At 45.3% G+C, this 51,469-nt stretch carries 50 protein-coding genes; 3 read left to right on the forward strand and 47 right to left on the reverse strand.

From position 1 onward, the window contains the following. The 13 genes from hisS to OCV96_RS02560 all read right to left on the reverse strand — a co-directional run. Positions 1–1,141: histidine--tRNA ligase (hisS, locus tag OCV96_RS02500; RefSeq protein WP_262593398.1), on the reverse strand; the 1,141-nt coding region annotated here is incomplete at its 3' end. 172 nt (positions 1,142–1,313) lie between these two features. Continuing rightward, a complete protein-coding gene (locus tag OCV96_RS02505) occupies positions 1,314–1,538 on the reverse strand; it encodes a hypothetical protein (protein ID WP_022313285.1) in 225 nt (74 codons plus the stop codon). A gap of 19 nt (positions 1,539–1,557) precedes the next feature. Then, entirely contained in the window at positions 1,558–1,707 is a 150-nt protein-coding gene (locus tag OCV96_RS02510; RefSeq protein ID WP_262593399.1) for a hypothetical protein, read from the reverse strand. Positions 1,708–1,929: 222 nt separating this feature from the next. Next, positions 1,930–3,153 carry a serine/threonine transporter SstT gene (gene sstT, locus OCV96_RS02515; RefSeq protein WP_118502689.1) on the reverse strand — a complete coding sequence of 408 codons (1,224 nt, stop codon included), beginning with the start codon at positions 3,151–3,153 and terminating at the stop codon, positions 1,930–1,932. A 200-nt stretch (positions 3,154–3,353) separates the two neighbouring features. Continuing rightward, positions 3,354–3,923 carry a chromate transporter gene (locus OCV96_RS02520; RefSeq protein ID WP_262593400.1) on the reverse strand — a complete coding sequence of 190 codons (570 nt, stop codon included), beginning with the start codon at positions 3,921–3,923 and terminating at the stop codon, positions 3,354–3,356. Next, positions 3,920–4,504, reverse strand: coding sequence for a chromate transporter (locus OCV96_RS02525; protein ID WP_118537345.1), 585 nt, complete (start codon positions 4,502–4,504; stop codon positions 3,920–3,922). The genes OCV96_RS02520 and OCV96_RS02525 overlap by 4 nt, the downstream gene beginning before the upstream one ends. 1 nt (position 4,505) lies before the next feature. Beyond that, positions 4,506–5,396 carry a hypothetical protein gene (locus OCV96_RS02530; RefSeq protein WP_262593401.1) on the reverse strand — a complete coding sequence of 297 codons (891 nt, stop codon included), beginning with the start codon at positions 5,394–5,396 and terminating at the stop codon, positions 4,506–4,508. 3 nt (positions 5,397–5,399) lie between these two features. Next, the gene (locus tag OCV96_RS02535; RefSeq protein WP_262593402.1) at positions 5,400–6,512 is read right to left on the reverse strand and encodes a hypothetical protein; all 1,113 of its coding nucleotides are present in this window, start codon (positions 6,510–6,512) and stop codon (positions 5,400–5,402) included. Beyond that, complete coding sequence (locus tag OCV96_RS02540; RefSeq protein ID WP_262593403.1) at positions 6,509–8,734, reverse strand: hypothetical protein; 2,226 nt, start codon at positions 8,732–8,734, stop codon at positions 6,509–6,511. The genes OCV96_RS02535 and OCV96_RS02540 overlap by 4 nt, the downstream gene beginning before the upstream one ends. Positions 8,735–8,865: 131 nt before the next feature. Next, positions 8,866–9,633, reverse strand: a complete 768-nt coding sequence (locus OCV96_RS02545; RefSeq protein ID WP_022313277.1) for an amino acid ABC transporter ATP-binding protein — start codon at positions 9,631–9,633, stop codon at positions 8,866–8,868. Positions 9,634–9,671: 38 nt separating this feature from the next. After that, positions 9,672–10,346: an amino acid ABC transporter permease gene (locus tag OCV96_RS02550; protein WP_022313276.1), complete on the reverse strand. Its 675-nt coding sequence runs from the start codon at positions 10,344–10,346 to the stop codon at positions 9,672–9,674. After that, positions 10,327–10,986 (reverse strand): amino acid ABC transporter permease, encoded by a 660-nt coding sequence (locus OCV96_RS02555; RefSeq protein WP_118502638.1) that lies wholly within the window; start codon positions 10,984–10,986, stop codon positions 10,327–10,329. The genes OCV96_RS02550 and OCV96_RS02555 overlap by 20 nt, the downstream gene beginning before the upstream one ends. Before the next feature lie 166 nt (positions 10,987–11,152). After that, positions 11,153–12,043 carry a transporter substrate-binding domain-containing protein gene (locus OCV96_RS02560; RefSeq protein WP_262593404.1) on the reverse strand — a complete coding sequence of 297 codons (891 nt, stop codon included), beginning with the start codon at positions 12,041–12,043 and terminating at the stop codon, positions 11,153–11,155. Between the two features lie 224 nt (positions 12,044–12,267). Here OCV96_RS02560 and OCV96_RS02565 point away from each other — a divergent pair, with 224 nt between their 5' ends. Continuing rightward, positions 12,268–13,587, forward strand: coding sequence for a CapA family protein (locus OCV96_RS02565; protein ID WP_118537350.1), 1,320 nt, complete (start codon positions 12,268–12,270; stop codon positions 13,585–13,587). Here the strand turns inward: OCV96_RS02565 and OCV96_RS02570 are convergent. The 3 genes from OCV96_RS02570 to OCV96_RS02580 all read right to left on the reverse strand — a co-directional run bounded on the left by OCV96_RS02570 (position 13,577) and on the right by OCV96_RS02580 (position 19,538). After that, the gene (locus OCV96_RS02570) at positions 13,577–14,818 is read right to left on the reverse strand and encodes a C40 family peptidase (RefSeq protein ID WP_262593405.1); all 1,242 of its coding nucleotides are present in this window, start codon (positions 14,816–14,818) and stop codon (positions 13,577–13,579) included. The genes OCV96_RS02565 and OCV96_RS02570 overlap by 11 nt on opposite strands. Positions 14,819–14,919: 101 nt before the next feature. After that, a complete protein-coding gene (locus tag OCV96_RS02575) occupies positions 14,920–16,581 on the reverse strand; it encodes a methyl-accepting chemotaxis protein (RefSeq protein ID WP_262593406.1) in 1,662 nt (553 codons plus the stop codon). Positions 16,582–17,087: 506 nt separating this feature from the next. Continuing rightward, a complete protein-coding gene (locus tag OCV96_RS02580; RefSeq protein ID WP_262593407.1) occupies positions 17,088–19,538 on the reverse strand; it encodes a pectinesterase in 2,451 nt (816 codons plus the stop codon). A gap of 130 nt (positions 19,539–19,668) precedes the next feature. Here OCV96_RS02580 and OCV96_RS02585 point away from each other — a divergent pair, with 130 nt between their 5' ends. Continuing rightward, on the forward strand, positions 19,669–19,956 hold the full coding sequence (locus OCV96_RS02585) for a hypothetical protein (protein ID WP_262593408.1): 288 nt from the start codon (positions 19,669–19,671) through the stop codon (positions 19,954–19,956). A gap of 90 nt (positions 19,957–20,046) precedes the next feature. Here OCV96_RS02585 and OCV96_RS02590 read toward each other — a convergent pair whose 3' ends face one another. The 30 genes from OCV96_RS02590 to OCV96_RS02735 form a co-directional block, all read right to left on the reverse strand. Next, the gene (locus OCV96_RS02590) at positions 20,047–20,976 is read right to left on the reverse strand and encodes an AEC family transporter (protein ID WP_262593409.1); all 930 of its coding nucleotides are present in this window, start codon (positions 20,974–20,976) and stop codon (positions 20,047–20,049) included. Positions 20,977–21,186: 210 nt separating this feature from the next. Continuing rightward, the gene (locus OCV96_RS02595; protein ID WP_148445787.1) at positions 21,187–21,867 is read right to left on the reverse strand and encodes a hypothetical protein; all 681 of its coding nucleotides are present in this window, start codon (positions 21,865–21,867) and stop codon (positions 21,187–21,189) included. Between the two features lie 163 nt (positions 21,868–22,030). After that, the gene (locus OCV96_RS02600; protein ID WP_243028800.1) at positions 22,031–22,741 is read right to left on the reverse strand and encodes a LytR/AlgR family response regulator transcription factor; all 711 of its coding nucleotides are present in this window, start codon (positions 22,739–22,741) and stop codon (positions 22,031–22,033) included. 79 nt (positions 22,742–22,820) lie between these two features. Continuing rightward, positions 22,821–24,170 carry a sensor histidine kinase gene (locus OCV96_RS02605; RefSeq protein WP_227064748.1) on the reverse strand — a complete coding sequence of 450 codons (1,350 nt, stop codon included), beginning with the start codon at positions 24,168–24,170 and terminating at the stop codon, positions 22,821–22,823. Continuing rightward, positions 24,167–24,877: a LytR/AlgR family response regulator transcription factor gene (locus tag OCV96_RS02610; RefSeq protein ID WP_178016149.1), complete on the reverse strand. Its 711-nt coding sequence runs from the start codon at positions 24,875–24,877 to the stop codon at positions 24,167–24,169. The genes OCV96_RS02605 and OCV96_RS02610 overlap by 4 nt, the downstream gene beginning before the upstream one ends. Positions 24,878–24,923: 46 nt before the next feature. Continuing rightward, positions 24,924–25,262, reverse strand: a complete 339-nt coding sequence (locus tag OCV96_RS02615; protein WP_262593412.1) for a helix-turn-helix domain-containing protein — start codon at positions 25,260–25,262, stop codon at positions 24,924–24,926. A gap of 192 nt (positions 25,263–25,454) precedes the next feature. After that, the gene (locus OCV96_RS02620) at positions 25,455–25,946 is read right to left on the reverse strand and encodes a hypothetical protein (RefSeq protein ID WP_178016151.1); all 492 of its coding nucleotides are present in this window, start codon (positions 25,944–25,946) and stop codon (positions 25,455–25,457) included. A 91-nt stretch (positions 25,947–26,037) separates the two neighbouring features. Next, entirely contained in the window at positions 26,038–26,754 is a 717-nt protein-coding gene (locus OCV96_RS02625; RefSeq protein ID WP_227734018.1) for a DUF6033 family protein, read from the reverse strand. Positions 26,755–26,794: 40 nt separating this feature from the next. After that, entirely contained in the window at positions 26,795–27,718 is a 924-nt protein-coding gene (locus OCV96_RS02630) for a hypothetical protein (RefSeq protein ID WP_147354739.1), read from the reverse strand. A 9-nt stretch (positions 27,719–27,727) separates the two neighbouring features. Then, positions 27,728–28,408: a hypothetical protein gene (locus OCV96_RS02635; RefSeq protein WP_227734017.1), complete on the reverse strand. Its 681-nt coding sequence runs from the start codon at positions 28,406–28,408 to the stop codon at positions 27,728–27,730. Positions 28,409–28,421: 13 nt separating this feature from the next. Further along, a complete protein-coding gene (locus OCV96_RS02640; RefSeq protein ID WP_227734016.1) occupies positions 28,422–29,090 on the reverse strand; it encodes a DUF6033 family protein in 669 nt (222 codons plus the stop codon). A gap of 49 nt (positions 29,091–29,139) precedes the next feature. After that, positions 29,140–30,021: a hypothetical protein gene (locus tag OCV96_RS02645; protein WP_227734015.1), complete on the reverse strand. Its 882-nt coding sequence runs from the start codon at positions 30,019–30,021 to the stop codon at positions 29,140–29,142. A gap of 21 nt (positions 30,022–30,042) precedes the next feature. Further along, on the reverse strand, positions 30,043–30,795 hold the full coding sequence (locus tag OCV96_RS02650) for a hypothetical protein (RefSeq protein WP_227734014.1): 753 nt from the start codon (positions 30,793–30,795) through the stop codon (positions 30,043–30,045). Positions 30,796–30,824: 29 nt separating this feature from the next. Beyond that, positions 30,825–32,225, reverse strand: coding sequence for a sensor histidine kinase (locus tag OCV96_RS02655; RefSeq protein ID WP_262593413.1), 1,401 nt, complete (start codon positions 32,223–32,225; stop codon positions 30,825–30,827). Further along, positions 32,226–32,981 (reverse strand): LytR/AlgR family response regulator transcription factor, encoded by a 756-nt coding sequence (locus tag OCV96_RS02660; RefSeq protein ID WP_317239273.1) that lies wholly within the window; start codon positions 32,979–32,981, stop codon positions 32,226–32,228. 384 nt (positions 32,982–33,365) lie between these two features. Further along, on the reverse strand, positions 33,366–34,814 hold the full coding sequence (gene hemZ, locus OCV96_RS02665) for a coproporphyrinogen dehydrogenase HemZ (protein ID WP_262593415.1): 1,449 nt from the start codon (positions 34,812–34,814) through the stop codon (positions 33,366–33,368). Positions 34,815–34,932: 118 nt separating this feature from the next. Continuing rightward, the gene (locus OCV96_RS02670; protein WP_262593416.1) at positions 34,933–35,592 is read right to left on the reverse strand and encodes an MBL fold metallo-hydrolase; all 660 of its coding nucleotides are present in this window, start codon (positions 35,590–35,592) and stop codon (positions 34,933–34,935) included. Positions 35,593–35,648: 56 nt separating this feature from the next. Then, positions 35,649–37,967 carry a RelA/SpoT family protein gene (locus OCV96_RS02675; RefSeq protein ID WP_022313202.1) on the reverse strand — a complete coding sequence of 773 codons (2,319 nt, stop codon included), beginning with the start codon at positions 37,965–37,967 and terminating at the stop codon, positions 35,649–35,651. Between the two features lie 35 nt (positions 37,968–38,002). Then, entirely contained in the window at positions 38,003–38,527 is a 525-nt protein-coding gene (locus tag OCV96_RS02680; RefSeq protein WP_022155162.1) for an adenine phosphoribosyltransferase, read from the reverse strand. A 31-nt stretch (positions 38,528–38,558) separates the two neighbouring features. Then, a complete protein-coding gene (locus OCV96_RS02685; protein ID WP_022313204.1) occupies positions 38,559–38,993 on the reverse strand; it encodes a CBS domain-containing protein in 435 nt (144 codons plus the stop codon). Between the two features lie 31 nt (positions 38,994–39,024). Continuing rightward, positions 39,025–39,627 carry an HdeD family acid-resistance protein gene (locus OCV96_RS02690; protein ID WP_022313205.1) on the reverse strand — a complete coding sequence of 201 codons (603 nt, stop codon included), beginning with the start codon at positions 39,625–39,627 and terminating at the stop codon, positions 39,025–39,027. 96 nt (positions 39,628–39,723) lie between these two features. Beyond that, on the reverse strand, positions 39,724–40,227 hold the full coding sequence (locus OCV96_RS02695; protein ID WP_022313207.1) for an SEC-C metal-binding domain-containing protein: 504 nt from the start codon (positions 40,225–40,227) through the stop codon (positions 39,724–39,726). A gap of 388 nt (positions 40,228–40,615) precedes the next feature. Then, complete coding sequence (locus tag OCV96_RS02700; protein WP_022313208.1) at positions 40,616–43,030, reverse strand: HD domain-containing phosphohydrolase; 2,415 nt, start codon at positions 43,028–43,030, stop codon at positions 40,616–40,618. Positions 43,031–43,099: 69 nt separating this feature from the next. Continuing rightward, positions 43,100–43,621, reverse strand: a complete 522-nt coding sequence (gene nrdG, locus OCV96_RS02705) for an anaerobic ribonucleoside-triphosphate reductase activating protein (protein WP_022313209.1) — start codon at positions 43,619–43,621, stop codon at positions 43,100–43,102. Positions 43,622–43,653: 32 nt separating this feature from the next. Next, the gene (gene nrdD / locus OCV96_RS02710; protein WP_022313210.1) at positions 43,654–45,780 is read right to left on the reverse strand and encodes an anaerobic ribonucleoside-triphosphate reductase; all 2,127 of its coding nucleotides are present in this window, start codon (positions 45,778–45,780) and stop codon (positions 43,654–43,656) included. A 207-nt stretch (positions 45,781–45,987) separates the two neighbouring features. Then, on the reverse strand, positions 45,988–46,731 hold the full coding sequence (locus OCV96_RS02715) for a J domain-containing protein (RefSeq protein WP_022313211.1): 744 nt from the start codon (positions 46,729–46,731) through the stop codon (positions 45,988–45,990). After that, entirely contained in the window at positions 46,721–47,578 is an 858-nt protein-coding gene (locus OCV96_RS02720) for a DUF5685 family protein (RefSeq protein ID WP_227733628.1), read from the reverse strand. Before OCV96_RS02720 ends, OCV96_RS02715 begins: the two co-directional genes overlap by 11 nt. Positions 47,579–47,652: 74 nt before the next feature. Next, on the reverse strand, positions 47,653–48,045 hold the full coding sequence (locus OCV96_RS02725; RefSeq protein ID WP_022313214.1) for a TFIIB-type zinc ribbon-containing protein: 393 nt from the start codon (positions 48,043–48,045) through the stop codon (positions 47,653–47,655). Positions 48,046–48,199: 154 nt separating this feature from the next. After that, entirely contained in the window at positions 48,200–49,564 is a 1,365-nt protein-coding gene (locus tag OCV96_RS02730) for a radical SAM/SPASM domain-containing protein (RefSeq protein ID WP_227733627.1), read from the reverse strand. 46 nt (positions 49,565–49,610) lie between these two features. After that, entirely contained in the window at positions 49,611–50,186 is a 576-nt protein-coding gene (locus OCV96_RS02735) for a manganese efflux pump MntP (protein WP_227733626.1), read from the reverse strand. A gap of 241 nt (positions 50,187–50,427) precedes the next feature. Between OCV96_RS02735 and OCV96_RS02740 the strand changes: the two genes are divergently transcribed. Next, positions 50,428–50,979 (forward strand): TetR/AcrR family transcriptional regulator C-terminal domain-containing protein, encoded by a 552-nt coding sequence (locus OCV96_RS02740; protein WP_022313217.1) that lies wholly within the window; start codon positions 50,428–50,430, stop codon positions 50,977–50,979. A gap of 50 nt (positions 50,980–51,029) precedes the next feature. Here the strand turns inward: OCV96_RS02740 and OCV96_RS02745 are convergent. After that, positions 51,030–51,469 (reverse strand): transposase (locus OCV96_RS02745; RefSeq protein WP_262593419.1); only part of this gene is annotated, 440 nt, incomplete at its 5' end.

The raw sequence follows: 51,469 nt of genomic DNA on the forward strand, positions 1-51,469 counted from the left end.
TACGGGCTTCCTGGGCCTGTGCGATCACTTCACACAGTCTTTCACCACTGACGCCCTTTTCGATCAGGTATGCTACCTGCTTCGGTCTCGTAGGAACTTTGAATCCTCTCTCCATGAGCAGCATGATGATACGCTCGAAACCGATGGAAAATCCACAGGCGGGTACATCATTGCCGGTGAACTTGCCTACCATCTTGTCATAACGTCCACCACCGCCGCAGCTGCCGCCGAATTCCGGCATGGCGATCTCAAAAATAGTTCCGGTGTAATAGGACATACCTCTTACCAGAGTGGCATCGAAGACAATCTCGAAATCAGAAGCCTTGGTGGCTTTGACGCTGTCCATGATCTCTCTGAGGCTCTGGGCGATCTCGGGCTCTAAGAATCCTTCCAGGGTATCCGCCAGATAAGCCACACCATCCTCTGCACTCTCCAGACCCTTGAACAGTTCCAGATACTTGTCTACACATGTCTTATCAAAACCGTTCTCCAAAAGCTCAGCTTCCACGCCTTCCAGACCGATCTTGTCCATCTTGTCCAGAGTGATAAATACGCTGTCATAGGACTCTTCGGGGAATCCGCTATAAGCAGCCATTGCCTTCAGGATACGGCGCTCATTGATACGGATCTGGAAATTCTTGAATCCCAGCTTACCCAATGTGGTGGTCGTTGCAAGGATCAGTTCGATCTCCGCCAGATTCGAAGGTTCTCCCAAAATATCGATATCACACTGCATAAACTGACGATATCTTCCTCTCTGAGGTCTGTCCGCTCTCCATACATTGCCCATCTGCAATGCCTTAAAAGGAGAAGGCAGGGATGCCGCATTATTGGAATAATAACGTACCAGCGGTACCGTCAGATCGTAACGCAGCCCACTGTCGACTACCTCTTCCTCGGTGGTCGCAGCTGCTACATTCAGTTTCTCACCGCGCTTTAAGATTTTGAAGATCAGCTTCTCATTGTCACCGCCCTGCTTACTGCTTAAGTTCGCAATATTTTCCACACAGGGAGTCTCAATGGAAGTAAAACCGAATTTGCCGTAGGTGTCCTTGATGACGCTGATCACGTAATCACGGATCTGCATCTCCTCCGGCAGGATATCTTTCATGCCCGTTGTAGGCTTCTTGCTAAGTGCCATGGTTTTCTACCCTTCCGCTCGTATATTTTATATCTGCAAATTGCCTTTCCCGCAATTTTAGCTCAATATCTTATATATGATACTTTTTTTCCCGATAACTGTCAACCCTCCCGGGCCCCGCTTCTGCCAGAAATTCAAGCATTTTTCTATAGAAAAACAGGACAGTGATCTCTCACTGTCCCGCCTTCTCTTTCATCTTCTTCAAATAGGCATCTTTCAATGCACATTTTTCCTCTAACTGACGGATCTGCTTCTTCAGATCCTCCAGATATTCCGCGGTGACTTTCACGCCTCCGCGGACCGCTACATCTTCATGTCTGCTCATATCCTCCAGCCATTGTCTGATGGAGTTTTCCCGCAGATCATTATACGTATTGTCTTCCTGTGGCTGCCACATAATTTCCCTCCAAACTTACTCAGACACGGAACTGCCGCATATTCTGCTGAAGTTTGCCGATGCTCTGTAATACGCCCTTGGTCTCTGTAGACATATTTTCACTGGAATAGGTGATCTCCTGAAGGTTCTTATTCACTCCGGCCACCGCATCCGCCGGTTCCGCCTGCATCGTAATTTACCTTTTGATCGTTTTCCCCATAGTGCACCATCCCTTTTATCCTTATTTTGTTTTGCGTACCGTAGAGTACTTTTGTCTTAATTGTACTTTTTCTCATACAATATGTCAAGAAATCACCGCGTCAAATCGCCAAAGTTTTTAGTTGCAGAAAAGCTGCTACCCACGATCGGATAACAGCTTTCTGACTGCCTGTTATGATTTTCAGACTATTTTTTAATATTTGATCTCTTTGCCTTCCAGTCTCCACTGTCTGAACTCTGCGGATGCGGACAGTAACAGGTCGGAGGAAGAATTCAGTGCGGTCTCCACAGAATCCTGGATGACACCGATGATGAAGCCGACACCTACGATCTGCATGGCAATGTCGTTGGAGATTCCAAACAACGAACATGCCATAGGGATCAGTAACAGGGATCCTCCTGCCACGCCGGATGCACCGCAGGCTGCCAGGGTTGCCAGAATACTCAGCACGATACCGCTTAAGAAGTCTACGTGAATCCCCAGAGTATTTGCCGCTGCCAGTGTCATTACGGTAATGGTGATGGCTGCACCGTCCATGTTAATGGTAGCTCCCAGCGGGATGGTTACGGAATAGGTATCCTTATCCATTCCCCACTCTTCACAGGCCTTCATATTCACAGGAATATTGGCTGCGGAGCTTCTGGTGAAGAACGCAGTAATGGCACTCTTCTTCAGGCACTTGAAGATCAGCGGGTACGGGTTCTTGCGGATACACCAGAACACGATGATCGGGTTGGTCACAAAGTAGATAAACAGCATGGAACCTACCAGTACTAACAGAAGTTTTCCGTATTCGGAGAATATCTCCAGTCCGTTGGAAGAAATGGAGCTGAATACCAGACCTAAGATTCCGAAGGGAGCCATACTGATGATCCAGCTGACTACCTGGGACAGACCGTTGGAAATGTCATCCAGTACTTTCTTGGTGGTATCATTGGCTGCTCTCATACCGACACCGATGATCACACCCCAGGTCAGAACACCAATATAGTTGGCATTTAACAGAGAGGATACCGGATTGGCTACCATATTCATTAACAGAGTCTTCAGTACTTCCACGATACCGTCCGGCGCTGCCATATCGGTGGCTGCGTCTGCCAGTGTCAGTGTCACGGGGAATAACCGGCTGGCGATCACGGCTACCAGCGCTGCCAGAAAGGTACTGAACATGTACATAATAATAACGGTCTTAATGATGCCGCCATGGCTCTTCCCTGCATGACACAAGGCACTGATCAGCAGGAAGAATACCAACAAAGGCGCAATGGCCTTCAGGGCACCTACAAAAACATCTCCCAGAATGGCAATACCGGTTGCCTGCGGCACGACCAGTCCCAGGATCACACCAATGACCAGACCACATACGATACGCAGGATCAGGCTGATGCTGTTCCACTTTTCAAATAGTTTTTTCATACTTACACTCTTCTTTCCCTTTTTTCTGATGTATACATGTACTTCATTGTACACACTATGTGCTATTATATAGTATTTCTCATATAGAGACAAGTGTATTTTCCCTGCGGACATTTTGAGGCTATTTGTTTTTCGATTTTTAGAGCAGAAAAAAACGGATCCGCAAAAAGCAGATCCGCTTTCCTCATTTTCCTATTACATTACAAAACATTTGTCATTGCGGAGATTCCCACCTTCATGACACCCGCCAGTACCATGACCCAGATGGGATTCAGTTTCGTTTTCCGAAGCAGCAACACACAGATTCCGAAGATCACCACCATGCTCCACTCCGTACCCGTCAGGGAAATCGTCCCTCCGCTTCCCCAGAACGCATTTTTCAGGATCAGGATCCCTGCTGATGCGATCATGGCCACCACTGCCGGACGCAGAGACTTTAATACTCCCTGCAACAGATCCAGATTACGATACTTCAGGTATAGTCTTGCCAGGATCGTCACAATAATGCAGGACGGCAGAATACACCCGACCGTTGCCACCACAGCTCCGGGAATCCCGGCAATCTTCAGTCCCACGAAGGTGGCGGAATTCACTGCAATGGGGCCCGGTGTTATCTGTGATATCGTGATCAGATCCGTGAATTCCGACATGGTCAGCCATCCGTGAGTCGTGACTACTTGTCCCTGGATCAGAGGCATGGCCGCATAACCGCCGCCGAAGCTGAACATTCCTATTTGCAGAAAACTTAAAAATAATTGCAGATAGATCATTTTCCAGACCTCCTTTTGGAAAGAAGTGTCCGGACCAAACCAATCAGTCCGCAGACGATCACAATGTAGACCACATTGATCTCCAGAATACATGCTGCCAAAAAAGCTCCCAGCATAATGACAAGTGACATAGGATCTTTTTCTTTTACGATAGGTGCACCCATATCATACGTCACGGAAGCGATCACCGCTCCCACTCCTGCCTGCATCCCAGACAGCATCTGCGCCACGAAGAAGTTACTGCGGAACACATTGTAGCAGACAGATATTGCCGCTATAATCACAAAGGGCGGCAGGATCGTTCCAAGGATTGCCACCAGTGCCCCCGGGATCCCGGCCAGCTTGTACCCCACCACGATGGCTCCGTTGACTGCGATTGCGCCGGGCGAAGACTGGGCGATGGCCACCAGATCCAGCATTTCGTCTTCTCCGATCCAATGGTATTCATCCACGAATTTCTTCTTCATCAGCGTAACGATGACATAACCGCCCCCGAACGTGAATGCACTCAGATACAGTGTGGACAGGAATATTTTCCACAATATTTTTCCCTGGGATTCTTTTTCTTCCCTACTTTCCATGCTACTTTCCTCCATTCTTTTTGACAGTGCCTTCCCGCATCCTTGCTGTTCTGTCTGTCAACTGTAAAACTGCACCGCATTTTTCAATGCTCCACACACACAACAGTATCTGGGCGTAACCGAAAAACACCGCCGGAGTCCCGATCAGCGTTACCAGCCCCAGTGCCCAGCTTCCCATTCTCTGTACAAAATCCCACGGGAAATACCGCAGAGACATTACAGTGAGCAATGCCGCCGCTCCCAGCCAGATATGATCATTTTTGGCGCATATCTTTTTTCCTTTTACAAAGCTTTGATAGAGCAAAAACAACAGACAGCCAAGCAACAGAATTCCCATTCCGGGGTGTCCGTTCCTATAAAAATAAGTACTGAACAGACCGCCGATACTGTATCCCTGCTCCATGATGCTGGTATATTCCAATCCGCTCTCCGCAAAGGACCCGTCGAACAGCCAGTGTTTCCACGTCATATAGGTGGGGTATGCCATGGCAACTCCCAGAATTCCGATCACCGGATATTGCCATTGTCTCCGGCAGATACCACCCACGCAGATCAGGAACAAAAGCGTCAACGCGGCTACGCCATCCAGTCTTCCGATAATCCCCAGGGCCAGTACTGCGGTCAATCCGTAGCCTGTCTTCCAGAACATTTTCTCCGTATCCGACATTTTTACCAGAGACGCTGCCAGGATCGGCACCACCATCCATATCAGAATCTGTGACCGATCCACACTTTCCGTTACCACATATACATGATAAGGCAGCAACAGATACCCTAATGCCCCCACCAGTGAAAACCAGTCTTTCTTTTTTCTCTTTAAAACGCAATGGAACATACTCCATGCGGTTCCAAAGGTAATAATCTGGGTCAATATGATAAAAGTACTTTCCATCTGTTATTCTCCTGTCATGAAAGGTTCTTCATTGTACCAGTACTGAACATCCGATTGCAGTATAATGGTATTTTCATAATATACCACCTGTAAAACAAGTATTAACAGTACCGCAAACACGATCCAAGGGGAAATTTTGTTCTGGCTTTTTCTTTTTTGAAGAAGTATCCATACCACACTGCCCAGTACTGCATATCCCAACACACAGACAACAAACTTTCCGGGATTTCCCATTACATATAAGGTCTTCACCGCCAGAGGATTCCATATACCAAAAGCTGCTGCCGCCAACACCAGTCGCGCATCCCTTCCCCATTTGGAAAACAGGAAATAAAGCAATGCAAGTGCAGCTCCGGATAAAAATGCTATCATGATCTTATAAGATGTTGCGACCGGAAATCCAATCCACCGCATTCCTGCCGGAATCCATAAATATAGTAAATGGGCTGCCGGAATCCTTCCCCATTCTCCCTGAAGCATATACTCTGTTTCTCTCAGGCACTGTACACTGTCAGTCCCCAGAACAAGATAATCCACCAGCAATGGGATACAGGCTATCATCCAGATTCCCACCATTGCACAGTTGATCCATTTTTTCTGTCCGCTCACTTCTTTACACAATACTTTTCTGCGGAATATCGCAATTCCATCCAGACAGGCAAAAAGAACCAGCACTATTACAAAAAGAATCCTTCTTCCGGCGGTTGTCTTCTCTACTTTCAACTCATAGGAAACATTTCCTCCCTCCGAAAATGGCTGTATCTGCAGATGTGCTGCATCAACCGTATCTGCCACATAATAGGTAATCCTTTTATGCTCCGTATCTGCAGGCAAAGTTGCCCGGTTGCCCCTGATCGCACGAAAAGTGGTCTCCTCCGCTTCCAGACTGATCTCCATTCCGCTTCCGATTCCGCCATTTGCAATATCCGACTCTACTATGATGCGATATACTCCCGGGTTCAATGCAAAATCTTTGCTGACGATTCCCCCTGTTTCTTCCACCCGATACAATTGCTGAGGATCTGCCTCAAATACAATATCCGATCCCCCAAAAGACAGCACGAACAGAACCGCTAAGAGAAGCCCTTCCGCTAATAAAATCCATTTCTTTTTCATCTCTGTCTCCTCTTCCGAATCCCGAAAAACACAATACCCGCTGCTGTGATCAAAGTAACCAGTTCCGCCGTTCTCCAATACCACGGTTCCACAAAACGCACTCTGACTGTTCCGGCATATCCACCCGGAATGCACACTTGCAAAATATGTCCACCGTCGTCTGTGATCTCCAATACTTCTCCTTTGTCATCCCTGGCTGCATATCCCTTATACATGAGAACCGGAAGTGTTACTATTTCCTCCCGGGCCGAATCATTCCTGCAGAAAAAGCTTATATTTAAACCGCTCTTTTCATAGTCTGCGATCTGAATATTCTCATTGACTTCCGGTCTTGCAAAAGTCAGCTTTGTGCTGTCCGTTCCATAGATCAGATACTCTTCTCCGGAGATGTAACCAAATCCCATACTTTCCTGATTATATAATGTAACGTCCCTCTCCTGTACTCCCGAATCCATCATAAACAGATAGGATGCAGACAAAGACACTACTGCCGTGATCAGACTCATCTGATAGAAGATTTTCCGGTTGTTCTGAAAATATCGAATCACATATCCCGTTACCGTCACCAACAGAACCGTACCCCATCCCAGAAAACGATTGGGGAACTGCAGACTGCTCACCAATGTCGCTGCAATGCCGGAAATTTTCTGAATGTTATCCCAGGGAAAGGAATTTGTGGACATCCATAATGCAAGGCATCCGAATCCTGCTGCCTTTATCGCAAAGCTCTTCTCAGCCTCTTTTTGTTTTTGCAAATCTCCCAAAAATAACAGCAGCCAGAAAATCATCATTCCTATTACCAGAAACAATCCTACCCCGATAGGATTCAGTAAATCCCCTGCCTTGCCTTCCATGGATTCCGGAATTCTACTGAACCAGAACTGCTGTAATATTTGCGCAAAAATGGTTCCTCTGTCCTGGATAGTTCTCGCCGATGCATGGCGTATCCTGACATCCTGTGTCAAATAATAGTCAACAAACGGTACCAGATACCACAGGCTTAATCCCAGCGAAAAAAATGCTCCACTCGCAAGCTGCCGGAATCTTGGCCATGTAAATACTCTGCGGATATAAATCAGACAGAACAGCACTGTGAACAATGCCGTAATCTCACAGGTCAGTACATGGGTCTGGATCAATCCGGCATATCCCAGTCCCAAAATGATCCAGCTTTTATGAAACTCTCTGTCTTTCACATCTTTTTCAAAGACAAGATAAATTCCGTATACCACCAGCGGCAGAAACGTATAGGCGCTTCCCTCTCCTACAGCTCCTACCATTACCAGTTTAAAAAATCTAAATATGGATAAAGTATACAATGCGCTGCAGACCAGGCCTATGATCCGGTCTCCGAAGATTCCGTTAAAGCAGTACCAGGCAATCGCAGCTGTTGCAATATTAAGTCCTATGCAATAGAAAGCATAGCTTTCCGTCATCGTAAAGCCTGCCATGCGCAGAAGTGCCGGAAAATACAATAACAGATTACAATAGAAAATACCATTGGCGTATCCGTGGTCAAATACCCATCTGGGTTCCAGCCGTACCGGGAACTGTCCGGTCAGAAGTCCATCCTTTACACCTTCAATACGGTGCAAATGATAGGTCAGATCCGCTCCGGACACCATGCCGTCATAAAAATAGGGGATGGAGGCAAAAAAGGCGATCACACCGATTCCAAACAGGATCTGACGTCTCTGCTCATTTCTGCCTTTTACCACCTCCCGACGCTCCAGCCACATGGTTGCAAGAACCAACAGTGCTACTGCCGCAAGGATCACAAGATATCTTGTCCACAGAAGATTCGTCTCCACGATCCGCAGATTCCCGGTGGTCAGCTTTTCCTGTCCGGAATAATCGATTGTCACCGTCAGTTCTTCTGTGGGCTCATAAAGCCAGAAATCATAGGAAGTATGCCCCAGTGCACTGTACAGATGCTCGCCGTTGCACAACAGGCCTCCCTGATACACAGTGCCGTCTTTCACAGTGCAGACCGCGATGGCATCCCCGGTGCATTCGTAGGACAGCTCCACCCGGTATACTCCTGTCCCCAGCGAAATATGCTCAAATACCGGCTCTTCTGCATAAGATTCCCCTTCCGCAAAAGTATAGCTTCCGGTATAGTTCCATTCCCGGTTAGGCATGGCAATACGGATGATACACCCCACCATCAATGTAGCCAGAATCCCCAGAATCACATATCTGATATAAGGTTTTTTCTTCACCTTTCCCATTCTCCTTTGGTCACATATTGCAAATCATTTGAAATAAAACGCAAAAATCCATAATGAGTATAGCACAAAAAAAAGATAATGAACACTCTCTTCATTATCTTTTTCCTGTATTTATGCGATTCCTATGCCTGTTTTGTATGATGTTCCACATGTTCGAAGGTGAATACATTCAGGAACTGTTTTGCTCTCTCTGTCTCCGGATGTTCGAAAAATTTATCGGGAGCGGCCTCCTCCACGATCTTACCCTGGTCGATGAAAATAACTTTGTCCGCTACCGCCTTTGCAAACTGCATCTCATGGGTGACAATGAGCATGGTCTTGCCCTGTTTTGCCAGATCCAGCATAACATCCAGCACTTCTCTTACCATCTCCGGATCCAGTGCCGCAGTCACTTCATCGAACAGCAGGATCTCCGGATGCATGCACAATGCCCGGACGATGGCTACACGCTGCTTCTGTCCACCGGACAACTGTCTGGGATAACTCTTTGCCTTATCTGCCAGTCCCACGCGCGCCAGAAGCTCCATGGCCTCCTTCTGTGCCTCTGCCTTATCGCGCTTCTGTACCTTGACCGGTGCCAGCGTAATATTGTCCAGTACCGTCAGATGCGGGAACAGTTCATAGCTCTGGAATACCATACCGATCTTCTGACGCAGGGTGGTGATATTTTTACTGCCCTTGCGGATATCCATGCCCTGCAGCTTTATCGTACCGCCCTGAATAGGTTCCAGTGCATTAATACACCGAAGCAGCGTACTCTTACCACAGCCGCTGGGACCTACCACTACCAGAACATCTCCCTGTTTTACTTCCAGATTGATGCCGTCCAGGATCTTCTGGCCTTCATATTCTTTTGTCAGATTTTCTATCTTCAACAATGTCTCTGCCATGTTTTCACTCCATTCTCATTCCGACTCCGTTTCCATTTCTAATTCCACTTTTTCTCCAGCACTCTGGCCAGAACACTGAAGGGCCAGCAGGCGAAGAAATACAGAACAAATACCACAAGGAATACTCCGAACGCAGCATTGGGACTGCTCATACGATTGGCCTCAATGATCTGCTGTGCCACCTTCAGCATTTCCACCACGCCGATCATGAGCACCAGGCTGGTGGTCTTGATCATACGGGTGATCAGGTTGATGGACAGCGGAATCAGTCTCCGCACAGTCTGCGGAATAATGATATACAGATACGTCTGTATTTTACTGAATCCCAGTGCTTCACTGCTTTCGTACTGATGCTTCGGAATACTGATCAGCGCTCCACGCACCAGATCTCCCATCTCTGCGGTGCCCCACAGGACGAAGACGATGACGGATGCCACCTCTCCGGACAGATTCCAGCCCAGTGCTCTGGTAGATCCGAAATATACGATAAATAAAAGCACCAGCTGCGGCATGATACGGATGAATTCCAGATAGACCCGGAAGATAGCTTTGACGAACCGGTTCTTCACCGTCATCAACGCTCCCACCAGAATACCTAACGGCATACTGATCAGAATAGATACGATACTGATCTTCATGGCTACCCATAATCCCTGCAGCAGACGGAGCATGTTCGTGCCTTTGAATAATACATCAATCCCCAAATCCGGCATAACGCATCCTCCTCTCCACCAGAGATCCCACGATCGATACCGGCAGCAGGATCAACAGATAAAATACCACCAGAAGGAAAAGGCTCTCGGTAGTCTTATAATACAGGCCGATCAGATCCTTTGCCGTAAACATCAGATCCATCAGACTGATGGCACTGAATACACTGGTCTCCTTCAACAGGAAAATAATATTCGCCACAAATGCCGGGATACTGGTAGACATGGCCTGGGGCAGGATCACATATCTTAGTACCTGTCCGGAGTTCATTCCCAGGCTGATGGCACTTTCATTCTGGATCGGTTCCACGGCCTCCAGACCGCTGCGGAATGCCTCCGCCATATAACTGCCACCTAAAAATGCCAGTCCTACCACACCGCAGACCTCTGCTGACATCCGGATCCCAATCTTCGGAAATCCGTAATAAATAAAAAACAGCTGTACCAGAAGCGGTGTATTACGGCTCAGCTCCACGTAGACCGCTACGATCCACCGAAGCACTGGTACTTTATAATATTGTATCGCCGCACATACCAGTCCCAGCAGAATCGCAAACAGGATTCCGATGACACCGATCTTCACGGTGAGCAACGCTGCCTTTTCATACATAGGCAGATATTTTCCTATAAATTCCCAGTTCATGTATTTCTTTCCTTTCAGGAAGCTTTTCAACAATCGTAACTATTCAGAATAGTTACACACAATTTTTTAGATTATAACAAAAGAAGTAGCCAGATGCAAGAAAAGACTGCGGCGGCAACATACGTGCCCCGCAGTCCCCTCTCTATCATTCTATTCCGATCCGTACTTATTGTGCGGTTACCTTGCCGCCTTCTACTACCAGGCTGTCCTCGTAATCCAGACCATAGGTATCTGCCAGAGTTGCCTCGTAATCTGCATGGAAGAAATTCTCTTCACCAAGGCTTGTGATCTCATCGTTGATCCAGTCAAGCAGAGTAGTATTGCCCTTAGATACTGCGGGAGCGATGGTATCAGCGCTGCCCAGGGAAGGAATACCTACGGTATAGCCTTCATTCTGCAGAGCAAATGCGATGACCTCAGTGTTGTCGTTTGCCCATGCTACGGAAGTACCGTTTTCAAAAGCTTCCTTAGCGGTTGCATAGGAATCGAACTTCTGTAAAGGAATGTCCGGATAATTAGCAATCAGATAGGTCTCTGCGGTGGTTCCGGAGATCACAATAATAGAATCATCTGCATTCCAGTTATCCAGAGTGGTGATTACATTGTCATCCTTGGATACTACGCCAAGTGCTACATTCATATAAGGAACAGCGAAATCAACTTCCTCTGCTCTCTCGGGAGTTACGGTGAAGTTAGCCAGGATCACGTCTACCTTACCGGTCTGCAGATACTCGATACGGTTGGCCGCCTCGGTAGATACGAAGTTCACATCGACACCCAGATCCTCACCGAGTCTTCTTGCATAATATACATCATATCCCTGATACTCGCCGTTCTCATCCACATAACCAAACGGATTCTTATCGGAAAATACACCGATATTGATGGTACCGCTTTCCTTGATCTCATCAAGAGTGCGGTATACAGCCTTGCTTCCAGCACCGTTGCTGCCGGTAGCTGCTGCGCCGTTATCGCTGCTGCCGCATGCGGTCAGCCCCAGTGCCAATGCTCCTGTTAATGCCAGTGCCAAAACGCTCTTCCACTCAAACTTCTTCATAATCCTTTTCCTCCTCTTCGATGTCTCATTTAAGTATCGAATCAACTTATGGGTAGGATTATATCTCCTATTTCATACTATGTCAATAGGAAAACAGTAATTTGTTTTTACTTTTTGCGAAAAGATAAAATCAATGCTATAATACTATTGTTACTTTTGATTGTAAACAGACCTTGTAACCGGAATTCCGTAAGAGATAATAAAGGAGAACAAAAGAATAATATATGAAAAAACCGATTTCACGTTTCTATCTGCTGTTGGTTCTCGTTCCGTTACTGTTACTGGCGAGCATGGGCGGCTATTACTTTCTGGAAGAAACTGCTGCAGGCAGCGATGTTGTTGTCGTTCCACAGACCCCTGCACCGCCTTCTGCCACACCGGTTCCCGTCCCTACTCCGGAGCCGACCCCCACTCCCTTCCCGGAGCATGACATTACGCTCATGGCTGTCGGGGACAACCTGATGCATCTGGGAATCGTGGCCAGTGGAAAACAGGAGGACGGAACTTATGATTTCTCCATGCTGTTTCAGGGGATTTCACCCTTCTTAAACGCGGCAGACATCCGGATCATCAATCAGGAAACTGTCATGGGCGGCAATTCCCGGGGATTTTCCGGTTTTCCCTATTTTAATTCTCCTACCGAAGTTGGGGATGCGATTGCGGATGCCGGATTCAACGTGGTTCTGCAGGCATCCAATCATACCGCGGATCAGAAGCTGGACGGCCTGTTGTACTGTGCGGATTTCTGGAAAAACAAGCACCCGGAGGTACTGGTAACCGGTATTCACGAAGACGCTTCACAGGCAGATGACATTCCGTTACTTACCATCGATGATGTCACTTTCGCCATCTTAAATTATACCTACGGTGCCAATACCGAGACACTCCCCTTAGATCTGCTGGGGCATCTGAATCTTCTGTGTGCCGTAAATGAGAAAAACGGACAGATGGACTTCACCACGCTGAACCCGCAGGTCTTAGAGGATATCTCCCGGGCAAAAGAACTGGCAGACATCGTCATCGTCTGTCCTCACTGGGGGACTGAGTATTCCTCCAAAATCTCAAGCTATCAGGAAAAATGGGCACTGGAGATGACAGAAGCCGGTGCCGATGTCATTATCGGAACCCATCCCCATGTGGTAGAGCCTGTGGAATGGATCACCGCAGAAAACGGCAATGAGTCTCTGTGCTATTATTCGCTGGGCAATTATGTGTCCACCCAGAAAAATGCTCTCAGCATGTTAGAGGGTATGGCCTGGCTGACTTTTCACGTTGCAGAGGACGGTGTCTCCATCGAGCGGAAGACCACCGGTGTGATCCCGCTGGTCTGTCAGTACACCTCCGGACCGGTACGGTTTGAAAATGTCTATCTGCTGGAAGAATATACCGAAGAGCTGGCGGCCTCCCACGGCATCCGCAATTATGCCGGTGTGGTCCTTCATCTGGAAGACCTGCAAAAATGGAGCGACGAGATCCTCGGTGATTTCGTACTCACCAAAGATCAGGCGCTCCATAATTTCAAAACCGATTCTATTAATCAATAACGTTTCTCATACCGATGATGGGACTGTAGTCCACAGCACTGATAATGACACCTTTCCGTGAATTGGCGGAATGGATGATCTGTCCGTCACCGATATACAGTCCTACATGGGTACAGCTCTTCCCTCCATTGGAACTATAACATACAATATCTCCTGGCTGAAGTTCTTCAGAACTGATACTGCGTCCGGCACCGGAATACTGTCCTCCCGGTGTACGGCTGATAGAATAGCCGAACTCCGCATAGATAAAGCAGGTGAATCCGGAACAATCTGTACCTCCTGACAGACTGGAACCTCCGTGTACATACCGGTTGCCCAGATACTGCATGGCATAATCAATGATTCCCTGTCTGAGCTCCGCATTTGAGGTATAAGTTGTAGTGGGAAGTGTGATGTTCGTGATCACCTCCGGGGCATCCTGCTCGGCAGTCTGTTCTCTTGCCTGCAATGCCTTCTGCGCGGCAATTTCCGCCTGTTCCTCTTCTATTGTCTTCGCATAGATAAATTCTTCCGAGATCGTAACATATTCCGCAGAGACATAGCCTTCCTTGCTGTCGGTGTACTGTACCTTCAGCCAGTCTCCGTCATTCTCCAGAATTTTTACCTTTTCTCCATTGTCAATGTAACCAATTCTTTTTGCATCTGTGGCAGGATCCTGTCTCACATTCAGACGGTCTGCGATAACCACAGCATATCTGGTCACATAATTGTCTACAACCTCAGCTGCTGCATCTCCATAGATGAAAAACTCTGCCTTGATATAACCCTCCACATTACCGGAGATGATCCGGAACCAGTCCTGATCCTCTCCTGCCACATCCAGGATCTGTGCCACCGCTCCGTCATAGATTTTGCCCACTACGGCACTGTCCGTGTTCGGTTCTGTCCGGACATTGACGTAATTCGTCACATTGGCGATCGCTAACGACGCATATTCATCTGCGGTCGTATCCTCTACGGAAGCTTCGTCTACCGGGACATCCTCCGGATCTGACACCCCTTCCAGTGCTCTGGGATCCTCCGTCTCGCCACCCTGTACCGCCAGCAGATCCTCTATGGTAATCTGTCCGGTAGCCGGGATCGGCTCGACACCGATCTGATGTATTTCTGCCGCATGTACTTTCTGTATCGAGGCTTCACTCTGTATTTTTAGTTCTCCGTTTCCTGCTGCCACCACCATACTGACTCCGGTGAGAGCTACCGCCAGTGCCATGAACATTCTTTTTTTCATTATAATCCCTGTTACTTCCTACAATTACTGTTTTCTGATGACATTCTGTATAATAGCACATAAAGCAGCACCCGTCCACGAATATCTCCAAATATCTCAAACTACTTAAAATACTGCATCAACTCTTCCAGATCCGTGGATGCCTTTTTAATTGTTCCTGTATCGTCCGAAATTTTGTTAACTGCTTCTGCGATATCAGATACGTTTGCCGTTACTTCCTCGTTGCTGGCTGCATTCTCTTCACTGATCGCACTCAGTTCTGTTATACTATTTATAATAGTCTGTTTCAATTCCTCCAGATTCTTCGTTTTTTCCGCAATAATTCCAGCTGTCGTAACATTAGCCTCAATAATCTGGCTCAGAGCATCAAAACCATTCTTGGCACCTCCGATGTCTGCCTGCTCTTTTTCTGCCAGTGCACGCATCCGTTCAGTTAACTCTACAGATTTATTAGATTTTTCGAGAATATCATCAGCAATTTTCTTGATCGTATCCGCACTCTGGCTGCTCTGTTCGGCGAGCTGTTTGATCTCTGTAGCGACCACAGCGAAGCCTTTGCCTGCCTGTCCTGCCCTCGCTGCTTCAATGGAAGCATTCAATGACAATAGATTCGTCTGTGCGGTAATATCAGAAATCAGTTCCACTGCTTTACTAATGGATGCAATGGCCTCATTGGTTGCCTTTACCTGTACGATCATCTCAGTAATAATGTCCGAAGAGGTATGCGAGCTTTCCAGCACCAGATTCATGGATTCTGAAGCATTACGATTGGCACGATCCATTTTATTGGAATTCTCATTCAATGTTACTGTCTCCGAATGGATCGCATTAACATTGTCCCCCATCTCCAACATCCTGGAATTAACAGTCTGTACATTCTCTGCCAGTGATGCAGCGGTTGCAGCCAGCTCGTCCACGGCCTGTCTGATCTGGTTGGTTCCCTTACTGCTTGCAGATGCCAATGTATTTAATAATTCCATGCTGCTATCCAATTGTGCAGCATGTCCATCCACCTCGGTGACAATACTGTTCAATTTATCCCTCATGCTGACAGATGCCCGGATCAGAGTGGTCACTTCACGGATCACAGATTTCACTTCAAGATTGCCTGACAGATTACCATTGGCAATTTGGTCAATATATTCTGCGGTCGTCAGTAATGGTTTTCGTATTTTGAATGACAGATAAACCATGACAGCAATAAAAAGAACATTCAGACATACTGAGCGCAGAACCAGACTTCTTAACATGTCGGATATTGCATCCTGAACTATGCTCTCCCGTTCTCCGGCAAAAGCCATTCCCAGAATCTCTCCGTCATCGGAACATACCGGCATATAATAGACATAATATTCTTCTCCCTGAATCTCTACTCCATCAGTTTCATAATCGTTACCGGCTCTGACCGTCTCCCATATCTGTGGATCAGCCTTGGTTCCTTCTGCCCTGTTCCCATCCTGATCCACAATGGAAGTAATAAATCTCTCATCCTCCATAAAAAGCGTCTGTTCAATATGCTCATCCTGCAAAGAATCTATAAACTGATAACTGATATCATCCTTTTCCAGAATATCCTCACGGATATCCCATGTGAAATACTGCTCCACTGATGTAGCACATGCTTTCAGCCGCAGATAGGTACTGTCGACCAGTTCATCTTTCATTTTGCCCGATGCATATACAGTCAGAGCAACCATCGTTGCAAGCATCGGAATGCAGCCGATCATTAAAATCACCTGCAAATACCCCATTTTCTTCTTCATTTCAGCACCCTCCTCGTTTTCTGAAAAAACTTTTTCCTGCTGTTACCCATCCCCGTACGGGCATGATGAAATATCCGCAAGTTGATCTAATTGAAAAATATCATAGCATATTTTATCAGGATCCACAACACTTCGACATTCTTGAGTTTCCGCAGTTTTATCCACAACTGCCTGTTTTTTCAGATACTATTATAAACAACTTTCAAAAAGTGCCCAAAATATAAGGAATCCTATTCCTTTTTGATGTAAAATTAAGTCACCACAACAAAACCATACTAAACAAAAAGAAAGAGGACTTCCTGGGGTTAATTTTACATCAAATACTTACACTTTGAAACGGGAAATTTTAACTTTTTCCAGAAAAATTTCCAGACATCTTTCCAGCTTTAATTGCAGTCTCCTTATATTTCACTACAGTATCCACATCCGAATGCGCCTGAAAAGCAGCTCCGGTAATCCTACCGCCCTTCCTCCTGTGTTTTCTCACCACATTTTGTCTGGAATTTTTAAAAATAAAGAATGCTTACGCCATGTAACATCGTGGTATTTCTCCAGTTCTCCGTTCCCAACGATCCGGTGTGCCAGATCAGTAGTCCGGTGTTTTCGGCATTTTCTCTTCTGCCTACTTCTGCCGTAAGCTCCACTCCCCGGGCATAGCCCCTTTCCTGCTGTACCACCGTAGGTTCCGTAACCGTCCATGCTTTTGCCGATAATATTCCGTTCTCATACCGCACCCAAATTCTGCATCCCGTTACAAAGCAGTTTGTCACGACCTCGCGGGAAATGCACTGCGCCTGTCCACGCACATACTGTATCAGATACATGGATACCGCATCGGAATGGGCCGCCGTACGGATGATCCGAAGTCCATAACCGTCCAGAGTGTCCGTGTCCGTCTTGATGCAGACATCCAGATACTGTCCGGCGCTGCCAAAACCCTGTCCGGCAGACTTTGCCGGATCGGCTTCCAACAGGACTTCCATATTCCGTTTGGTTTCCGTTCCCATCTCCGGTGCCGTGGTCGGCGTATAGCGGATCCTGGCCCCCTGCATTCCCTGATAGAGCCCTTCGCCCTTACTGCCGTCCCCTGTTGCACCGTAGTGCCAGGAGACCTGCGTCTTTTCCCGGTCCCACTTTTCAAAATCACAGGTATCCGCCGGACGCTTCGCATCAAAATTCCATACACCTTTTTCGTTTCCGGTATGGCTGTAAAGAGGAAGGTTATGAAAATCTGTCCAGATCCTGTCTGTTTCCACATCTTCCGGCGAAATAGCTTTTTCATAAAAGCACTGCACTGCTTCCCCGTATTCGCTGCGATTCGTTCTGGGTCTTATCTGTGCGAAAATATAATATCCCACATCATCTCCGGTGAGGGCATAAACTTTCTCCGGCTGATCCGGTTGGGAGATCGCCGTCACGATTTTGTCCTCTCCCCGAATGTTTCTGCTTCGATACCAGATAATATCCGAGCAGTCATTCTCCGCTTCCGTAAAATCATAAGACAGCCGCAGCATTTTGCCTTCAAGACAGATCACCGGATTGCCCGTAAGCCTTGGTGCCGCCACTTTCCGGGGATGAATTCTGACATACGCACCGGTCTGCAATCCCTCTTTGGTCTGCGCCGTGAGTACTACTTCCGTCTCATGGTCTATATTACTGTCTTTCAGTTGCAGCAGACAGCTCCCCTCCGACACACGCTGTATTTCTATGGAGTCTGCACTGTCTCCTTCTATTTTAAAATGTATCTCACACTTCCTCTCACGCCCATCAAAGGTCAGGCATTTTCCCTTTATATTTATGGAAGATCCGCCTGCTTCCAGTTCAAAAGCCTCTGACTCCAGCAGAAGCTGTGTAGGAATATCTGTTTTTCCGGCAAAGCGGATCACTTCTCCGTTCCCCAACGGGTCCCAGTCGTCTTTCCCGCCCAGCAGATTATAGACATTGTAGATCGTTTCTCCATCCTTACGGATATAGTAGGCCTCTGCCAGCATCTTTTCGTCAATGTCCACCGTATGGGAATCTGCAACCTCCGGAGGCGTAAACCGGCTTTCCGGATATGTCACATTCGCCTGATAGCACTTCAATGCTACGGAAGGATATTTCGTCCACAAGACCGCAACTTTGGTGTCCGGCAGACCTGCGAAGTTGCTGTCGATCAGTGCGATCTGTCCTCCGACTTTTGTAAAATACTGTGCGTGAGTCTCCCCATCCTGTGGATATTTACAATGAAATGTACAGTTTAAGAATACCGCTCCCGTACCGGAAGCCTGATAGATCGGCATTCCGCTGTAAAAATCAAACTCACAGTCCAGGTACACTGCATTTCCATTCAGAGCATCGTCCGTCTGTTCAAAATGACAATGTTCATACAGGCTTCTGCCCGCACCACATACGGGATACAGGTTCAGACGACTGACAAACCGGCAATTCTTCGCATGGAACTTATCGGCATTCGTATCCGCCAGCTGTGCCTGCGTAATGGCTTCTGTCCTCTTTTTCACAGACTGCGCAGGATCCAATGCATAATCCAGATCCACACAGCAATAATTCCCCAGAGTCAGGTTTTCCATCTCCAATTGTTCCCCGGAAAAATGGAACAGAGTATAATTCCCCTTCGCTCCATGGTCGTTCCCCCGATTGGCGGCAATCACCACATCCTCCGGGTTCTCCGACAGCCCCACCAATTTCAGATTTGCGCAGTTTACCTTGCATCCGTAAGGGTAAAGATCCTTCGGATCCTCCCTTACGATCACCGCCTCCGACTGCGGATCCTCCAGCCAATAGATGCCGGGAGCAATGTAGACCGTCACCGGGTGTTCCACAGTTGCTGCGTTTAGTGCTCCATCCGACAGGACTTCTCTGATGTTATTGTAAGTGTATGGATTTTTCTGTACTTCCTCGTTCGCAAGCCTGCTGTCCAGCAGGAGATGACAGGAATCGGGGTTAGGTTTTATCATAAATGTTTTTCCCTTCCTCAGAATAAAATAAGTGACCGATTACTTTTTACTATAGTAAACGACCACTTATTTATCAAGAGATTAAGTTATTAATATCCTACCATAGAAGTAAAAATTATGGTGGGAAGTCATGAAGAATTGTATCATGCTATGGAAAAATGACGCTGTTGATCTTGCCATCAACAACCAGAGAAGAGATTTTTCGGATGCGTATAATAATGAAGTGCTGGCAGAAAGTAAAATTTATATTGAACTTTCCTCCAAAAATCCACTCAGTAAATTAAGTTCCCTGGAAACCGAAGATTTAAAAAATACCCCCTGCATTCTTGTCATCAACCAGACCGGACAGCAGGATACCGCTTGTAAGGAACCAGGTTCCTGTCAAAAAAACATATTGTGCCTTCTGGGAAAAAGATAATTCCGAATATTATATCGAAGAATTTGCAGATATTCTCAAATCCTGCTTTTAGGGATATATATAATTATCCTGCTTGCCTTTTTCACACTTCTAATAAACCACTGCTGCCAGAATGATATATACCAGAATCGACACCATACAGTACATAGAATTGGTTGTTGATACATAGGCACTGCCCTCTTCCTTTTTCAGAAAAGTCTGCATGCTGAAAGTGGCCGGCGCCGACATATAGGAAATGATGGCAAGATTCAACAGCATGTTATCTCCTATCCACAAATGCACTGCCCACAGCACTCCAATTGCCATAAGTGTCTGTAGCAGAACTCTCATCAGGATTGTCTTCAGGCATGGCCGGATCAGTTCCTTTGTCAGTTCCATGCTATATCCCACAACGATCAGGATGATTGCTGTCACGGATGTGGTAAGGATCCCTTCCACCGCCAGATATGCACCGCCGAAGGGACTGTCGATCAGGCAAATCACCACCTCGGACAGTCCTGCCAGGATTCCAAGCACACTTGCAATAAATGCCGGTGTGTGGAATGCACTCATACATAGTTTCTTTGCATTGATCTTCTCTCCGTTTTCCACCTGTCCCAGCATCCCCATATAGATGCTGAATCCAAACAAAAGTCCTGCAATATCCAGTACTGCGATCTGTGAGAGATTTTCCTGCCCGCACAGACTGGTATACAAAGGATACGCCATGAGGCCACCCTCATATACACTGACCATAAACGGCAGGTACTTGCGGTATTCTCCGTTCATAAGCGGCTTCAACAGAAATCCTACTCCGAAAGATACCACCAGCATAACGAACATAATCCCCACCAGTTTCCAGGTCTTCACACTGTAATCCGCTGTGGCCAGTGCATGAAAGATTGCCACCGGAAGCATGATATTGGTTACCAGCAGTTTCATATTATCTATTCCGCTTTTGGTAAGTAACTTTAATTTTCTGCATGCCATACCGAGAACCAGCATGACAAGTACCGGCAATATAATTTCTAATATTCTCATTTGTTATCCCTTTCCGAGGTATCCTATACTTTTTATTTATTATACTTCGATTTTCCTATCCTGTATATTATGTATCCCGGAAGTTTTGTAGAAATGTTTTAGAATTGATGTAGAAATGTTAATGCCAGAATTCGGTCTCCATTTCAGATATGCAAAAAGGCACTGTATCTCAATTTTTTTGAAATACAATGCCTTTTTTACAACACAATCTTACCCAAAGAAATTATACTTGTTAGCCTCAAAAGCTTCCATATAGGTTGCCCCATTGGAACCATACCGGTTGGATGCGCTGACCACATTTTCGGAAGCATTCTTATTGATGTGCTCACCGAGAAATCCTATTTTGGGGGCGATGCCATTCTCTCCTCCCAGTACCTTCTGTAAGGTATCCGCATCCGCATTCCGGAATACTTTCTCGTCCACGATCAGGCTTCCGTCCTTTGCCTGACTGATTCCTATACTTTCCAGTGATTCTTTACTGCCCGCTGGAATGTTTTTTAACTGTTGCTGGTAAAATTCATTCATGATTCCGCCGGTGGTCTTAAGCTGCTTCATGGTAGCATTGTACGCTTCCACCATTTTGTTCACATCACTCAGGATGTCCGTGGTGTCTCCGCTCTCTTTTGCCTTGTCGTAGATGGAATCCTTATCGCTGCCTGCAAGCTTTGACGCAGATTGGCTCAACTTCTCCGACAGATCCTCCAGCTTTGCATAATTATTTTTCCTCAGAATGTCCGTGGCACCGGTACTTGTGGTGTTCATGCTCTTCCCGATGGTTCCCAGCAGGTTCTGGGATGACTTGTTATTGATAATGTCCAAGAGCGACGTTCTCTGAATGGGAATCCCGCTTTTTGCTGCGGAATTTGCCAGCATTTGGGTTGTGATCCTCATTTTGCGACCTCCTTTGATCTGCAATTTTTTCTCTCTGTCTTCTATATCGCCGCTTTTCTTTCACCCTTAATATGTCTTGTAACGAACCGATCTTTTCATGTAACGAAACATCAAAAAATCAGCAGGCCCATCACCCGCTGATTCCTTTCTGAAGCATCACCGCTTACACTTTTCTCAGATACTTCATGTATGCGGTGACAAAGTCATTGTATTTCTGTTTTGCTAAAAATACGCTCTCACCGTTTTTCAATTCTATGTTGCTGTTGTCATACCGGGCCACCTCCTGCAGATTCACAAGAAATCCCCGATGGGAGCGGAAAAAGCGATCTCCCAGCTTCTGCTCCAGCACTTCCATTTTTTCATAAAAACAGTAGGGCTCCTTCTTTGACTTGGTGTGCAGCATAATTTTTCTGGCCTGGTTCTCGGCATAGAGGATATCATCCACAGGAATCCTGACATAGTTGCCGCCTACTTTTATAACCAGCGGTTCAACATTCTTTTTACTCCGGATCTGGCAGATTGCCCTGTCCATGACTTCTGTGAACTTCTGCTCATCGATAGGCTTCAAAAGATAATGAAACGCCCCCACATCATAGCCTTCAAACACATATTCACGTAAGGCCGTCACGAAGATAATCAGTGCATCCGACCTTTCCCGGATCTTTCTGGCCGTCTCCATGCCGTCCGGTTCCGCCGCATTCTGCTCCCGGTTCAGGGAAATATCTAACAGGATCAGGTCAAACGCCGTCGGATCCGCCAACAGTTCTCCGCCGTCGGCAAACAGTCGGATTTCCCCCTCCGTACATTTCTTTACCAGCCTTTTCAGGTATTCTCTTATGGGCTGTTCATCGTCACATATTGCTATTTTCAGCATTCGTCTTCTACTCCCCCGGATCTTATTCCATTCAAACATTTCCTTTTTTATATCGCCACTTTTCCTTTGAAATTCAATCCTATGTAACGAAATGCGATTTTTGTGTAACGAAAAAATCAGCGGGTATATAGCATCCCAAAAGCTCTGCGATTCCGGTCAGCATTAACTTGGTTTCAAATAAGTCCCCTTTATCCTCTAAAAAGAGGCTTCCTCCGTATTTCTCTGCGGTCCGCTTCACAGAGCGAAGTCCTCTTCCATGCTTTCTGGTATCTGTTTTTTCCGTCTGAAGCTTGGCATTATTTCCTGCCCTCTTACTATTTTTCATATGCAGCAGAAGATTGCCACTCTGATATTTCAACTGAAAATGAATATATTTTTTGCCCTGTTCCATTTTGTCACAGGCTTCTATGGCATTATCAAAGAGATTTCCGAACAGGATACCCATATCTCCGTCTGCCACCAATATCTTTTTCGGTACAAAGGTTTCTATCCCGATCTCTATGTCATGCTGTCTAGCCTTTCCTGCCTTGACCTTTAAAATGGAATTCAGCACCGGATTGCTGGAGTACACTTCTTCATCCGCTGTTCTAATATCCTGTAACATTCCTTCTATCATCCTTCTAGCTCCGGAACTGCCCTGTTCTTCTGTGGTATCATACACCGCCAGCAATTGATTCTTCATATCATGTCGGACGGCATTGATCTTGTCCACATATACTTCCAGTTCCCGATAATACTCTTCCTTATAAGCTGCTTTCTGTCGGTCCATTTCCTCTTCCCGTCTCTTTTCTATTACTTCTGTATACTTCTCCATCATGAGAAACACCAGATAATTGCAGATAAAAATGGTAAATATAACCGCCAGACATAAAACTACCAGTTCCCCACTGATGGAGCGTTTGGCAATCTCTATCAACAGAATACAGCAGACAATGCTTGTAAACGGGATGCAGCAGAACAATCCTGCCACCGTGCGCGGAAGCATAGAAAAAGACAGCTTCTTTCCTGTCTTTTTCCGGCAGAAAATTTCTACCACCGTAAGCCGAAGCATTTCCAAGATAAACGCCAACAGAAAGTAACTGACCATTTCATCTCTCCCCCAAACTCCTACCACTGCCATATGTAGTACATACCCTATGGGTTCTGTCACAAAATTAATTCCAACATAAATTAGTACGGCAAAAATCCGGGAACGACCTGCTGCCCGGTACTGTAGGCTGAACAGCCACAATATCATTACTGTATTTAACAGATTACACACAGGATTGCCCAGGGAGTTGACAAAGCTGCTGATGCCTGCACAGATACCCATAATCAGCACAGACAGCTCCAGCCCCGTTCTCCTGTTCCCGATATAAGCCTCTAAAAACCTGCGGTAAATCAGCATTTCAAATAAGTTTAGAAGGAACCGGACTCCATACAGCATCATCCGCACATCCCTCCCTGTACAAATTCATAATGCCGCATGGCAAGCTCCCGTCTGTATCCCTTTGTAATATGCAGTTTCTCCCCGTTTCGCATAATGGCAATCTCGTTGTCCTTCCGGTCAAGGTTATACAGATTGATGATATACGAGCTGTGGATATGCACAAAGGACTTGGGATTTAACTGTTTCCAGATTTCCTCCAAGGTCATGTTTGTCTTATATACATCTTCAAAAGTGTGAATGAGTGCCTGTCGGCCTTTCTTCTCAATGTAGAGAATCCGGTCATATTTCAGGCTGTATCGACTGGCTCTGTAACCAAAAGAAAAATGTTGACTTGTAATATTCAGATAGGTGGCTGCCCTCTCCAATATCTGCAGCAGCTTTTCATCCGATATGGGTTTTTCAATAAAATCAAAGGTCACTACATCAAATACATCCTTCATGTATCTGGTGTAGCTGGTCAGGAACACAAACAACGCCCTGCTGTCTTTTTCCCTGATACTTTTTGCAAGTTTCAGTCCATTCATTCCCGGCATCTCAATGTCAAGGATGTATAAATCATACGGACTGTTCTCTGTTTTCAGTATCTCCATAACAGTGGAAGTCGAATCAAAATAACTGCATACAAGGTCATACCCCTGTATACGGCAGAAACACCCCTTTATTCTCTCCAATTCTTTTGGATTGTCATCACAAACAGCAATCCTCATAATGTAAATCCCTCCCTATACATCTTTGTACAGGCAGGAATGTGGTTTACTTCGGCTGGAGCATCAGTTGTCCCATGTAGGCAAGCATTCTTTCGATGAATCGGTTTCTTTCTTCCCTGTCGCAGTTCGCAAGAAACAGTTCCACATCAAAAGTCTGGTTCTTCTCTCCGGTAATCAGATAGGTCGGGGCAATCCGGTATCTCTCATACAGTGTCAACAGCTTATCTGTGCTTAATCCGTATAGTCCCCTCTCCAGCTTCTGATAATGTCCTGCATCCACACTCAGCACTTCTGCAAATGCCTCCTGTGTATATCCCATGTTCTCTCTGACGGTCTGCAGCCTTTTTCCAATCTGTACATTTATTAACTTCTGTTCTTCTGTCATGATCAGCACCTCGCTTTCATGCTAATCATAACAACGCAAAACACCCTGTAACACTTTGCTACACAACTTGCAATTAGTTGTTTTGCAACTTAATCCTGTATATGCAAAGGGAGCAATGAACAAATCGTTCATTACTCGCCTTCTTAACTTCTTTACATAATAACCACTAGATTTACTTTATTAAAACATTCTCTATCTTTTGACAAAGCCATATGATTTTAGTATCGCATCCCAATCATCACGAAACTTCTGATAGTTTTGAAAAATAGGTGCATCTTTTTCAAATTCGCTCTGCCAATCTAGCATATATCTTGTTGCATCCAAAAGAATATTTTCATCATTCCTTTCAAATCCTTTTGTCAACAGAAATGAATATTTTTCATATTCCTCCGGTGCTTTTTCTTTCATAAGTTCGCCTGCACTGACATAACCGTATTTTAATCTAATGTCACTTCCCTGCTCTATTCGATGTAGACTTCCCGCCGTCTGCAAAGATTCTTGTAAAAATGCAATCTTTTCTTCATCCTTTAAGGCTTTCAACCCTTCACTGGATATTTCCACCTTGACCACTTCTTCATGAATCTTATTTTCCGGATTGCTTAATTGCATCCAACTGTTTTTTATCGTTCCCATTCCTAAAATACTGTCCTCCAACACTTGCCGGATTATAATTGCTACTAACATTCATCGACATATCCGTGTCCTCCTTTATTTGAAATCCTTTTCTTTTTAAGCCTTTATTCCTTTGAAACAATAGATTTATTCGCTTTATTTCTTATACTGAAAAATCAAATCGGCTTCCAATATTACTTTCTTCTTTTACTTTGTTCCAGTCAACTTCATTGATTTTGGCTATAAGCTCATCCATAGAGGAAGCAGAAACGATTGTCCTTTTTACCGGCTCCTGTTCCTTCTGTGCCGCTTTTTTCTCTACAGATTTCTTTTCCTCTGCCCTTTTCTCCCTTGCCGCTTCTATATGATCTCTCTGCTGTTTTGACATTTTCTCCAATTCAGCAAACATTGTAGTAGAACCATCTTCATTGAACGAAATGGCAATTTTAGAAATAGCAACATCATTATTCTGCTTTCCAAAGGCTCGCTCATATCCATATTTCTCATTGATTGCTTCTGACATACGGACCGCACCTTGAATTCCATTAATTTGCTGTTTTTTGTATTTCTCACCAGAAGCCATTTTCTCTAATTCTTCTGCGGAAAACATAACTGTAAACTCTTTTGTACTGCGGGAAAGCAGCTCCTTTGCATCTTTCCCATCCTCATATACCATGATGTCCATATCCCCATAGGTTTTCCTAATTTCATCTAAAACATTTTTTGCCACAGTTGAAAGTTTTGGCTCTTTAATCTCACTGTTGAATTCCTTAAATTCCACTTGTCTTGAATTGCTCTTTGCCACATTCTTTTTAGTGGTATCATTTGTGTTTTGTGTCACATAATTGTTATATGAATTGCTTATACCTGTCATTGACATATCCGTGTCCTCCTTTGAAATCCTTTTCTGTCCGTTATTCTCACTCAACCTTTTTCCCAAACTTATAATTACTTGGATATTCCAAATTATAAATATCCTCTCCATACGGAATATCCAAAGTATGATTTTCACTTAAAATATATTCCTTATCGCCAATCTTAAAAATGTCTCCGGCTTCATATTCATCAAGTAAAATGCCACCAGAAGTCAAATTCTTGTATCTTGCATCATATCGTTCCTTAGACTGAATTGGGCTTGTTGTTTTAGTGGCAGAATAAAATTGAGTTGCTTCCCTATCTCCCATCTTTACAGTGAAAAAGCCGTTTTTTATCCCTGCATTTTCCATATAGCCTCTTATTTCTTCATCTGAATAAGACAACTGAACATATACAGGGTCTTTTGTCATCATGTAATTCCAAAAGCTCGCATACCTTTCCAACACCGGATCATAAGGTTCACCACGCATAATCTCGGAAACAATAGAGCCTATCCCCTTATTATCTGTGTATAAACAATGCTCCTGTCCGTCACCGGAAACATATTTAAAATACTTATTCTTCCCAAAGTCAATGATATTATCTTCTGCCTTAATTTCATTCAGACAAGCTCCACTGATTTTAGGTATCTGCTCCGCTGTAAAAAATGTTCCTCCGCATTCGTATATATCTCCCTGTTTTCGCACCTTAGAAATATCATTATTCATAGCAGCTAATACGCTACCCGGAATCATTTTTCTTCTTTGTCCCGCTGAAATTGTATATGTACCTGCATCATATGTTGTACTTCTGACAAACAAATCCTTTTTCCCGCTTTGACCAACATTTTGCTTATTAAGCAAGATATTCGTCAGGCTCTGTCTTCTGTTTAAGGATTGTAGTGAATTACTAAAACCAGAAAATCTAATATTCATAGAACCACCTTGTCTTCCTTTACCTGAAATCCTTTTTTCTATATCTTTTGACAACAATCCATTCTACATATTCATTAACTCACTCAATTTCTGTAATAATGAAGATTGCCCAAACGATAAATGCTGTAATTTTACTGTACCTTTTTCCTGATATTGTTTTATATATTGCTCTTTTGCATTCTTTATATTTTCTTCATATTCTTCAATATCCTTTTGAGAAATATCCGGAATATGCCCTAAAAACTGTTCTCGTCCTGCTGCGATTCTAACATTTGCTGTTTCCCAGTTGATTTTTTCTTCGTATGCTTCATCCAGCCATGCTATTTCCTGTTTCTTTGTACATGGAGTGCCATCGAGATTATAGTACTTATCTTGACTATTCACATATTTCTTTTCTATTTCGGAAAAACATTTTGCATAGGCATATCCACAGGCATTTGCAATATCAGAATAATCATAGCTTCCCTTTTCTTCTCTGACTGTTTTCAGTGTCCTTGAAATAGTGTCAAAAAGAGGTGCTATGCCTGGCTTAACTACCGTATGTTTTGCACGGTCTTTTACATCATGCACTCCAAATCCGTAACACATATTTCTGCCCTCTGCGGAAAAATTCACGGTATCTCTGTCTTTATGTACATTTGAACTGCTTTTTTCTGCATTTATGTGTTCCCGCATTTCAGAATTTATTTTATATCCATCATACTGAAACGCCTTACTCTGCCTACTGTAAACTTCCAACGACATATCCGTGTCCTCCTCAGATTTTCGTATCTAATGTAGATAATAAATCTACATTATCGTATTCCGCTTGAGTATATGCTCTTACCACTGAACTACTGTTTTCTGACATTTCACTAATATACTCATCTCTATCTTTGCGTTTCTCACGCAATTCTTCCAAATATTCTTCATCTCTTTTTCGTTTCTCACGCATTTTCTCTAAGTATTCTTCTTGCTCACGTTTTTTGTCCCGTCTACTTTTTGCTGCTTTTTGTTGATTTTGTGTACTCAATACATCTGAACTTTTATTTGACGAATTAGCTGTTCTCATACCACCACATGAAGATTGCCGATTTCCATTAGCATCATATGTAACTGTCCTGCCTCCCAACTCTACACCGTCACGCTTTGCAAAAGAATATACTTGTGAATTTGCTGCAACCTCTCCGGATAAATTCCATTCTATTTCTTTTGCGAATTCCGGATCATTAGCCATTTTTTTCAAACAGTCATAAGAAAGATTTACGACCACTTTATTGGAATTGCAAGGCACAACACCGCCGTTGGTATTAAAACTTATTTGCGGAAACTTTTTACATAATTTTTCATAATATTCTTCCACACTATTAGAATTGCTTGTCTTTCTTGCACTATCCGCATAGCCTGTTGCATAGTTACCGTAATTATTTGTAATCTCCATTGACATATTGATATCCTCCTTTTGCCATCATTCTGTATATAATATTTCCTAAGTTTTATATAGCTTTTCCGTAATTGCATCTGCCGCTTGTCCAGAAATCTTCTGTTGGTACATGAATATGTCCGTCCTCACCAATCGGATACTCTCTGCCAAATACCATAATTTTATCGCCGACAGACTGATTATTCAGCCATGTATTTTTGTTATACATATCAATCCTATCCAACGCTCTTTTTTCGGTATATATTTCACCATCATCTGCCATATAGTATACTTTTTCTTGTCCATCAACAGATACGCGGAACTTGCCCGGAGTAATTCCTACATTTGCTAGTACATTTTTTACTGTTTCTCTGCCTAACATATGCAGTCCTCCTACCGAACCCTTTGCCAAACTACTGATAACAGACATTGTTGTTGCTGTGTTGCCTCTGCACTCTGGAGAGACATTATCACGGTCATTTCCTAACACACTTTCTGAAAATGCCCTGCTTATTGTTTTTCCATTAAATGCACAAGCATATGCATTTCCGTCAATCGCTGTATATGAATAATAACTACTTGATGTTAAACAGAGCTTATTTCCCTTTGCCGCAAGAGCAGAGAGGGAGTTGACATTAATCCTTGGTACTGCTGATTGAGGAATTGCCTGTCCTCCTCCATCGCTTCCAAAATAAAAATATCCGTTGAAGCTAGTGTCAGCACTTACTGCCTCATCGAAAAAATTTATGGCATCCAACAAAGTATTTGAACTACTTCTATTCTGATTATAAAAAGTAAGGCGTTCACCGCTTACATTTACCAAATAATTCAATAGATTTTTTCGTGAACCACCTTGCAGCAAATTTGATTGCATTCCCTTATGAGAATTTATGTAATTAAACTGTTTTGCCGTCACTCTTGCCATGCTATATTGTCCACTAAATCTTATATTCATTGTCTGCCTCCCTTTTAAGCACTACGCCTTTACATCAAATCCGGTCACTCCTTCTCCCGTACTTGTAGACATCGCAGATATTATTGACTTTGTAACATTTTCCACGCCGTTTCCTGTAGCAGAAATGCTTATCTCATTTGCACCAGTTTTCGCAATCTGTTCCTCTGCCTGTGCTTTTTCAGCACGTTTCTTTGCGGCTTTTTCTTCTGCCGTTTTCTTTTCAGCCCTTCTCTCAGCCGCCTTTTCTTCTGCCGTCTTTTTCTCCTTTGCCTTTCTTTCCGCATTTTCTCTTGCTATTTTACCGTCAGAATCACTTGTGCCGGATACAGTTGCTGTAATATTACCATTAGCATCTATCGACCATGTTTGGTTCGTTACTGTTCCCAAACAGCTCGTTAATGTTTTTTTTGCACAGTCTGGAATAGCCTCTAGATTTTCTTCCAAATATTTTGCCTTTTCCGGATCATTCATGCACTTCTTTAGAAAGGCACTTGATACAGTTACCGTTGTTGGAATACCAGACATTGATGTTTTTCCCGTATTCATATAACTGTATTTTTCCTGCAAATATTTAGAGTAGTCGTTTACATTACTGAAGCCTGTCTTAATCTGTGCAGTTTTGGTTACACCATGTGTTGAGGTCTTCAACTCCACTGTACTTGTTTTTACTCCTTTTTCTTCTTCGTTCTTACTCTCGGTACTGCCTGTCTTTTTTGCAGCATTTGCATAACCCGTTATATAGTTACCGTAATTATTTGTAATCTCCATTGACATATTGGTATCCTCCTTTTCAACATCCATTTTTACTGTTGTTTCTGCAACATCACAGTTACTTTGAATCTATTCCCTTTTGCCTCTATATTTACTGCCCCGAAATAACGTTCCGCCAGTTCTCTCACATTTCTAAGTCCCACTCCATGCTCCATCAATATTTCCGGCAGTTCTGTCTCTTTCATGGTTCGGGGAAGTCCGTCCTCTGCCTGCTGTAATATTCCATCAAAACTATTTTCCACCGTAATCAGCAAGAAGTTATCTTTCCGTTTTAGTGACAGCCTAATATACCGTTTCTCCTTCTCTATCTTCCGGCAGGCTTCGATTGCGTTATCCAGCAGATTATTCAAAATCATTCCCATGTCAAAAACGGATATGGTATCACTGTCCCGATAGTCAAACTTCACATCAAATAAAATTTCTTCCCTAATGGCTTTCTTGTATTTGTCATTGATAAGCACATCTGTAACGGCATTTCCGGTTGCATATTTGTAATCCAGTTCCTCAATAGTTGCGTCCAGCTTTTCTATGTAACGGTCAATTTCCTCATACTGATCTCTTGCCGCCAGACCTTTAATGTTGGTCATGTGATTTTTCATTTCATGCCGTACTTTGCGAATACTGCCATAGAAATTCTCCGCTTCCTCCAGGCGGAGTTTCATCGCCTTAATCTGCTGCTGTTCCACGAAATAGTTTTCTTTCTCTCTTTGCAATTCCCTGTATTTCTGATAAATCGTTATTGCTGCCAATTCTCCTAAAAACAGTAATACCGCAATCAACGGAAGTTTCCAGAGCAGTTCTTCTTTTACCTGAAATAAATCAAATACTTCATTTTTAATTTTTACGATGCTTATATTTATAATTACCTCTGCAAATAAGCCACCCGCTACATTCAATACCGAAAGAAACCACACATCATACCAACTCATTTTGTTGAATGAAATTACTATTTTCCACACAACCGTCAGCATAAGAGCAAACAATACGATGTATAATCCAAACAACAATATTTGCGTATATACCAAATACAAATACATATTTTCTATATAATTTTCACTGCTACTATCCAATAACTGAAATACAGAATTATTCACATATTGAAATACACTATTGGCAACTGACAAACTGAAAGAACGCAGTCCATAAAACAAAGTAAGAATAAATACCGGTTTCTCGCAATGCTTTTTATATCGGACAATACTGTAAGTCAAAATGGCAATAGCCGATATTATCAGCCGCCCACTTGTCGGCAAACTTGATATAAATCCCAATCCAATATTTAAGAGCAGTAACACACTCCCTATCATCATGGACATTTTTTCTTTTTTATTTTTACAAAAAATGTTCCAGAGAGCATAGAAAAATATCACATCTGCTATCACGATGACCATTCCTGCCACATTGGAAAACATCTCAAACCCTGACTGGCTCATTTAACTCTCCTCCGAAATGTATTGCAAATATGCTTTTACAAAATCCTGATACTTGTACTTTGATATAAGCAGCTTGTTTCCGTTTTTCATACATACCTCTGTACGGTCATAGCCTTCTATCTGTTTCAGATTTACTAAATATCCTTTGTGAATGCGGAAAAACTCCGGATTCAGTTCCTGCTCTAAGTCACTTATTTTTCCCCAATGCTCTATTTTCTTATCTTCCAGACAGATGAATATTTTATGATTGCTGCTTTCTATGTAGAAAATATCATCTGCCTTTATGGTCTGCATATTTGCACCATTTCCAACAGTGATTTCTTTTCCTGTTTTATCTTTCTGCTCTGTCAAATATTGATATTCCCGCACTGCCTGTGTAAAGACATTCACAAAATCCTTTTTCTTTATCGGCTTTACTATATACTGGAACGCATTGACCGAAAACGCATCCGGCATATACTCGGAGTATCCTGTCACAAAAATAAGCAAAGGCAGACTGCCCCATGCCGCCTGTTCCTTATCTGCTTGTATCTGCCGAAGCTGCTTTGCCACGCTCATACCATCTATATCACCCATTGCAATATCAAGAAACAGTACATCTATTTTTTCACTGTTCTCTTTTTCTGCCTGCAATAATTCTTCCCCGGAAGCATATTCTGTGATCTGACATTCCTCATTCTGCTGCTCTATCAGCTTTCGGATATATGCCCTCACATTTTCTTCATCATCACAAATCCCAATATGCAAAATTTCCACCTCCAGACTGCTCTTTTTCTACACTTATATTATCGTCAAAAATCACAAAAAAATTTTATTTATTGCGTAACTGGACATAAAAAATATTTAAAAAGGCTATTTAGGTCCCAAAAGCTCTCTCTTGCGAGAGAGCTTGGTCTGCACCTGTAAAGTCAAGGTTGTTTTGGTGTAAATAGCATAAAAACGACAAATTCCATACAAAAAATTTCCCAAATCAGAAATTTTTGTACGGAATTTACTTATTTTGCTTATATAGCGAAAATGGAGACTTTTCAAACGGTAAAATTCCACATTTTTGTATTTTTTTCGTCCAAAACGGCGATTTAAATACAAACAAGATTTCCACTGACTGTCCCGATGCAACGCTCACAAAAAGAATTACTATCACTCTGCGAACAGTTCCTTCTTCCGTTCAATCATCTCATCGATTTTCTCGATATAAAGCCCTACATCCTTGACATTATCGCATCTTTCGATCCGTCCGTCGGGGAAGACACGCTTGGTGATGCTACCGGCACCCAGAGCCACGATGGTCTGTTTCTCCTCCATGATGAGGATGTTGTACAGGCCGTATTTGCCGGGACGGGCGTAGCCGGTGTTCTCGAAATTACCGGACATATTCTTCTGTCGGTAGAGATAATACGGCTTCATTCCAAGCTTTTCAGCTCCCGCTGCCGCGATCTTCATGGTCTCGTCTGTGTTGTGGAGCATGGAGACGCCGTTCTCCTGGATCCACTGGTTCAGACGGGATGCACGTTTGATGGCCAGGGAATGAACGGTCAGGCTGTCCGGGGCCAGCTCCACGATCTTTTCGATGGTGCGCTGTACATCCGCCTCCAGTTCTCCCGGCAGTCCCAGGATCAGATCCATATTGATATTGTCGAAGCCGACCTCTCTCGCCAGCTTATATGCCGTAAGCACTTGTTCCACGCTGGCTTTTCTGCCGATAATATCCAGTGTCTCCTGCTTCATAGTCTGGGGATTCACGGAGATACGGCTGACCTGGTGACGATGCAGTACCTCCAGCTTCTCTCTGGTGATGCTGTCGGCACGACCGGCTTCCACAGTGAATTCCTTCACGGTAGAGAAATCAAACTTGGACTTTAATGCCGTGATCAGACGGTCCAGCTGCTCCGGTTCCAGTGTGGTGGGCGTACCACCGCCGATATAGACGGTATCCAGTACCTTATCTTTAAAATTCTCCGCCACATAATCCATCTCTTTGATCACAGCGTCCACATAGGCATCCACCTGCCTGCGGAATGCAGCGATCGGATAAGAGGTAAAGGAACAATAGAGACAGGTTGTAGGGCAGAACGGAATCCCAATGTACAGGCTGTAACCACCTTCGTAATGAATCTCTTTTAACAGATCCCGCTCTCTCTTCGCAATATCGATTCCCAAAAGTGCCTTCTCTTCGCTGACATAATGGCTCTGCTCCATGAATTCTAAAATCTCTGCATCGCTTCTGCCCTCATCCAGCATACCGTAGGCGATCTTCGTGGGACGGATGCCGGTAAGGTTTCCCCATGGGAGTTTCTGCCCGGTCACCTTGCTTAAGGTGCGGTACAGGAAACGTTTCAGACCGTTCTTATACCCATCTGCAAGGTTTTCTGTCTCTGCATCCCACAGAAAATCCTCTTCTCCCACACGGATCTTCGCTCCGGTCTCGGCCAGTTCGATTTCCAGACTGACCTGCGGTTCCAGCTCTGCCAGCTTCTCCGGTTTTGTCTCCGGGGTGATGACCGTGACCTGGTCCTCCGCATAAAAAGCCTTCACCAGAGAATGTACATCATATTCATAGTTAGGATGGGATAATTTCACTACTTTCATTGTAATCTCCATTCCGCAGACGATTCCTTTCGTCGGAGGAATCGCGAATCAAACAGGCACAGAGATAACTCTTTCTGTGCCCGAATATATTTCAGTATTGTAACTATTCAGAACCCTATTAGCAAAACGGATTATATTTCTTCTCATGTCCGATGGTGGTGCTGTCGCCGTGTCCCGGATAGACTACCGTATCCTCCGGCAGAGTAAACAGCTTCTCCTTCACCGAACGCACCAGCGTACTCATACTGCCGGTGGGGAAATCGGTTCTTCCCACGGATTCCTGGAACAGGGTATCCCCGCAGATTAAGAACCCTCCCTCTGGGAAATAATAGCTGACACCGCCTGCGGTATGTCCGGGCGTTGCCAGAACTTTGATCCGGATGCCATCCAGATCCAGTTCCTCGCCATCCTTCAGATACACATCCGCGGTGACCGTTACCGGGCGTCCCATATCTTTCGACAGGTTGCTCTTCGTATCCAGAAGAAACTTTTTCTCCGCCTCCCCGGCATATATTTTCACGGGGTTCTCTCCATGATCCCCGGCATAGGCATCCGCTGCCGCCTTCAATTCCTCACAGCCACCGATATGGTCGAAATGTCCATGGGTCAGAAGGATCGCTGCTGTATGTAGTCCGTGCTGCCCAAGCGCCTCCTCAATTTTCTCTCCATGATCCGCGGGGTCGAATACCAGCACTTTATCACTGTTCTCTCTGTATACAAAGTAACAGTTGGTCTGATAGATTCCCAGCGTCATATGTCCGATACGGATATTGCTCATAATAATCTCACTTTCTGTTTCCCGACAGGTTCCGCCGTTTTCCGGACATCACCTTATCAGCCTGTGGTTCTCTCGATGTCAATGACGCTCTCGATGCCCCGGATCTTGTCAATGATACGGTTCAGTTCCTCTCTGCCGCTGATCTCGAAGGTCGTCTGCAGCGTTGCCAGTCCCTGTCTGTTGGTTCTGGTGTTCATGGACATAATATCAATATTTTTCTCCGTCAGCGCCTTGGAAATATCCGCTAACAATCCGTTACGGTTGTTGGCATAGATCTTGATCTCCGCCAGATATTTCTCCGCATGTGCCTCCTCCGGCTGCCATTCCGCATCGATCAATCTCGCCCTCTCCATCTCCGGCAGATTGATGATGTTGATACAGTCGGTACGGTGAATAGAGATACCTCTTCCACGGGTCACATAACCCACGATCTCATCCCCCGGCACAGGAGAACAGCACTTGGAAAAACGCACCGACAGATCCGCGATGCCCTTTACTACGATACCGCTCTTGGACTTCATGAGGATCGGCTTGTTCACACCACTTTGCGCATTTGCTGCATTGTTCTCCGCAATGCTTGCCAGAACTTCCTCGTTGGTCATCTCTTTCTTATGGTCACGGTCGTACAACTCCTGCATCTTGTTGACGATCTGACCCTCTTTCAGAGCACCGTGTCCTATGGCCGCCAGTACAGAATCCCAGTCCCGGAATCCATACTTGCGCATAATGGCATCCATATACTCCTGCTTCTGCAGGCTGGCAAGATTGATGCCTCTGGCTTTGCAGTAGCCGGAAAGCAGATCCTTGCCCTTTAAAATATTGTCTTCCTTTAACTCATTCTTGAACCACTGGTTAATCTTGTTCTTGGCCTGGGTACTTTTTACCACATTCAGCCAGTCACGGCTGGGACCCTTGGAGTTCTGCGAAGTGATGATCTCGATCCGGTCTCCGTTGTTGATCTTATAATCAATGGTCACAAGCTTCCCGTTGACTCTCGCTCCCACCATCTTGTTACCAACAGCAGAATGAATGCTGTAAGCAAAGTCAATCGGGGTAGATCCTGCCGGAAGGTTCTTGACCTCACCGGTAGGAGTAAAGCAGTATACGCTGTCGGAGAACAGATCCAGATCGTTCTTCAGCAGGTTCATGAATTCCTTGTTATCCGACATGTCCCGCTGCCACTCCAGGATCTGTCGCAGCCATACCAGCTTCTCTTCTTCCTGTACCTCCGGCTTCTTGCCGTCGGAAGCCTCCTTGTATTTCCAATGGGCGGCAATACCGTATTCCGCCACGCGGTGCATCTCAAAGGTACGGATCTGGATCTCGAAAGGCTGTCCGTTGCTGCCGATCAGCGTCGTATGCAGGGACTGGTACATATTTGCTTTGGGCATGGCAATATAATCCTTGAAGCGCCCCGGAATGGGTTTATACATTTCATGGATCACACCCAGTGCCGCATAACAGTCCTTCACCGTCTCCACGATGATACGCACCGCGAAGAGATCATAGATCTGATCCAGCGTCTTGTGCTGGTTCTTCATCTTCTTATAAATACTGAAAAAATGCTTTACACGGCCATCGACTTTGGCTTCGATGCCGGCATTCTTAATATGTTCACTGACTTCATCCACAATACCCTGGATATATTTTTCACGGACGCTCTTACGGACAGCGATCTTATCCACCAGATCATAATAGATATCCGGCTCCAGATACTTCAGCGACAAGTCATCCAGTTCGATCTTCAGTTTGCTGATACCAAGTCTCTGGGCGATGGGGCAATAAATCTCCAGCGTCTCCTTGGCAATCCTCTGCTGGCTCTCCGGCGTCTTGTACTTCAACGTGCGCATATTGTGCAGACGATCCGCCAGTTTGATCATAATGACGCGGATATCCTTCGCCATGGCGAGGAACATCTTACGCAGATTCTCTGCCTGCATCTCCAACTTGGCATCTGACTGTTCTCCGTTGCTGCCGGACAGCGGAATTTTCTCTAGTTTGGTCACTCCGTCTACCAGAAGTGCTACATCATCACCGAATTCTCTCCTAAGATCCTCCTCCGTCATCACGGTATCTTCCACCACATCGTGCAGGATACCTGCCACGATGGTCTCTTTATCCAGTTTCAGATCCGCCAGAATGATTGCCACATTCAATGGATGGATGATATAAGGTTCTCCGGACTTCCGGAACTGATTTTTGTGAGCCTCGCTGGCGACCTTATAGGCCTTCTCGATCATGGAAATATCATCACTGGGATGATATTTTTGCACACATTGAATAAGCTCCTGATATAATTCATCCGGATTCACGAATTCTTCTGATTTACTTATCTTGTCATCATCAAAAATGACTTCGTTCTTCTCTTCTGTCATAGACGAAACAGCTCCATATTATTTTTATCGATGTCTTATTTTCCCTCGTAGCAGATGGCTGACTCCAGACGATATTTGTTAATGCGCTCACGGCCTTTCAGTCCTGCCAGTTCGATCAGCACTACCACGCCGGCTACTTCACCACCCAGAGACTCGATCAGTTTGATCATAGCCTCGGTGGTACCTCCGGTAGCGATCAGGTCATCCACGATCAGAACTTTCTGACCGGGTTTGATACTGTCCTTGTGCATCTCGATGGTAGCGGAACCATATTCCAGATCATACGTGGCAGATACGGTCTCTCTGGGAAGCTTTCCCTTTTTACGGATCAATACAAAGGGCTTATGATTATTGTATGCGATCGGTGTTCCGAAGATAAATCCGCGGGACTCGGGACCTACTACCACATCATAATCCAGATCCTTGATCTTCTCCTGCATGGTATCGATCGCCAGGTGCAGTCCGTCCGCATCCTGCAGTACACTTGTGACATCACGGAAAATGATACCCTTCTCCGGGAAATCGGGAATGCTCTTTACATATTCTTCCAACTTTTTCATGATTCTACACACCTTTCTCTTATTTAACGAATTATAGCTGCTTTTCTGCTACTTCAATCTGTTTTTTAATAAAATATTTGATGATCTCGCTTCTGGTAATAATTCCGATGAATACATTTCTATCATCGATCACCGGTACAAAGTTCTGCATCTGCGCCTGTCCCAGCAGTTCTTCCATGTTGGTATCGATACATACCGGCCGGATCTTGCCACTCTGTATGATATCCCTCACGGACAGCTTTTCCAGACTCTTCATGGTAATAGTATCCAGCTCACTATTGTGGTTCAAGATATTCCACAGAAAATCTCCCTCACTGACTACGCCCACATACCGGTCCTCGGCATCGATCACCGGTACCGCTGTGTAACCGTAGCGTTTCATCTTCTCCAGCCCCTGTCTGATAGTCATATCGTCCCGAAGAAAAGTAACCTCCTCCTTCGGGGACAAAAAAGATGCAATATTCACAATGTTCCTCCTGCTTGTTCTTTTGTGTCCGTTAATTTTGATCCTTAGGGTCGACCTCTTCGAAGGTACTGTCCAAGGCATCCTGCTCCTGTTTGAATCTCCGGAGCTTGCGCGCAAAATAAATCGTAGAAAAGCAATCGCCGGCACCACTGAGGATCAGTACCACTCCCAGAACACGGAACAACAGAATCGCTGCTTTGAACGGATTGTAGATCAGTACCACTCCGAGAATGATGTTGATTGCCGCCACAATAAGAAGTCCCAGCCAGCTGCCGTAATCCAGTCTTTTCAGGTCAATGGCATCCTGCAGTTTGCTGCATCCGCTACACAGAACCAGTACTCCCAGAATAAAGGGAATCAGGGAGATGACGATCTCTACCTTGTACAGGACTACTGCTCCCAACACGATTCCGAGAATACCGAATACAAACTCATTGTGATAATAGTTCTCTCTGGCATCCCTGAGCAGATAGCAGATAATAGATACCAGTCCTGCCACAATCAATACGATACCGATCAGATACCCCAGTGTCTTCTGCATGGTCTCCGGGATCACCAGTGCCACGATTCCTAAGAGAATATACAGCACACCGGTAAGAATTGCTTCCCATTTCAATTCTTTCAGCATTTTCATATGTAACCCTTCCTTTCCTGTAAAACAATGTTAAACTCAGGGAAAACGAAAAAGGGGCTCTCTGCAAACCTGCGGAAAACCCCCTTTATGTTCAATTTACTTTCTGCCGCAGCACTTCTTGTACTTCTTGCCGCTTCCGCAGGGACAGGGATCATTGGGATAAACCTTCTGCTCCTTCACAATGGTAGTGGAAGACTTCTGCTCTTTGTAGAGTTCCTTACGGGTCTCTTCGTCAAAGATATCGTTCCACTCTTCCAGATTGTACAGCCAGTCGGCTTCTGCTGCTACCATGTTCTTGTACAGAAGAGCCTTATCGAAGCCTAAGTTTACCTGAGTATCCTCTTCCAGATCATCAATAGGGTTCTGCTCTACCAGGCTGTCGTTGATGCCATCCAGAAATCCGGTCATGGTCATCAGAGATACTTTGAACTTGTCAGCCAGTTCCTTCACGGTACCCTTTACTACTTCATCGGGATTCTTCAGAAGCTGTGCGTAGATTTCCTTCTCCTCCTGGAAATAAGCTGCCCAGAGTTGCTGCAGCTTCTCTTTGCCGGTTGCCTCATTATATGCTACTGATCTCCACTGTTCCATTAAATTCATAATTGTAATACCATCCTTACATAATAATTAAATATTTAATAATACGATTTCTCCGCCCTTCGGGCTCTCGAAATCGTCACATCCATTCGCATTTCGGACTGGCGTCCTCCATGCTCATGTCTGTTTATCCGCTCAATAGGTGAACTGCCTTGCCTGCAAGCAGTCAGGCAGTTCACCTATTGGCAGAATTATTAATCATAGTATATAACAACTCGTCCTCAAAAACAACAAAAAAATATCAATCGGGGATGTATAAACCCACAAATCCGGGACAGACTACTACTATCATCGGATCCCCTCCTTTGATCTTACGAAAGATACGATAATACTTAATCCTCCCCTTTTGAAAAGAGGCACCCGTGGGTGCCTCTTTTTTTGCTATCAGTTCCTACAGGGGAACTTTTCCTTCTTTGATCAGTTCAATAAAAGCATCTGCCACCTCCGGATCAAACTGGGTTCCTTTATTTTTCTCCAGTTCCCCCATAGCGTATTCCACACTCAGGGGCTCCTTATATGCTCTCTTGGAGATCATGGCATCAAAGCTGTCGCACACCGCCAGGATCCTACCAAGAAACGGAATCTCTTCTCCCTTGATTCCTCTGGGATAACCCTTGCCGTCATATCTCTCGTGATGGGAAACGACCGCGGGGATCACATAGTTCATATTCGGCAGATAGTGGATCATTTCGATGGATTTCTCCACATGGCTCTTCATGATCTCATATTCTTCATTCGTAAGCTTTCCAGCCTTTTTCAGGATGCTCTCCGGGATACCGATCTTACCGATATCATGCAAAAGGCCTGCCACCTTTACGGTCTGGATATCGTTTCTGGACAAGCCCAGCTTCTGGGCCAGCAATACCGCATACTGGGATACATTGGTGGAGTGCTGGAAAGTAAAGGAATCCTTCGCATCAATAGCCGCCACCAGTGCATACACCGTAGGCGCCACCTGCTCGTAACCGGTCTCCTTATCCTGGCTCTCCTCATTGATACCGCCTTCATATACCTGGATCCGGTCCTTACCATTACGCTTCGCATAAAAGGCCGCCCGCTTGGACTGCTGGAACAATTCCAGCGCATCCGCTGCCAGACCGGGATACCATGCCACACCAACGCTGAATGTAATGGGCTGCATGACCTGTGGTTTATTTGTAGCATTCTCCTGTACTGCCCGGGTCAGTTTCTCCGCCAGTGCCACCAGTGGTTCCCTGCCGGTCTCCGGCACAGAGACCAGAAACTCATTGGATCCTACCCGGAATACCTCTCCGTTCTCCACATTATCCAAAAATCTCTTCGCGCACCATTGCAGAATCCGGTCGCCGGTCTGTTCTCCGTACAGGTCATTGTATAACTTAAAATTATCCATGTCCATGTATAAAAAGCCCCGTTCTTCTCCCAAGGCACCATCGCGGCGCAGATACACTCCACAATAGCTGCGGTTATACAGGCCGGTCAGTTCGTCATGAATGGATACCTGATATACCTTTTCATAAGCATCAATGTTTTTCAGACTGCCGGAAGCAATATTTGCCATCTGCCGGATGCAGTCCGCCTCGCGGTAATTGAGCTTACTCTCCCGCAGACGCTCCATATATACAAATCCACAGACCATATTATCATATTTTAACAGGGCGATCTCCGGTGTCTCTTTTGTCTCTTCCTGCTCTACGATGCCACAGACTCTCTCCACCTCATCTTCGCCCAGCGGGATATGTCCGCTCTGTACCACCTCACGGTAACCGTCATCATTTATATTTTTCTCAAAGATTCTGGATTTCCAGCCCGGAATTGCATCATCCAGAATGTCATGCATATTGGCAAACAATTCCTTACGGTTTAAAATGGATGCCGCTCTGTCCTGGAATTTCCGCAGTCCCTCCAGCATATGCTTCTGCTTCTGGTTCAGGATATCCTCCAGACGCTTTCTGGCAAAAGCTACCACCAGCACCGTCCAGGCACATTGCAGAACGATATAGATCAGCAGTTTCTGCGTTACCGCCCGCTCCAGACTTCCCAGCACATTTTCCAGATTATGAGACAGGATGACCAACGGCAGGGATGCCACCACAACTGCCAGAAAATATACTGCACCTACCGTTACACGATAGGAAAAATCAAACAGATACTGCTTGTACATGATATAGACCATGCACACCGCCATACCAACGCAGCCCAGCATATCATACGGAAAGACGCTTCCCGGAATCAGGCAGAGCAGATTTCCCATCAAAACAAACAGGGTTCCCAGTAACAGCGGCTGTAGTTTTTTACGCAGCTGTAGGTCTCCACCGATCTTGCAATGAGCCAGATAAGTGGCATAGACCAATACCGAGACCTCCAATACCGTCAACACCCAGATTCCGGATGTTGCATGATACATATAGACATAAGTTCCATCGGCACGGGTCGTCACTTCCGGTGCCGGCAGGATCGCGCCACTCCAGGCATTGCCCAGAACCAGAGCTGTCGTCAGGACTCCATAGATATAGATCAGCGCGTCATGCTCCGTAATTTCCAGAAAACCAAATAGAAATGCATACATAAACACTGGAATCACCAGCAGACCAAACAGTGCAAAATTATGCCAGAAACGAATTCCCGGAAATACCTGTAGCCGCATGAGAATCACCCCACCGGTCCACACCAGGCAGGAAGTCAGCACTGCCCTCAGACTACGGACTGTCCGGCTCTTCATGGTATTGAAAAAGCAGAATAACAGAAAAAGGGAGCACAAAAAGGCTCCCACCGGAACACCGATGTAGAGATTTCTATCTAATGTCATATCCAGAAAGCTCTCCATACTTGTATTACTCCCTCACACTTTTGTTTTTATTTTCGAACCGATATCCCTTTTTCGACCCGAATCCTCTTATGTATGTAAAATTATACCACATTTTTCCTTTAAAGACAATGGTACATCCAAAATCCGCTGATTCTCAGATCCGCGAAAAGGCAGACGTAAATTACGGCACTCTTCCTTGTATTCTCCGTCCACGATAACATCCAGAAGCGGTAAAAGTTTCGTGATCACCGGATCTCCCGCTTCCATCCAGGCCAGAAGATCCTTATCAAAATCATAGCCGGTATAGCACCAGATCGTCTTCCGGGGATAAATTTCCCTTACTTTCTTTACCAGAGAAAGCACCGTTGCACGGTTCTGCGGTTCCATAGGTTCGCCGCCCAGTAAGCTTAAGCCCCGGATATAGTCCGGGGCCAGTGCCTGTAAGATCTCCTGTTCTGTTTCCAGCGTGTAAGCCTGTCCGTACTGAAAATCCCAGGCCACACTGTTAAAGCATCCCTTGCAATGATGGGTACAACCGCTGACAAACAGCGATACTCTCACGCCGGGACCGTTTGCCACGTCCGTTTTCTTGATCGTCGCATAATTCATAGGACATTTCCTTCCCTTTTACTATCTGCATATTACAGATGAAGAACTCTTGCCTTGATCTCCTTGGTCTTGCCGGCATTCCAGAAGTTCTCTCCAAGATAACCGCAGGTTCTTCTGGTGACATTCATTTTCGCATGATCCTTGTTGTGACACTGAGGGCACTCCCATTCCATATTATCATTGATCATGATCTCACCGTCATAGCCACAGACGTGGCAATAATCGGATTTGGTGTTGAACTCACCGTACTGGATATTATCGTAAATAAAACGGATCACTTCCTCGATGGCTTCCACATTATTCGTCAGATTAGGTACCTCCACATAAGAGATCGCGCCTCCCAAAGATTTATTCTGGAATTCACTCTCGATCTTAAATTTGGTAAATGCGTCGATCTTCTCCCGTACATCCACATGATAAGAATTTGTATAGTATCCTTTATCGGTGACATTGGAAATATCACCGTATTTTTCCCGGTCGATCCTTGCGAAACGATAACACAGTGTCTCAGCAGGAGTTCCGTAGAGGCTGAATGCAATACCGGTCTCCTCTTTCCATTTTGCGCAGCGATCCTTCATATAATCCATGACACGCAGGGCGAATTCCTTGCCGGGTTCCACGGTCTGGCTGCATCCTTTCATCAGATACGTGGTCTCATACAGTCCGATATATCCCAGAGACATGGTGGAATAACCATTGTGCAAGTATTTGTCGATGGTCTCGCCCTTCTTCAGACGGGCGATGGCTCCGTATTGCCAGTGGATGGGGCTCACATCGGATACCACACCTTCCAGTGCCTTGTGACGGCACATCAATGCTTCATAACACAGTTCCAGACGCTCGTCCAGCAGTTTCCAGAATTTCTCTTCATTTCCTTTTGCCAGAATACCGATCTGCGGAAGATTGATGCTGACAACGCCCTGATTGAAGCGTCCTTCCCATTTGTACTCTCCGTTTTCATCCTTCCAGGGAGACAGAAAAGAACGACAGCCCATGCAGGAAAATACATTTCCCTCGTAATTCTCGCGCATCTTCTTCGCGGAGATATAGTCGGGATACATTCTCTTGGCAGAGCACTGTGCGGCCAGTTTGGTCACATAGTCATATTTTCCGCCCTTTAAGCAGTTGTTTTCATCCAATACATAGACCAGCTTCGGGAAAGCAGGAGTCACATAGACGCCCTTCTCATTCTTGGTCCCCTCGATCCGCTGACGCAGGATCTCCATGATGATCTGCACGGTCTCTTCCACATATTCGTCATTCTCATCGATATGCAGGAAAAGTGTGACAAAAGGAGACTGTCCGTTGGTGGTCATCAGAGTATTGATCTGATACTGGATGGTCTGCACACCGGATTTCAGTTCGTCATGCACACGCATCTGCACGATCTTGTCCTTGGCTGCCTGATCCAGAGTATCCCCGAATTCTTCCTCCAGCTGTTTTGCAAATTTTTCCTTACTCTTACGCAGATATTTCCCCAGATGCTTGATATTGACGCTCTGGCCGCCGTACTGGTTGCTGGCCACTGCCGCAATGATCTGGGTGGTCACGGTACATGCCACCTGAAAGCTCTTGGGAGACTCGATCATCTTGCCGTTAATGGAAGTGCCGTTGTCCAGCATGTCCTTGATATTGATCAGACAACAGTTGAAGATCGGCTGGATGAAATAATCCGCATCATGGAAATGCAGCACACCGTTGTCGTGCGCCATGGCAATATGCTCCGGCAAAAGCAGACGTCTGGTAACGTCACGGGACACTTCACCCGCAATATAGTCTCTCTGAGTGGAAGCCAGACGGGTATTCTTGTTGGAATTTTCCTCCGCCAGCTCCTTATTCTCATTCCGGATCAGTTTTAAAATAGATTCATCCGTAGTATTGGACTTTCTAAGCAGACTTCTCTGGTAACGGTATACAATATACTTCTTTGCCAGAGTATATTTATTGTGCTCTACCAGATGCTCTTCGATCATATCCTGGATATGCTCCACGGTCTGGGTCTGTCTGCCCTCCTGCTGTACATCCTCCAGAATCTCCTCGATCAGTCCCTCACTGGCACGATACCGCTCCTCCACTTCATTGTTGGCCTTATGGATTGCTTCCCGGATCTTCTCCTCTTCATAGGGCACTACTCTGCCGTCTCTCTTCTGAATCTTCATTGCTGTTTCCCTCACTTTATATCATTCCCATAAGATACGAATTCCTGCATAAGCCGAAAGAAAAGCCGCATCGGAAGCAAGTTCCCGACACGACTTTTTCTGCAAATCATAGTGTCTCACTAGATTTTGTGTTTTCCAAGTAATTTCGTATCTACATCTTGTATCTAATATTATAGTGAGGATACATGGAAAAAGCAAGTATCTTTTTTAAAACATTCCTCTTCCACCATAACCGCCGAAGCATAAACCGCCACCGCCACAGCAAAGGTTGCAGAACAGATTGGCCAGACAAATTTTCAGGCACAGGTCGTTGCCACCCACATGGGGATAGCCATAGGCTGCCTGTCTGCTCTCATACCACTGTCCCCCGCTCTGTAGTCTCTGCAGGAGCATCTGGTATTCCATATTCTGGGGATCCAGCGCCACCGCCTTGTTTGCATGTTCCAGCGCCGCTACATTATTTCCAAGGCCCATGTGTGCCATGGCACTGTAGTAATACCATCTGGCCGTCTTCTCATGCTCTCCCATGCCGTCCAACGTATTTCTGGCCTCTCTGTAATAGCCGTTTCTGAGATAATTACCGGCTGCCCGCAGTCTGGGCTCTTCTTCATAGCCAGAAGTCTGCTGTTGCCAGCCTGCCTGCTGCCAGAAGTCTCCAAATCCCTGACCGTAGCCGCCATATCCCTGGCTTCCACCGTAGCCGCTTCCGCTACCACCATAGCTCTGCCTGCCATATCCGCCACCGTAACTGTAGCCTTCGGTCCGCTCCTTCATGATCTGCTGGTAGGCTGCCTGGATCTCCTTGAACTTTTCTTCCGCCTGATCCTTATTGGGATTGTTGATATTGGCATCGGGATGGTATTTCCGGCTCAGTGCCTTATATGCTTTTTTTATTTCCTCCTCGGAAGCATCTCTGCTCACTCCCAGAACACTGTATGGATCATAAGTCATTTCCCGTTACCTCTTTTGCACTGTCTTTCATCCGTTTCTTCCGCACGATCTCATAACGGCACCATACACCGGAATACAGAATATTCCGCAGAATATCCACATTCTGTAAAATAGGAAGCTGTTCGAACTCCTTACAGCACTCCGACATCATCATGGTCAGGATCTGCCGGCATTCCTCCTCAAAGCCCGGTTCCTCATACCGTTTCTTTAACGGATTATAGGTTCCTTTTTTGAGGTCCTGCTCGATATCCTCATAGGCATCCAACAGATAAATGAATTTTCCCAGGAAAAATCCAAGTCTCTCCAGATTGTCCTTCCACTCATCCTCACGACAGGATACAATCTGTGCCATGACTCTGCCAAACAATCCCGCCATGGTATCAATATCCGCATTGCCCTGCTTTTCCGCATCCGCAAAATTCTGCATGGCCAGTGAGATATTTCTTACTTTTTCCTGATATAATAACGGTTTTTTACGGAATTTTCTTCCCAACAGATAACTGTACACCAGTCCCTTCAGACTATGCTCGTCCTCCCAGTCGTCCTCCGCTTTATAGCAGGAAAAAAGCACCGTCATATCTGCCACATAATCCGTAAACAGATTTCTTCTTGTGGGATGTTTTTCCAAAGGATGGGCCACACATCTGCACTGGGCCTCCTGTTCCTCCGGTTCATATAAGCCGGTGAGCAGCATCAGGATAAAAGTCATATCGTAATTCAGAGAAAGCTGCCCCAGGACACCGTAACGTTCCTTCAGGCTCTGACACAATCCGCAATAATAGGATCGATAAACATCATACTCCTTAAATTTCATTTCCGACTGATTGATCACAATATATCCGAACATCTGGCTCACCACCCTTTCCTATATTTCTGTATTCCAATTTTCATTTCCCGTGATCCTGCCACAGGATTTTCCCGTCAGGTCTTGCGGATAAATTCTTCACCGCATTTTCTGCACCGGATTGCGATCTTCCCCTTATGTCTGGGTACCCGAATCTTCTGTCCGCATTTCGGGCATTTATAGATCTTGTACTCCTTACGACCGGCAATAGCCTTTTTCTTTCGCTGCCACCATCCGCGAACCTTCATTTCTTTCTTCAGATACCACTGGTTCTCGGCACTCCTCTTACTCAGGTCTTTAGAAAACATCCGGTAATACGCATAGACTAACAGGGCCAGAGCCAGCACATAAAATATTCTCAGACCAAAAAAAGAGAGCGCCAGGCAGACCAGAGCCACAATCATCAAAAACTGATTGAAGCGGTCGTTGCCATAACGCCCCCACATGAAACGCTGTAACTTCTCTTTCATGAAGTACCACCTTTCGTCCGCCACCATACAGGGGACACATTATCCAAATCTTTCAGAGTCTCCTTCGCGAAGTCTCCTCTGAATGTTACCTACATTATGGTATGCCGAAAGGCAAAAAGCAATTAACTAAGTATAAACTTTTGTAAAAGAACTATTATTTATTCCACAGTTCCTGGGCCCGTTCATCCCAGTTTTTCGCGTATTCTGCGCACTTTCCGCACAGATGCTCCACAGACTCCGGTGACTGTAAATCAGTGGAATGTGCTCCGGTCTCATGCACCATATGCTGTAAGATTTCCGGATTTTCCAGCATCGGGCAGGGCTTTAAGTGATTGCAGTTGAAAGGCTGGTTCGCACGGTATGCCATAAACAGTGGCTGCTTCAACGCAGTCAGCAGATCTACTTCCTTGATATTGGCACCGGAATAATGGATGAATACACAGGGCTCCACATCGCCGTTTGGATTGATATGGCAGTAGTTTCTGCCGCCTGCGATACATCCGCCCACATATTCTCCATCGTTCTGAAAATCGAAGGCAAAGATAGGTTTTCCGCCCTTCATGGCACGGATTTCACGAATACGGTGATACATATATTCTCTCTGGTCCGGATCTAAGAGCAATTCGGTAGATGCATCATTGCCTACGGGCATATAATGGAAATACCAGCTGAATCTGGCACCTTTTTCAATGATCATATCCAGGAATTCATCACTGGTGACTACTTTATAGTTCTTGCTGGTATAGCAGATGGAAGTTCCGAAGATCAGACCGTACTGCTTCATCAGATCCATGGCATGCATTACTTTATCAAACACGCCCTTGCCGCGGCGTAAGTCGTTCACTTCGTCGAAGCCTTCCAGACTGATAGCTACGGAGAAGTTGCCTACCCGCTTCATCTCCTGGCAGAATTTTTCATCGATCAGCGTGCCGTTGGTAAATGCATGGAAGCCACAGTCATCGTGTTTCTCGCACAGACGGATGATGTCATCCTTTCTGACCAGAGGTTCGCCACCGGTGAAGAAATACAGATAGATACCAAGTTCCTTACCCTGGGTAACGATGCGATCCATATCTTCAAAGCTTAAGTTCAGACGATTGCCGTACTCTGCCGCCCAGCAGCCGGTACAATGCAGGTTGCAGGCACTGGTGGGATCCATCAGGATCAGCCAGGGGATATTGCACTGATGTTTCACACGCATCTCGTTGATCTCTTTTTTACCGCAGAACGCCGCCTCAAAACCATAGTCCAGTGCGGACATTTTGATGACATGGGGATCCACTTCGTTTAAGATCCGGTTCACATACTGCATCCATTTGCTGTCCGGATCCTGGATCATACGTCTTGCCGCATCATAGCTTTCCTTGCGGAAGGTATCTCCCATAAATTTTTCCGACAGATCTACCAGCTTTAAGAATGCCTTTTCTCTGTCTGTTTCGTCCTTATTCACATACTTCAGAATTCCGTCGATTGCTGCGCCAAATGCAGCTCTCTCAACTTTGTGTTTTGCGTCTGCCATACGATTTACCTCACTTTTGTCTATTTATTCTATGAATCACGGTATTTCAGATGTAATATCGAAACAATACATCCACGCCGGCAAGCAGGAAGATCAGCGCTCCACTGATCAGTACACGGTTTCTTCCATGACACCCGATCCGATATCCCGCATAGATGCCGGCGATGACCGCCAGCGCAGCCATAATTGCCAGCTGAATGATCTGCACCGTTACTCTGGTGTCTAAAAAGCCCATGCCAATTCCCGTCAGAAAACTGTCCACACTGGTAAGCATGGCCCAAATGCATAGCTGTCTCCAGGCGAAGGCATCTTCCCTTCGTTCCAGCGGGTCCCGCATATGTAGTGCCCGGACGATCAGCCATATCCCGATCAGGAAAAAAATAACTGCCGATGCCGCCCTGAACAGTCTTTCTGTCCGCTGATAGTTCATTGCAATGTACGGAAGTTCCGAAATCAGGCTTCCTAAAAGCATTGCACCGCTCTGCCATCCTGTGAACAGCAGGATCATTTTCAGGATCTGCTTTTTGTCCAGTCTGGAAAGCATAGCGCCTTTGTATAATGCATAGGTAAAGACATCCAGGGATAGTCCCACCGATACAATGAAAATTTCATACCATGCCATCCATGCAACCCCTTTCTCCCGTTATAATGTTTTTATCTCTTTTCATTTTTTACTTTAAACAATTTTCCGGCATATGGTAAGATACAACCCTTGCACAGCGTTTTTCCTGCTCTTACATTTTTTCGATAACTGTAAATATTCCGCGACATTTTGGCAAAAGTGTCGTTTAAAGTTGAGAAAAGAAAGTTTTTTGGTTATAATATTTCTATCCCGGTTCTTTTATAGGAAAAGGAGTCCTGTGATGAAGACAAAAGAATTATTGGCAGACAGTTTTCGTTCTCTTGTGCTTACCATGCCTTTTCAGAAGATTTCCATCAAAATGATCACGGATGGTGCACATGTGATCCGCCCTACTTTCTATAACTATTTTCAGGATAAATACGAAGTGATTGAGTTTCTGTTCGACCAGGACATCGGCAGCAAAGTCGAAGTCATGATTGAAAACGATATGGAACAGGAAGCCATCAAGCTGATGTTTATCTGTTTTGAAAAAAATAAGGAATATTATCATCGACTTTTTGAAACCACAGGCCAGAATTGCTTCGGAGAATTTTTTTCACACTACTGTGAACAGACCTTTTTCCGGATTCTGTCCAGACATCCTATGAGGAAAATGCCCTGCGAACTTATCACACCGCAGTCACTGGCACATTATAATGCCCTCTTATTAATTGAAATTCTAAAGTTATGGCTCTCCTCTCCGAAAGAAGTCCCTGCGGAGAAAATTTTTGAGGCCTACCAATATATTATACGAACTCCGATACTGGATATGATCCAATATCCGGAACCATAAAAAGACAGGTCGAACTGACCTGTCTCAGACTGTAGACAAAACGCTTTTGGTCAGCACTCCAGAAGCGTTTTTCTTGTTTTCGGTTCAAAAAGTGTGTACTTGATCAATAATAAACACTTTTGGGCTCCCCTTTTTCCCTTCCTGGCTATCATCTTTGCCAGTTTTTTCAGATTCATGCAGGCAAACGTAAGCCCGACTTTCATTTCCATCCGGGCTTTTCCTATCATCTGTGTATAGCGGAATCCGTGGTTTTCTTTTGCTGTTCCGAAGAGGCGCTCTACGGTCTCTTTCCGTTGCGCATACACTTCCTTCATCCCAATCGTATGCCGGATATCCTCACACTTTTCCATGTACGGCTCCCAGATATGCCGGGTCACTACCTTCACATGATCCCTGCTTTCTGTGCACTGCTTCAGATATGGACATCCTTCACAGACGATTCCGCAGCTCTTGTATTCCCGGTATCCGGAACGGTTCGTCGTATGATAAG

This window comes from Waltera acetigignens (genome assembly GCF_025567015.1).
In the GTDB taxonomy this organism is placed as follows: Bacteria; Bacillota; Clostridia; order Lachnospirales; family Lachnospiraceae; genus Acetatifactor; species Acetatifactor acetigignens.

What these genes read in the sequence shown, in the direction of transcription:
- OCV96_RS02700 (WP_022313208.1), bottom strand. Translation starts at nt 43,030, where the DNA reads ATGGAGAGCTTTCTGGATATGACATTAGATAGAAATCTCTACATCGGT.
- OCV96_RS02595 (WP_148445787.1), bottom strand. Translation starts at nt 21,867, where the DNA reads ATGAGGATCACAACCCAAATGCTGGCAAATTCCGCAGCAAAAAGCGGG.
- OCV96_RS02640 (WP_227734016.1), bottom strand. Translation starts at nt 29,090, where the DNA reads ATGTCAATGGAGATTACAAATAATTACGGTAACTATGCAACAGGCTAT.
- OCV96_RS02675 (WP_022313202.1), bottom strand. Translation starts at nt 37,967, where the DNA reads ATGACAGAAGAGAAGAACGAAGTCATTTTTGATGATGACAAGATAAGT.
- OCV96_RS02655 (WP_262593413.1), bottom strand. Translation starts at nt 32,225, where the DNA reads ATGAGCCAGTCAGGGTTTGAGATGTTTTCCAATGTGGCAGGAATGGTC.
- OCV96_RS02625 (WP_227734018.1), bottom strand. Translation starts at nt 26,754, where the DNA reads ATGTCAATGACAGGTATAAGCAATTCATATAACAATTATGTGACACAA.
- OCV96_RS02525 (WP_118537345.1), bottom strand. Translation starts at nt 4,504, where the DNA reads ATGGAAAGTAGGGAAGAAAAAGAATCCCAGGGAAAAATATTGTGGAAA.
- OCV96_RS02735 (WP_227733626.1), bottom strand. Translation starts at nt 50,186, where the DNA reads ATGGCATGGTATGAAATTTTCATTGTATCGGTGGGACTATCCCTGGAT.
- OCV96_RS02670 (WP_262593416.1), bottom strand. Translation starts at nt 35,592, where the DNA reads ATGAGCAATATCCGTATCGGACATATGACGCTGGGAATCTATCAGACC.
- OCV96_RS02520 (WP_262593400.1), bottom strand. Translation starts at nt 3,923, where the DNA reads ATGATCTATCTGCAATTATTTTTAAGTTTTCTGCAAATAGGAATGTTC.
- OCV96_RS02585 (WP_262593408.1), top strand. Translation starts at nt 19,669, where the DNA reads ATGAAGAATTGTATCATGCTATGGAAAAATGACGCTGTTGATCTTGCC.
- nrdG (WP_022313209.1), bottom strand. Translation starts at nt 43,621, where the DNA reads ATGAATTATGCGACGATCAAGAAAACGGACGTGGCAAACGGTCCCGGC.
- OCV96_RS02650 (WP_227734014.1), bottom strand. Translation starts at nt 30,795, where the DNA reads ATGTCAATGGAGATTACAAATAATTACGGTAACTATATAACGGGTTAT.
- OCV96_RS02720 (WP_227733628.1), bottom strand. Translation starts at nt 47,578, where the DNA reads ATGTTCGGATATATTGTGATCAATCAGTCGGAAATGAAATTTAAGGAG.
- OCV96_RS02580 (WP_262593407.1), bottom strand. Translation starts at nt 19,538, where the DNA reads ATGATAAAACCTAACCCCGATTCCTGTCATCTCCTGCTGGACAGCAGG.
- OCV96_RS02505 (WP_022313285.1), bottom strand. Translation starts at nt 1,538, where the DNA reads ATGTGGCAGCCACAGGAAGACAATACGTATAATGATCTGCGGGAAAAC.
- OCV96_RS02555 (WP_118502638.1), bottom strand. Translation starts at nt 10,986, where the DNA reads ATGAACTGGGAATTTATAGGAAAATATCTGCCTATGTATGAAAAGGCA.
- OCV96_RS02530 (WP_262593401.1), bottom strand. Translation starts at nt 5,396, where the DNA reads ATGGAAAGTACTTTTATCATATTGACCCAGATTATTACCTTTGGAACC.
- OCV96_RS02560 (WP_262593404.1), bottom strand. Translation starts at nt 12,043, where the DNA reads ATGAAGAAGTTTGAGTGGAAGAGCGTTTTGGCACTGGCATTAACAGGA.
- OCV96_RS02645 (WP_227734015.1), bottom strand. Translation starts at nt 30,021, where the DNA reads ATGAATATAAGATTTAGTGGACAATATAGCATGGCAAGAGTGACGGCA.
- OCV96_RS02620 (WP_178016151.1), bottom strand. Translation starts at nt 25,946, where the DNA reads ATGTTAGTAGCAATTATAATCCGGCAAGTGTTGGAGGACAGTATTTTA.
- hemZ (WP_262593415.1), bottom strand. Translation starts at nt 34,814, where the DNA reads ATGAAAGTAGTGAAATTATCCCATCCTAACTATGAATATGATGTACAT.
- OCV96_RS02565 (WP_118537350.1), top strand. Translation starts at nt 12,268, where the DNA reads ATGAAAAAACCGATTTCACGTTTCTATCTGCTGTTGGTTCTCGTTCCG.
- OCV96_RS02535 (WP_262593402.1), bottom strand. Translation starts at nt 6,512, where the DNA reads ATGAAAAAGAAATGGATTTTATTAGCGGAAGGGCTTCTCTTAGCGGTT.
- OCV96_RS02605 (WP_227064748.1), bottom strand. Translation starts at nt 24,170, where the DNA reads ATGATGCTGTATGGAGTCCGGTTCCTTCTAAACTTATTTGAAATGCTG.
- OCV96_RS02590 (WP_262593409.1), bottom strand. Translation starts at nt 20,976, where the DNA reads ATGAGAATATTAGAAATTATATTGCCGGTACTTGTCATGCTGGTTCTC.
- OCV96_RS02635 (WP_227734017.1), bottom strand. Translation starts at nt 28,408, where the DNA reads ATGTCGTTGGAAGTTTACAGTAGGCAGAGTAAGGCGTTTCAGTATGAT.
- OCV96_RS02715 (WP_022313211.1), bottom strand. Translation starts at nt 46,731, where the DNA reads ATGACTTATGATCCATACAGTGTTCTGGGAGTGAGCAGAGATGCTTCC.
- OCV96_RS02730 (WP_227733627.1), bottom strand. Translation starts at nt 49,564, where the DNA reads ATGGCAGACGCAAAACACAAAGTTGAGAGAGCTGCATTTGGCGCAGCA.
- OCV96_RS02725 (WP_022313214.1), bottom strand. Translation starts at nt 48,045, where the DNA reads ATGAAAGAGAAGTTACAGCGTTTCATGTGGGGGCGTTATGGCAACGAC.
- OCV96_RS02610 (WP_178016149.1), bottom strand. Translation starts at nt 24,877, where the DNA reads ATGAGGATTGCTGTTTGTGATGACAATCCAAAAGAATTGGAGAGAATA.
- nrdD (WP_022313210.1), bottom strand. Translation starts at nt 45,780, where the DNA reads ATGAAGATTCAGAAGAGAGACGGCAGAGTAGTGCCCTATGAAGAGGAG.
- OCV96_RS02740 (WP_022313217.1), top strand. Translation starts at nt 50,428, where the DNA reads ATGAAGACAAAAGAATTATTGGCAGACAGTTTTCGTTCTCTTGTGCTT.
- OCV96_RS02695 (WP_022313207.1), bottom strand. Translation starts at nt 40,227, where the DNA reads ATGAATTTAATGGAACAGTGGAGATCAGTAGCATATAATGAGGCAACC.
- OCV96_RS02550 (WP_022313276.1), bottom strand. Translation starts at nt 10,346, where the DNA reads ATGCCGGATTTGGGGATTGATGTATTATTCAAAGGCACGAACATGCTC.
- OCV96_RS02690 (WP_022313205.1), bottom strand. Translation starts at nt 39,627, where the DNA reads ATGAAAATGCTGAAAGAATTGAAATGGGAAGCAATTCTTACCGGTGTG.
- OCV96_RS02600 (WP_243028800.1), bottom strand. Translation starts at nt 22,741, where the DNA reads ATGCTGAAAATAGCAATATGTGACGATGAACAGCCCATAAGAGAATAC.
- OCV96_RS02570 (WP_262593405.1), bottom strand. Translation starts at nt 14,818, where the DNA reads ATGAAAAAAAGAATGTTCATGGCACTGGCGGTAGCTCTCACCGGAGTC.
- sstT (WP_118502689.1), bottom strand. Translation starts at nt 3,153, where the DNA reads ATGAAAAAACTATTTGAAAAGTGGAACAGCATCAGCCTGATCCTGCGT.
- OCV96_RS02510 (WP_262593399.1), bottom strand. Translation starts at nt 1,707, where the DNA reads ATGCAGGCGGAACCGGCGGATGCGGTGGCCGGAGTGAATAAGAACCTT.
- OCV96_RS02545 (WP_022313277.1), bottom strand. Translation starts at nt 9,633, where the DNA reads ATGGCAGAGACATTGTTGAAGATAGAAAATCTGACAAAAGAATATGAA.
- OCV96_RS02575 (WP_262593406.1), bottom strand. Translation starts at nt 16,581, where the DNA reads ATGAAGAAGAAAATGGGGTATTTGCAGGTGATTTTAATGATCGGCTGC.
- OCV96_RS02680 (WP_022155162.1), bottom strand. Translation starts at nt 38,527, where the DNA reads ATGAAAAAGTTGGAAGAATATGTAAAGAGCATTCCCGATTTCCCGGAG.
- OCV96_RS02615 (WP_262593412.1), bottom strand. Translation starts at nt 25,262, where the DNA reads ATGACAGAAGAACAGAAGTTAATAAATGTACAGATTGGAAAAAGGCTG.